Origin of the sequence: Paenibacillus oryzae, assembly GCF_001675045.1 — a bacterium.
GTDB lineage: Bacteria > Bacillota > Bacilli > Paenibacillales > Paenibacillaceae > Pristimantibacillus > Pristimantibacillus oryzae.
The window spans coordinates 115,344-173,014 of the sequence record NZ_LYPA01000065.1 but is presented as its reverse complement, the minus strand read 5'-3'; the positions used below and the strand labels follow the sequence as shown (position 1 = coordinate 173,014).

The window sequence follows — 57,671 nt, the reverse complement described above, 5'->3', positions numbered from 1 at the left end:
CGTCCTCTCCGAACAGAGGCACGTAAGCGGTAATGGTTGCCCCATAATCGTCATTGGTCAGCTCGCCAACAAATGGCGTTCCTTCGGCAAAGGCATGGATCATGCCGGTGTAAGCGTTGGTTTCCGGGGTTCCAAGCGGCGAATATTCGCCTTCGGGAGCATTCTCAGGGGCTCCATCCACAACATAAAAATATCGGGTTTGCCCGTTTTCTGTCGTGCTGCCCAGCGTATACAAATATTTAAGCCCGTTGCTTTCCCTAATGGCATTCAGTCTTGCTCGCAGTTCCTTGTACAGCTCCGTTTCTCCATCCTGGACTTTTATGCCGCTGTAGGCCAAAAGATCGATGCCGGCAGCAGCGTTTTCTGCCACGAGTCTAGCCTGCGCACCAATGGATTCCTCCACCAGCTTCATAGATGAGCGATAAATCACATACCCCAAAATCCCGCCTGTAGCAATAATTAAACAGGAAAAAAACAATACCATTCTTGTCAAAAGCGTATTCAATTCCATCCCCCTTGTCGCTAAATCTTAGCTGATTGTTTTCTACATTTGTTGCCTTTATTTGTTGCATTTTATTTTGTAAACGGTTACTCAGACTGCCTTATAGTACCGTAGAACGATAGTATCTATTATTCAAGTTCCTATTTTACAGGATTTGCGACATTTGTCACATCTATTTTTTACAGACAGTTGTACTCATTTAGCCATTTAGCATCCTTTCGTGATAAAAAAAAGCGTTTCCCATCCTTCTGCAGGATTTCGGGAAACGCAATTAACCAATTACCGGAATCAAAGACAGCGCTAAGCTCTGTAGCCTTTCAGGAAATGGACAGCAAGGCGGATATCCGCCTCGGGATTGCTGCCAACCTCCCGTTCAATCGTTAAATAACCGCTATAGCCAATTTCGTTTAACGCATTCAAATAGCCGTCCCAATCCACTCCGCCTTCGCCTAGCGGCACCTCCAGAAATGCGGCGCCTGATTCCGCCATCTCAGCGATTTTGGCATGATCAAGCTCTTTTTCGTAGCCGTATTCGCCATAAACATCACGCGGGTCGATAGACGCTCGCTTGATGCCGTCTTTGGCATGCGTATGCACGATATAGTCCCGAAGCGTATAAACGCCCTGAACAGGATCATCTCCCGTCACCATCACCATATTGGCAGGATCAAAATTTACCGACACGCCTTTGGTGCCTAGGCCGTCCAGAAACGCCTTCAAATGCGCCGCTGTTTCCGGCCCCGTCTCGATAGCGAAATAAGCGCCCATATCGCTGGCAAAGCGGCTCAGCTCCTCGCAGGCCCGATGCATGGAATCGTAAATGCGGCTATTGGGATCATCCGGCACAATTCCGATATGAGTAGTGACAATGTTAGTGCCAAGCTCCATCGCAAGCTCCAGAATCTCTTTGGACTTCTGTATTTTGGCCGGATTTAATGCAGGGTCCTGAAAGCCATGGCCGCCCAAATCGCCAACCAGCGCGGATATGTCGAGCCCCAGCGACTCGATGTAAGCCTTCCATTCCCTTCGTGCGGATGGAGATAACGCTCCTGGTTCAAATTCGCCCTTGACTGCATATATTTGTACGCCGTCCGCGCCTGCGGCTTTCGCCTTAATCAGCCCTTCCTTGACGCCAACGCCAAAGCTGTCGACAATAACTCCGATTTTGTTGGAGATAACCGGTCTAGCCATTTCCTCCCACTCTCCTGTCCCATTCTATAATCGCGTAAACCTCTATACTTGCTCCCAAACCCTTTTAACGTATTGGAAGCCCAGGCTGGTACCCTTTCGGCATTCCTCCATCCCTTCAAATTCGATGGACACATAGCCGTCGTAGCCGCTGTTTTTGATAATGCCCAGTACGGCCGGGATATCAATATCGCCATGTCCGGCAATAGCTCCGCGCAGCCAATGGCCGCCGGAGGACGGAAACCAGCCTTCTCCGGGATTGCGGCGCGCATCGCGTACGTAAAAGTCTTTGACATGCACCATGGAAGCCAGCTTGATGTTATTGGCAACGGCGACAAGCGGATTTTCATCGGCGCAAAGGAAATTGCCGATATCCAGCGTTGTTTTGAAGTTATCCCGGTCAACCGTCTTGACCAAGGCCTGAACCCGATCGCTATGCTGGATAAAGTAACCATGATTCTCTACGCTAGTTGTAATGCCAAAGCCGGCGGCATAATCCGCCACGCGGCGGCAAGCCTCCGCAAGACGCGGCAGCTGCTCCAGAAAATGAGAAATAGACAAATCGGGCGAGGAGCCGACATCATGACGCATCCGTTTGATACCGAGCGCCGCGCAATGCTCAACCTCTCTTTTGACCCGCTCCACCTCCCGGTCCCATGCATCATCGTCCAGATCGGCAAAATTAGCGCCAATGGCATAATTGGACAGCTGGATGCCAGCGTTTTTTGCTGTATCGACAATCGTGTGAATCCATTCCGGCTTCTGCACAAAATCGTACCCCAGCGGCACAATTTCGGCATGCTCCGCGCCAAGCTCCGCTATCGTTTCAATGACGCCCTTCAAGGTCAGCTCGCCGGATGTAAAAGCGGAATGCAAACTATATGTGCTAATGCCAAGCTTCATAGCTTAACCTCCTCACCCCTGGCTGCGGATTCGTAAATACCGCATAATATTTTCATGATTTCGACGCCGTCCTCGACCGGACTTAGCGGCTGCGTGCCATTCATAATGGCTTCAATAAAGTGATCGATTTCATTCTGAAACGCGCTGTCAAAGTGAAAGCCTGGTTGGTCCGTCTGAGGCACGCTGTTGATAATCGTATTATTTTTTTCGCCAACAATCAGCACCTCGGGGTCTACCTCAAAGCCGCCTTTGTCGCCATAAAGCTTAATGGAGGCTTCATCCTTTTTGTTGTGCAGCGTAAAGCTGACGTCAACCATCAGTGAGGCACCGTTTTGGAACCGGATTAATGCGTTGGCCATATCTTCAACCGTATTGAGCCCAGCATCAAAATCCGCCGCTTTGTAAAAGCTCAAATGCTTAATATTGGAGCGGTTCCCCAGCTTGCGATAGGTATTGGCGCTGACGGAAACCGGCTTGGGCTTGCCCATCAAATACCAGCACAGATCAATGGCGTGAACGCCGATATCGATCAACGGTCCTCCTCCAGAGCGCTCAACATCGGCAAACCAGCCGCCGGGATTGCCTAGTCTGCGCAGCGACGACGCCTTGGCGTAATAGATGTCGCCGAACTCTCCGTCCTGCACCAGCTCGCGCAGCAGCGCGGCATTGTTGTCATAACGCCGTACAAAGCCGACCTGAAGTATTTTTCCGCTTTCCTGAACGGCGCGTTGAACGGCGAGCGCCTCCTCTACCGTTCTGCAAAGAGGCTTTTCGACCAAGACGTGTTTGCCCGCTTCCACGGCGGCAATGCTAATTTCGGCATGGCTGTTGTTCCAGGTGCAGATGCTTACGGCTTCCACCTCAGGGTCCGCCAGCAAATCCCGGTAATCGGTGTATACCTTGGACGCTCCGTATTTCTCGGCGGCAGCCTTGGCGCGTTCCTCGTTTAAATCGCACACTCCATAAAGAACAACCTGTTCATTTTTTTGATACGCATTCAAATGCATGGCTGATATGGAGCCCGTTCCGATAACGCCAACTTTGATTTTTTTCATCACGCACGCCCCTTATTTTGCTGAAGCCTGTCCATAGCTTCTTATAAGCTTGAAAGCTTCTGGAATATGTTAAGCCCATTGGAGTCTCATGACCGGCTTCGCCTTTTCCCATTCCTTATACTTCGTATTATAATGATTTCAGGAGCTACAGCCATAGGATGCTGTGCGGCTTATTTGTATTATTGTGCTATGAGAGCTTAGTGGACTAAAGCGCCCTATGGGCTAGCTCAAAGGAAAAAGGAGGAGAGCTGCCGTTGCACATACAGGATGAAAGCTTGAGAGAGCCGATGGATATGCCGGATCCCCGTTTTCCAGTAAAGGTGCATAAAACGAAGGGTCTGCATGCCGGAACGGAGCTGTTCCCCCATCACTGGCACGAGCATCTGGAGTTTCTATATATCGTTCAGGGAGAAGCCAAAATCCAATGCGGCTCTGCTTACTATTCCGCTCGGGCGGGCGACCTGATTGTGGTAAACAGCAATGAGCTGCATCATGGCGCCGGCGGCAGCGATGATTTGTTCTACTACGCGCTCATCGCCGACCCTACCTTGCTGCAAGGCTCATTCAGCGATACGGCCGAAACCCGGTTTCTGGAGCCCATTCGGCAAAGCCGGCTTCTTCTCCGCAATCATATATCCGGCAACGATGAGATAGCGCAATGTATCCTAGCCATTGTTAGGGAGCTTGACGAGCAGGAGTTTGGATTTGAGCTTGCTGTAAAATCACTGCTATACAGGCTCCTAACCCTGCTGATACGTTTGCATACCCCCACCGTATTGTCCAAAATCGAACATGCGGAGCGGATAAAAAACATGAAGCGTTTTGATCCCGTTCTCCGTTATATTGACGAAAATTACAACAAACCGCTGACTGTCGAGGAGCTTGCTTCCATTGCCGGACTGAGCCGCTTTCACTTTAGCCGGCTGTTCAAGGAAATGACCGGCCGCACGTTGTCGGCCTACATCCTGTCCTTCCGGTTAAACCGTGCGGACTATCTGCTGCGGCACACAGAGCTGACCGTTTCGGAAATAGCTGCGCTTACGGGGTTTAGCGATATTTATTATTTTAGCCGCGCCTTCAAAAAACTAAAAAAATCCGCCCCGTCCAGTCTGCGGAAACATACAAAATGAAAAAAACCGCTTCACAAGGAATGAAAACGTTCATCCGTGAAGCGGCTTATCGACAGCTTATAGTATAAATCATGGACCTTCCGTTTTAGGCAGGCCTTTTATCAAGCATTATAAAACTGAACAAGCTCCTTCGCCACATCCTCCAGCTTGCCGTCCACCAGCTTTTGACGCTGGGGCTTTTCGAACAACGCTTCGATTTCCGGCGGATAGTTTTGCTGAATGCCGCACAAAACGATAGCTTCATTAAACTTGGCAGGATGCGCTGTAGCCAGCGATATGGTAATGCCGCCATCCGCCGCGTGTTTGTCGACCGCTGCAACGCCGCAAGCGGAATGCGGGTCAAGCAAATAGCCGTATTTGGCCTGGTAATCGGAGATTGTATTCAGGCATTCCTTGCCGAATACGCCGTGCGCCATAAATTCTGATTGAACCTTGGCAAGCGACTCCGGCGAAATGGAAATTTCCCCTTCGGATTTAAAGGCCTTCATCAGCTTGTCAATCGCCTCCGAATCCTCATCCAGCACATAATACAAATAACGCTCGAAGTTGCTTGCTACTTGAATATCCATGGACGGGCTGTAGGTTGCCCGGAAATCGCCAGGCATATATACGCCTTCATGAATAAAGCGCTCCAAAATGTTGTTTTCGTTGGTTGCAAGGATCAGCTTGTCAACCGGCAGTCCCATCCGCTTCGCCAAATAACCGGCAAAAATATCGCCAAAATTGCCTGTAGGCACGCTAAAATGAACCGGCTTCCATTGGCCGCTTGCTTTGGCCGCCTGGAAGTAAGCATAGAAGTAATAAACCGTCTGCGCCAAAATGCGCACAATGTTGATGGAGTTGACCGCCGCCAGCTGATTGGCCGACTTGAATGCCAGATCGCCGAACAATTCCTTGATAATGCCTTGGCAATCATCGAAATTGCCATTTACGGACAAGTTCAGTACGTTGTCGTCCTGAACAGTCGTCATTTGCAGCTCCTGTACCTTGCTTACTTTTCCGTTTGGATGAAGGATGCAAATTTTAATGCCTTTTTTGCCTCTTACGCCTTCAATGGCGGAAGCGCCGGTATCGCCCGAGGTGGCCCCCAGAATATGAATGCTCCGTCCGTCCTTGTTTGCCACATAAGCGTATAGCTGACCCATAAGCTGCAGCGCAATATCCTTGAACGCAAACGTTGGCCCGTGAAATAATTCAAGCAAATACAGATCGTCGCGAATGCGCCGCACAGGCGTGACCTCATCATGGCGGAATGTGGAATAGCTTGCCAACACCAGCTCCCGGAGATCCTTATTCGGAATTTCGCCGTTTGTATAGAGATCAAAGATCGCCAGTACAAGCTCTTGATAGGAAAGCTTCTGCCATTCCTTCAACGTTTCCTGCGAAACGGCCGGAATCTGCTCCGGCACAAGCAAACCGCCGTCATCTCCCAGGCCCATCATAAAAGCGTCTATAAATCCGACGGGTTTTACCTTGCCACGAGTACTGATATATCTCATTTGTAATTAATCCTCCTACTTACCGCCGCCTGTTGCGCGGATTTGCTCTTGTTAGCATTTTATCATCGTTTGGCTCGAAAATGAATTCCCTTTTTAAAAGCGCTGATGCAGCCAGCGGGATGTATCCTGCTTTATGATAGCTTTGTGCTCCCGTCATTATACTTCCCTGCATGTTTATCCTGCCCTTTGCTTCTGTATTTCGTTAGTGTACCGCAATGCTATAATAGAGGACAATACCTTTATACAAAATGGGGGATATAATATGACGGATTCAGACAGGGATAAGCTCCGCCGTAACGACCAAAACGAGAAGGAAGAAGATTTTGAACCCGATGAGGATTTCTGGCTGGACGAGGATGAGGAGGACGCGGAAGATGGGCAACCCCGTCCCAGAACATGGATCCGCAAAGTGATTGTTTGGCTCATTGTAGCAGCTTTGGGGCTCAATGTGCTTGCCTTTTGGCCTAAAGTATACAGCTGGGAGGCTATCCGTTTTCTGATCGTATCCAACACGCTCAGCAAGGATGAGACTCTCGCTCTCTATAAGGACTCCATTGTTACCGTCAGCTCTGGCAAAAGTAAAGGTACCGGCTTTCAGCTGGAAGGCGGCTATATTGTCACCAACCATCATGTTGCCGGCAACGGCGAGTCGCTGCTGGTCAAGTCCGGACTGGAGGAAACCGGCGTACGCGCGGAGCTTTCTGCAAGCGCTCCCTCCATCGATATTGCCATTTTGAAGCGGGAAGCAACAACGGAGGACTTCCCTTCGCTTAAGGCTGCGGAGGATTGGACGATAGGGGAATCCGTCTATGTCATAGGCAACCCGCTCTTTTTTAACCGCATAGTCAATAAAGGATCGATTGTTGGCTCCACGCAGCTCGACGGCTGGGATCGGCCCGTCCTGCTGATCGATGCTCCAATCTTTGGAGGAAACAGCGGAAGCCCTGTTATTAATGAAGACGGCGATGTGGTTGCCGTTGTGTTTGCAACGCAGGAGGTGAGACGAGACGGAAAAAGAGAAAAGTACGGCTTGGCCGTTCCGATGCACGAGGTGACAAAGCTCATTGAGCAGCTTGCAGACTAGAGTAAATTTGAAAACTCAGCAGGGAGCAGCTGTTGAATTTCCATTCCCTGCAATGCGCCAAATTGCTGCATGTCCTGGGCCTTACTTTCCTTTATTTTCCGACTCTACTATAATAGAACTATATCTTTTTTTGAAAATAGATAGTTTTTATAGGAGAGGAGTCCCGCCATATGAAGGCAAAACATACAGCCAGAGCACTATGCGCCATTTTAGCTTTAGTCGTAATGATAACCTTTTATTCGGATCCTGGAGCAATGACGGAAACGGCATCCGCCGCTTCGGCTTCCAGCAAAAAAACGGTAACCTTCAAAGACCCCCAATTCGAGTTTGAAATTCGCAATCAAATCAATAAGCCTAAGGGGCAGCTGTATAAGAGCGATCTTGATAAAATCTATAACCTGGACATTAAAAATCCGGATATCCAAAGCATTGATGGGATCGAGCAATTAACCGGGCTTAACTACCTTTCATTGACCGATAATCAAGTAACCGATCTTTCGCCATTAACCAAGGTGCCGGATCTGTTGGAATTAACCTTGTCCAACCTTTCCAATTCCAATATGAAAACAGTGGTCCCCAAGCTTACAAAGCTTAATGCCCTGTCTCTATGGAATTTTGAACTAACGGACATATCCTTTTTAAAGCCGCTAACCAATTTGTATTCACTGGATATTACTAACAATAAAGTAACGGATATATCCATCATAGCGGGCATGAAAAATCTCTCTACCTTTAGCGGCGGCTATAACCGGATTAAAGATCTGACACCTCTGTCAAAGCTGCCGTTAAGAAAAATGTATATGGCAGGAAATGAAATCGTTGATCTCAAGCCGCTATCATCGATTCCAACCAAAAATGAACTGTACGCCATTCAATTGTCTAACAATAAAATCGAGGATTTGTCCTTCCTTTCGCAATTTCCGAATCTCGTTTTTCTAAATGTGGCGAATAATCCTGTCCGCTCCTTTCTTCCCGTCTATCCCATGATAGCGAAGCTTGCGAAAAAGGATTTTAAGTTGGCCGAGGAAGATTTCGGCTACGCGCTCACAATCCCCGACAAAGGCTTGGAGGCAGCCATACGAGAAGCGGCAAACAAACCTCAAGGCCATTTGACCATTGGCGATGTAAACAAAATACAGACGCTGAACGGAGCAGGACGAAGCATTAAAAGCCTGGAGGGCCTTCAATATTTGCCCCAGCTTGTTGGAGCGGATTTAAGCAATAATTCGATTAAAGATCTTAAGCCTTTAAAGGACTTGACCTTGCTTCGGACCTTAAAGCTGAGCGGAAATCCCGCAACCAATTTCAAAGACATACAGGATGTTATCCGGGGCTTGAGCAGCCGTGATTTTGATCCCAAGCTTCCGTTTAAAAAAGAGATTACGGTGAATTCCTTTAACGAGCTGTTGAAGGCTGTTGAATCCGGTCTCGATGCTCCCAACTCGCAGCTGCAGATTAAGGTCAACAATCCAAAGCTTCATAATGCGGCTGTCAATCACGATATGTTCAGCTATATGTTTATGAAATATCCTACTACGTACAGCACGTTTACCTACATCAGCCCAACCGAGGTTGAGGAAAGCAAGCTTCAATTTTATATTATGGCTAGCTACGGCTATAAATCATACAGCGGTTCGGTGAATCTTCTAAGCTCAACAATAACGTTCAACGTTGATAAATACGTCAAGCCATCAACCGCTGACAACCTCAAAGCCGAATATGACATTCAAGCAAGACATAAAGAAATTGTTGCTCTGTCTGATGAAATTACGAAAAATGCTTCATCTGACATGGATAAGCTTATAGCCATTCATGCATGGGTGACGGAGCATATTGAATATGATTACGCAACCTATAATGGAGCAAAGTCCGAGCCCCAGGATGCGTTAAGCGTCCTTCGCAATCAATATGCGGTTTGCGAGGGATATTCCAATCTGACTGCTGCGCTTGGACGCGCGGCAGGAATCCCTACTCAGGTAGTAAGCGGATACGTCTCGCAATACAGTTCTACATGGGATCAAGTGCTGAAGCGCTTAAAGGATAACAGCAACCGGCATGCATGGAATCAGGCTTATGTGGATGGCCGGTGGATCGTGCTGGATACAACCTGGGATGCAGCGCAATATTCAGAAGGCGTGCGAATTTCCGAACCCACAAAACTGTATTTCGACCCGGATCCCGTTTATTTCGCGTCCAGCCATACCTTCTATGCGCCCCGGCCAACTCCGGACGGGCTTAAGGAATATTTCTTCAAGCTAAACGATAAGGACGAAAAATCCATCAGAAGCTTGACCTGGAGCGATCTGTGGAAAAATGAAGGCGGAGCCGGAACTTTCAGTTCCTTCGGCGTAGCAGGACATATGATTAATGGAAAAGCTACTTTCCAGCAGGCGCATCGTGTACCAGACGGAACGTATACGGTCTATACTTTAAGCCGGGATAAAAATGGGAACTGGTTTATACTGAAAAAGGAGAAAAAGGATAGCTATCTCGCACCTGCTCCCTCGTATAAACTGGATACCTATTAAGGTCAGCTGAAGCGGCTTCTTCATTAAAAGCCTGGTCTCCAGAAATATAACAAAAGGCTGTCAGCAGACCCTTCAAGGTCCGCAGACAGCCATTCATTTTTGCCATGCGGCTATATCCTAGTCTCAACTGCGAAATGCCTTGTAATAGCATTTCCGGCAAACCGGCTTGTAATCCTCATTGCCGCCGATTTGAATCTGCGCGCCGGAATCCACAGCTTGTCCGTCGCGGAAACGGATAACCATCGTTGCTTTGCGGTCGCAATACCAGCAGATGGTTTTGATTTCTTCGATTTTATCCGCCTGGACAAGCAAATTATAGCTGCCTTCAAAAAGCTGATTCTGAAAGTCGTTTTTGAGTCCAAACGCCATAACCGGCACGTCGAGCTCATCTACCACTCTTGTCAGCTCAAGAATGTGATGGCGTTTAAGAAACTGCGCCTCGTCAATAAGTACACAATAAATGCGACCGGCAGAAGAAATCTGGGCTTGCACATTTTCAAAAAGGTCGGTGTCGTCCGATACAGGAATGGCCTCGCGCTCAAAACCGACCCGGGAGCCAACGCGGTCCGCGTTTCCCCTTGCCCCGATTACGGGGGAGTAGATCAGCACGCGTTTTCCCTGTTCCTCGTAATTGTGCGCTACCTTAATAATTTCAAACGACTTGCCGCTGTTCATCGTACCGTATTTGTAATAAAGCTGTGCCAACTCTAATCTCCTCCACATTCATCTGTGGATTCATTATACCGCTTTGGACGGCTCCTTGTCTTTATTGCTTCCTTTGGAGCCGGATAAAAACCAGCCGCAAACCGCGATCAGCACCAGAACGATGTAGAATGAAAGCTTCCAGCCAGTTGATTCAGCAAAATCATGCGGAATAACATGCAGGGAAGGATGGGCAAGCGTATGGACGGCAAGCTTCACGCCTACCCAGCCCACAATAACAAATGCCGCAATTTCCAGGCTTGGTCTGCTTTCAAGAAGCTTGACGAACAGCGTTGCCGCAAACCTCATAATGATCAAGCCGATAAAACCTCCAAGGAAAATAACGATAAAATGTCCGCCGTCCATCCCGCCGATTCGCGGCAGAGATGTGCCAGGCAAAGCGACCGCAAGCGCAACAGCGGCAAGAATGGAGTCGATAGCAAACGCAATGTCGGCTACCTCTACCTTAAACACAGTCATCCAGAAGCCGCTTTGTTTTTCCTTCGGTTTTTCTTTATTGGCGTTGGCTTCTCCTTTTTTCACAATAACCTTGCGGAATATATGGTTACCGGCTATAAACAGCAGGTATAAGGCTCCGATAGCTTGAATCTGCCACACATCGACCAGAAATGAAATGATAAACAAAGAAGCAAGCCTGAATATAAATGCTCCCGCCAAACCGTAGAATAAAGCTTTTTTCCGTTCCTTATCCGGCAAGTGTTTAACCATAATAGCCAACACGAGCGCATTATCCGCGGCGAGTAGTCCCTCCAGCGCCACCAAAACGATCAAAACCCAGCCATACTCCAGCAATAGTCCCCAATCCATCTTCTTTTCCCCTTTCGTTTTACCTTACTTTTCTCCACTTCGTCCCAAAATACGCAAAGAGACCTTTGCCTTGGAACGGCAAAGGTCTCGCAAACAACACCAGTATGTCGGCGTTGCCAATAAAGCCGGAGAAAAGTTTTCTCGTAATGACGACTTTACTGTGGCAGCTACTCCCCTTTGGAGTGGTATACAAATTTCATTGTACAGGGTGTGATACGTCGCATCAATGGGGGACGTTTCATCTTTTTTTAAAAATTTTTTTAAGAAAACGGGCTACATTTATTTTGCATGTTGAAGGCACTGGATATTTACGTGTATCTTAATTCATAAAGAAGCAATAACAATAGCGATTAAAAGAAAGGAGCCGGGAAAATGCCTTTATCGGAATGGAACGAAAAACAAGTCATCGAGTTGTCCCGGCAGCACATTGGGTCAGCCGCCATTTTATTTACGACTCCGCTTTGCGGCACCTGCAAGGTGGCTGAGCGGATGCTGGAAATTGTGGAAGCCACGGGAATTCCGCATCCCGTCGTCAAAATAAATATTAATTTTGCCCCAAAGCTTGCCCATGAATGGAAAGTCGAAAGCGTGCCTTGTCTGGTCTTCGTCAAAAATCGCTCGTTGTTATGGAAGGAATATGCAATGCAATCAGCGGGTTATTTATACGAACGGCTCAAGCTTTGAAAGGTCCACGGGCTTACATGTAAACATACCTCTGTATTACCTGATGTTTCTCCCTCCCTCATCTTATGGTATATTTTTAAACAAGAACATATGTTCTTGATATATCAAAAAAACGGGAGATGACGAAGATGGAAGCATTGGCTATACTTAAAGAAGAAACTAGAGCATACAAGGCGCAGAGCTACGTCGATTTAAAAGCCGATTTTGCCTTTAAGCAAATGTTCGGCCAGGAGGAAAGCCGAACCATTTTGCTAGCTTTTTTGAATGCACTGCTTGATTTCGAACAACAAGGATATGCCCAAATTGCTTCAGTCGACATTTTAAATAATGAAATTGAGCGCGAGCACCGGGAAGACAAAAAAGCGGTGCTGGACCTGCTTGCTCGCACCGATGACGGCACATTGATTCATATCGAGCTTCAACTCATCGGAGTTCCTCATATGGCGAGCCGCCAGCTTTATTACTGGAGCCGCATTTATACCAAGCAACTGGAGAAGGGCCGCCCGTATGCTGACCTGAAGCGGACCATTTCTATTTTGATAAGCAATGCCGATTTATTGCCGCAAACCGGATTTTATCATAGCCGTTTTGGCCTCTATGAACAAAAGCAGCATTTTTTACTGACGGATAAGCTGGAAATTCACGTCATTGAGCTGCAAAAGCTGTTAAAGGCGGCAAATGCCGGACAAGCCGATCCATGGACACAAGCGGAAATCCGCTGGCTGCTCATGCTTGCGGCAGTACAAGGCGGTGAAATGCAACCCCAATTATTAAACGAGCTGGAGGCGATTGCATTGAAAAATGATACAAACCTGCAGGAAGCGCTGGAACGTTGGGAATCTATGAGCCGCGATCCCAAAGTATGGGGACAATATGAAATGTGGCATAAAGCGATGATGGACGATGCGGCCTACAAAGCGGAGATGGAAATGCTGCACCAAGAAAAAAAACGTCTTGAAACGGAGAGGGAGTCGCTTAAATCCGAGACAGAATTACTTAAGTCTGAGACAGAGTCACTTAAGTCTGAGACAGAGTCACTTAAATCTGAGGCAGAGTCACTTAAGTCTGAGACAGAGTCACTTAAGTCTGAGACAGAGTCACTTAAGTCTGAGACAGAGTCACTTAAATCTGAGGCAGAGTCACTTAAGTCTGAGACGGAATCATTAGTGCTGGAGAAGGAACTGATTAAACAGCAGCTAATAGATACCGGTAGAAGATTGCTTGATAGCGGCTTTTCAATAGAAGAAGCAAGCCGAATCACTGGGCTTTCTTCAGAGGATTTGGTTTAATTCAAAATAAGTCAACAGCCAGACTCAACAGCCCGCCAGCAACTTGCTTTAACTGGCGGGCTGTTTTATTCAAGCGGGTGAAAGGTCTATTCGCGACAGCTTTAAATTGGATGCAGCCCCGCTTCAATTCGTGCTCTATGGGGCTCCAGAAAAGGCGGCAGCGATAATTTTTCGCCCAGATGCAAAAAGCTTTCGTCCGTATCAAACCCTGGACCGTCTGTCGCTAATTCAAACATGATGCCGTTAGGCTCCCTGAAATAAAGCGAGCGAAAATAACAACGGTCCACAAAGCCGGAATTTGGTACGCGAAGACGGGTAATATCCGCAGCCCACTCCCGCAATTCCTCATCATTTTCAACGCGGAACGCGACATGATGGATGCCGCCTTTGCCCTGCCGCTCTCGGGGCAAATCGTTTCTTTGCTCCAGATGCACCTCGGCGCCGCTTCCGCCCTCGCCTGTTTCAAAGACTAAAATATCAGCCTGGCCAACAATCGGAGAAGCATATTTTGCCTTATAGCGAAAACCTAAAATGCCCGTCAGCACCAAGGCTGTCGGCTCGCAGTTTTGCAGCGATAGATGCACCGGACCAATTCCGGTTATGGCGTATTGCTCCGGAACAGGACTTCGATTCCATGGCTTGCCGCATGCAACACCGCTTTGTCCTTCATCCGAAACCAGAATCAGGCGTTGTCCCTCTCCATCGCGAAACGCAAGCGTCTGTCTGTCGCCACGTTTTATGATTGTATCATGGTCAATGCCGATTCCAGCAAATCTTTCCTTCCAATAATAAAGCGCTTTATTGCTAGCTACCCGCAAAGATACAGCGGAGATACCTCCTACTCCCTCGCGGTATTGGGGCGCTGACCGAATTTCAAAAAAGGTCAAATCCGTTCCAGGATTACCTCGTTCATCTCCATAAAACAAATGATAAACCGACGTATCGTCCTGATTGACCGTTTTTTTGACGAGACGCAGCCCCAAAACTCTGGTATAGAACTCATAGTTGGCGGCGGCATCACCCGTAATGGCAGACACATGATGAATCCCTTTTAAGTAGTAGCCCTTCGTTTCCATCGCTATAGTCCTCCCAAAATATATCGCCCGCGCTGAATACGTCCGTACATTGATATTTTTATCCTAGTCCTTTACTATTTTAATATAAAAGTGTTAGAGAAGTATCAAGGAAACAAATTTACAAGGAGCGATTGCAATGCCGCAGCATGATCCCGTTTTTCAGCCAGGAGCTACCGTACCGCTTCCGCATGCCAGGCGTAAAAATAAAAAAACAGGCCGTATCATGCTGCTCCTTTTTGCCATGGCGCTAATCTTGTTGCTTTATTTTTTTTACAATGATGAAGCGGGGCGATTTTTGCCTTTTGTAAATAAGAACACGCCTCCTGTTGCAGAGTTGCATCCCGTTGTGCTGGAGCATGCAGAAAAACTTGTTGAAGAAGCTGCCGCAATTGGAATTTCAGTCCTCATTACCCAAGGGCACCGCAGCGAAGAGGAGCAAAATGAGCTATACAATAAAGGACGCACCTCGCAAGGCGCAATTGTAACGTATGCGCGCGGCGGAGAATCCTACCATAACTACGGATTGGCAATTGATTTTGCCCTGCTTAATGCCAAAGGAAAGGCTTTATGGGACCTGGAATACGATGGCAATCGGAATGGAAAATCGGATTGGCATGAGGTGGCTGCGCTGGCCAAAAAAATAGGCTTTTCGTGGGGCGGGGATTGGAAGGGATTTAAGGATTACCCGCATCTGCAAATGGATTTTGGCTACAGCATAAATGAGCTTAGCCGCGGATTTCGGCCTGGGCCCGACGTTCAGCCGGAAACCGGAGGCGGTTAACCTCCGGTCGGCTTTAAACAAGGCGACGATGGTGGCTGGATTTGGTAGGCTTACAGGCCGGCTATAATTTCATAGGAGCGCATTCTTGCCTGATGGTCGTAAATATGGGCGGCAACCATAATTTCATTAGCGCCTGTAGCTTCAATATATGACCTCAGTTTTTCCCTTACCGTGTCTGGACTTCCCGCAATCGCTGAGCCCAGCTGATTTTGAAGCGCTATTTTTTCCGATTCCGTCCAAAGCTCATCCATATTGCGGACTGGCGGAGGCAACGGCCCCGGCGTATTGCGAATAAAGCTCAAAAAGAGCTGCTGCATGCTGGTAGCCAGATAAGCGGCCTCTTCGTCCGTATCTGCCGCAACTACATTCACGGCAACCATGCCATAGGGATCGTCCAAAAAGGCAGACGGCTTAAAGCTATTCCTGTAAAGCTGCATGGCCGGAACGGTGAAGGTAGGAGAAAAATGTCCGGCAAAAGCAAACGGCAATCCCAGCTCCCCGGCTAATCTTGCGCTAAAGTCGCTGGAGCCCAGCAGCCAGATCGGCACAGCGGCTCCTTCGCCCGGAATGGCGCGTACCGGCATGGCAACCTCCGCTCCCGCAGGATCAAGATATGCTCGAAGCTGTTCCAGCTGCTCCGGGAAATTGCCGCCATTGGTTCCTCTGACGCCGCGAAGCGCAGATGCCGTTAGCTGGTCTGTTCCTGGGGCGCGTCCAAGACCCAGATCGATTCTGCCCGGAAAAAGCGCGTCGAGCGTTCCGAATTGCTCGGCAATGACAAGCGGCGCATGGTTGGGCAGCATAATGCCTCCCGCTCCGACACGCATCGTTGTTGTCCCGGCTGCAACATGTCCGATAACGACCGAGGTTGCAGAGCTTGCGATGCTTTGAGCATTGTGATGCTCCGCAAGCCAATAGCGATGATAGCCCAGCCGCTCGGCATGCTGCGCTAATTCCAACGAATTGCGCAATGATTGCGAAATAGTGCCGCCTTTAACAATTGGAGCTACATCCAGGACGGAAAATGGAATATGATAAGAAGCATGGGACTTGTCCTGCCCCTTTTTCGGATAAGCAATAGCCAATATAGTCACCTGCATCCTTCATCAGTTTTTTCGTTCGTTATATTTCTGTCAATATACTGTAATATTATTATATACAGTTTTTAATGTCAAACACCATTCATATGGGAAGAAAGGAGACCTTTATGCAGCAGCCATGGTCGGTAAGGGATATTCGGACTTTGTGCGGGGAAGACGGCTATTGGCGAGGCCTCTCTTATGTATCGGAAGGGAAAGCCATATTAACGGGCCGCAGCCTTGTGCCTGAGCAATATCGAGTGGAGATTGGCGGCAGTCGTAAATACAGGGTAGCCATAACCCGGATGGCAAACGGAGTTTTTGAACCGGAATGCTCCTGCCTAGCATCGGCAGCCGGTCCTCCCTATTGCAAGCATGTCGCCGCCGCTCTGCTTCTGCTTGCCGATCTTTCCGAAGAGGTTGGCAGCGATGATATAGAACTGGATGAATCCGCGAACTTGAACGACAATACATCCAATATTTTTGTTTCTAGAGGCAAAAGTTATTTGCGCGGAGGCAACGACCGTCAGGCCGTTAACGATATGATCGGGATGTTCGGCGGCAAATCGCCAATCGCCGACGAAGCAAACGAAGCAATGCCGGAGGAGCGCAGCGGCATTGTGCGCGATGATCGGGAACAACTGCACATTATTCCTTTGCTTCAGCTTGTTCCGCATGGCTCGGGTCGCCATTGCATAAGACTGGAGCTAAAGGTAGCTGCAAAACGCACCTATATTGTTCAGCAGCTCTTGCCGTTTCTTGAGGCGATTGCTGGCGGCGAGAGCTACTCTTTTACGGAACGATTTTGCTATGACCCCTCGCTCCATCGCTTTTCTCCTTCGGACGAAGCGTTGCTGCACAAGCTGAATACGGTAGCTGCCGCAGAGCAGAGATACCGTGCAATTCTACTGAATAACCGTGAACAAGTGAATAACCGTGAACAAGCCGCCTTATCTCCAGAGCGGGAACGCACGATGATCATTCCTCCTTTTGCATGGGACGAGCTTTTGACTTATCTTCAGGGTACTGGCCGACTTCAATTGCAGTCCTTCAACTCTTCCGGCAAACGGGAAGAACCAAAGCTTTTTGTCAATCCGGCATATACCGACCTTAAACGTTTGCCCCTGCTGTTCCGTTTGGGCCGCTCTGACGAAAATAATGGAGATTATGAGCTTCAGGCGGAAGGACTGCGCGAGGTCATCGTGCTGGATGCTTACGGAGCTGCTTTTTGCGGCGGTGCTTTTTATCGGCTGTCTGGAAGGCGGCTGGAGCAGCTGTACAAGCTGAAATTGCTTATGGAAGCAGCCGATTTCAGCGACGGCCTTGCGCAAACCGTCAGCATATCTCCGCAGCAGGGCAACGATTTTATGCAAAAGGTTGTTCCTGGTCTTGCAGCGCTTGGGAAAATTGAAATTAGCGAGGAGGTATCCTCCAGGTTATGGTATCAGCCGCTAAAAGCCCGCATGTATTTGGACCGGGTAAGAGGCAAGCTGCTGGCAGGTCTGGAATTTCAATATGGCAGCATCGTCATTAATCCGCTCCAGGATGATGGAGGACAGCGCGGCAGCGATTTGATCATCATGCGCGACAGCGAAAAAGAAAGCCGGATTTTAAAGCTGCTGGAGCATAAAAGCTTTGGCCGGACGGAAGGCGGATATATTATCGAAGGCGATGACGCCGAGTTCGATTTCCTTTACGGCATAGTGCCCAGACTGGAGCAGGAGCTTGAGCTTTACGCCACAAGCGCAGTCAAGCTGCGCATTGCGCCGGAAACCATCATGCCCAAGGTACAGTTGGCTTGGGAGGAAAAAACGGACTGGCTGCACTTTTCCTTCAAGCTTGACGGCATATCCAACGGGGAAATACAGGAGGTTGTTAAGGCAGTCGCCGAAAAGCGGCGATATTACAAGCTTCCCGGCGGAGCGTTATTGCCGCTTGAAACCGACGCTTTCCAGGCGTTGCTCAGAGTTATGAACGGCGTTGGCTTGCACCAGCCCGCGCTTTTTCAGGAAGGCTTCACGCATGGCATCAAGCTGCCCGTTTCCAAGGCTCTAGGATTGATTGAGCTTAGCGATAATAACGGGGAATTTAGCGGGAATGTATCCATAAACAGGCAGCTGCGCGAGCTGTTGAACCATTTGCGCCATCCCGACCAATTGGATTTTCCGCTGCCACAGGAGCTTCAGACCGAATTGCGCAGTTACCAGAAATATGGATATCAATGGATGAAAACCTTGGCCTTTTACGGATTTGGCGGTATTCTTGCGGATGAAATGGGCTTGGGCAAAACGGTACAGAGCATTGCCTTCATCCTGTCCGTGCTGCCGGAAATCCGCGAAACGGGAGAACCGGTCTTAATCGTTGCGCCGTCATCGCTTATCTACAACTGGCGCAACGAGCTTGCCAGGTTTGCCCCCGGCTTGCGAATAACGCTTGCTGACGGCTCAAGCAAGGAGCGGGCATTTCATCTGGACAAGCTTGGGGGAAATAAAAATGATTCCGCGGCAGCTCCAGCCGATGTCATCATTACCTCATACCCGCTTCTGCGGAGAGACGGCTCCAAGTATGCCGGACAAAGCTTTCATACGCTCATTCTGGATGAAGCGCAAATGTTTAAAAATGATTATACGCAAACAGCAAAGGCCGTAAGAGGCTTGGCTGCAAAACATGCCTTTGCATTAACGGGAACGCCGATTGAAAACAGGCTGGATGAGCTATGGTCCATTTTCCGCGCCGTGTTTCCGGTTTTGTTCCCGGATAAAGAGCAGTTTGGACAATTGACGCGTGCCGAAATTGCCAAGCGGAGCCGTCCCTTTTTGCTGCGCCGACTTAAAAGCGATGTGCTGAAAGAGCTTCCGGAAAAAATCGAAAGCGTGCAAACCTCCCAGCTTCTGCCGGAGCAAAAAAAGGTTTATGCCGCATATTTGGCAAAGCTTCGCCAGGATACGTTAAAGCATCTGGATAGCGACAATTTTGGCAAGCTTCGCATCAGGCTTCTCGCCGGCATTACCCGGCTGCGCCAGATTTGCTGCCATCCTGCATTATTTGTGGAAGGTTATCAGGGCGATTCCGCCAAGTTCCGGCAGCTGCTGGAGCTTCTGGACGAATGCCGGAGCGCCGGAAAAAGAGTGCTGATTTTTTCCCAGTTTACCTCCATGCTGAAGCTGATTGGCAAAGAGCTGGCTTATTTGGAGCAGCCTTATTTTTATCTGGATGGCGAGACGCCTCCGGCAGAACGGGTTGAGCTTTGCAGCCGTTTTAATAATGGCGAAAACAATCTCTTTTTATTGTCGCTCAAGGCTGGCGGGACCGGACTTAATTTAACCGGCGCCGATACCGTTATTTTGTATGATCTCTGGTGGAATCCTGCCGTAGAGCAGCAGGCCGCCGACCGCGCTCACCGGATCGGTCAGCGAAAGGTTGTGCAAATTATAAGAATGGTTGCAGAGGGAACCATCGAGGACAAAATGATGGAGCTTCAGGAGCGCAAGCGCACCTTGATCGACGAGGTTATTGAACCCGGCTATGAGGCTTTGTCATCCTTAACGGAGCAGGATGTGCGCGAGCTGCTGTCTCTGTAAAAAGGGCGTTTGTATAGTATCTGCTCCCTCATGTGGGGCAGAACGCCGAGGTGTCTTCTTCATCATTCAGCTCCCCTGTTAAAATGACCGATAACCATCAGCGTTGTAGCCCGCCGCTTCCTGCAGCAGTTCCTCGGAAGCGGCTCCACTTTTGTTGGTTCCTCTTATTTCATCAAGGTGTAGCGAGCGCTCCTTGCAATTTCAAGCTACATTTTTCCCAGTTCTCTTAAAAGCTTGTACAGATAATGCAGACCCACTAGTTGCTTCTGCAGAGCCTTGTCCATTTCCTCCAGTGCCGATCTGGCAATCTGGATTGCACGGACTATATTTTGTTCACCTACCTCATACAGCAGCTCTTTAATAGTTGAGAGATCATAACCTGCATTCCTGAGCGTTTTTATGAGGATCATTTGCTTTAACGAATCCGGACTAAACAAACGATATCCATTCATGCCATCTCTTTCTACCTGAAGCAATCCAATTTGATTCCAATAACGTATAGCAGAGGCGGCAATACCTGTCTGCTGCACAACCTCATTAATCGTCATACACTCACGCAAAGCTCCGCCAGCCTGCGGTTTATCCGGCTCCTCCAGCAGGCTCACCGCACGAAGAGCGATTTGCTTATCGCGGTTTTTCAACGTTTGGGCATCGTTAATTACCCACAATGCCGAATCAATATTACCTCTTTTGACATGACGCAGTACCGCTCCTGTCAGCTTGATCCCGAAGCCCTCCCCCATGTTTCGTATACACTCAAAAAATGCCAAATGCTCTAATGTATATATCCGATATCCGGAGGGGGACCTGGGAACAGGCGGAATTAATCCCCAACTTTCGTAATGCCTCAAAGCGCTTGTGCTCATACCAATTCTCCGGGCAATATCAATGGGCCTCAAGCCTTCTCCTTCTTTCATTTCCACACCTCACTAACATTAAAGTTTAATGATAAGGTTTACTGGAACTATTATACACGAAATTCCATAAAAGATTATCTCTTGCTTTATTGTTGTAAGATGTGAATGAAAACGATATCCGGGAGGTCGTAAGCATGTCTGTAATGACCGTAAAGAATTTAACGATGACGTATAAGGTACCCGTTCGCCCTGCAGGTCTCAAAGCTTCACTTCAATCTCTATTCAAGCGTCAATACCGATATGTAAAAGCAGTTGAGCACATCAGCTTTACTATTGGGGAAGGTGAGGTGGTTGGTTTTCTTGGGCCTAATGGAGCCGGAAAAACAACAACGCTCAAGATGCTTAGCGGGATTCTTCATTCCTCTGATGGAGAAGCGAAGGTGCTGGGCCACATCCCTTGGCTGCGCGAAATCTCATACCTCAAACAAATCGCCTTTATCAGAGGCAGTCGGCCAATGTCTGTTCCTGGCGAGCTAACGGTCAAGGACGCCTTGTTGTTTCAAAAAAAGCTTTATGATGTCACGGACTTCGACTATCGCAGGAACGCTGCCGAGCTAGTTGACATGCTGGATCTGGAGTCTTTGCTCCCCAGGCAAGTACGTGCATTGTCGCTTGGGGAGAAGATGCGCTCCGGTCTTGCCTGCTCGCTGCTGTATCGTCCAAAGGTTTTGTTCCTTGACGAGCCAACCCTTGGGCTGGACGTAACTGCTGTAAATGCCATACGCAAATTTTTAAAGCTATACAGCAGCCATACTCGGGCAACCATTCTGCTCACAAGCCATTATATGGCCGATGTAGAGGCTCTTTGTGGACGAATCATTCTGATTAATAAGGGGGAGCTCCATTATGATGGCCGACTCTCGGCCTTGTATGACGCGATGACGCCATATAAGCACCTTCATATTTCATTTACGGATACAAATGGCTTTTTATGGGAGGATATCGGCGATGTCATTCATTCGGAGGATCACTCTATCACACTACGCATACCTAAGGAGAGGATTACAGCAGTGACAAACCGAATTCTCTCCTCCTTCAGCGTACACGATCTTCTGGTTGTGGAGCCGCCGCTTGAGGATGTAATGGAGCAGATTTTCAGTGAAGGGAGTATTCATAAATGAGACGGCTGCTTCGCATACTGCAAGTTTATGTTAAAAACGCCTTCCTTCAATGGCTGGCCTGGAGAAGCTTTGCTTTTACGCTGGTTGCTAATCAGGCCGTTACGCCCTTGATCGGACTTGCCGTGTGGAGTACTGCACTGCCTGGCAACAACACCCTGCCGCTATATTACTTCGTACTCCTTATTGTCCGTCTCATGACTGTATCCTATGAAAACCATACCTTTTCAGGAAAAATATATTCCGGGGAATTAGCAGAAGAATTATTGCGTCCGCACTCCATTATTTTACAGCCCATCGGTGATAATTTGTCCATACGCATCTGGCATATAATTATTGGCACGCCTGTGCTGGTAATCGTACCCCTAGTTTTTCCAATGACCGGTATTCGGGCTTCACTTATTGTTGCAGCTCTTCCCGCCTTGTTTCTTGCAGCTTGCCTGCAATTTGTATTTACATTCTCTTTGGCTTTAACAGCCTTCTGGACAGAAAGAGCCCATGCCGTCGTAAGCCTGGGCGGCACGCTGGTTTTCCTGTTGGGAGGCGTCGCTGTACCGGTTGGACTGATGCCGGAGATGCTTCAGTCCGTTGTTGAGTTTTTACCCTTCCGACTAATGATGGCTCTTCCGGCTGAAATCATCACCAGCTCCACAACATCCATGGACATCATAAACAGCTATCTGCTCCAGCTTTTCTGGTTGTTGGTTTTTGCTATGACGAGCTTATTGCTTTGGAAAAAAGGGGTTAGACGATATACGGTCGTAGGAGGTTAAACTATGATAAAGCACCTGCAATTATTTCATTGCATATTTACCATCAGTCTTCAAAGACAGCTCGCGCATCGCGCCAATCTTTTCTTTGAAATCCTGATGACAGCCATTGGATTGTTATCTGGCATTTTTGCGGTAGCCGCTATTTTTTCTCGTACCAGTTCACTCGCAGGATGGTCCCTCGGAGGAACGATTGTTTTGCTTGGCAGCTATCAGTTCGTAAGTGGAATAATCGCCGCATTTGTCACTCCAAATCTTGCATTTTTTCAGCCGAAGGTTACGAACGGCGAAATAGATGAGGCACTGCTCAAGCCGGCATCAAACCTGTTTCTGATGAGCTTGGGAACCTGCCAGCCATGGGCAATTACACAAAGCCTGCTTGGTCTGGCTACCGTTGGCTTTGGAATCGCCATCGGCTCGATTAAGCTGACAGCCCTAAGCCTCCTGCTCTATGGCTTGCTTCTATTTATTGGGGTGCTTACAGCATGGGCATCAAGAGCGCTGCTGGCTTGTCTGGCATTCTGGGCGCCGGGCATGGAGCCATCCATTATTTATGATGCATGCTGGGAGCTGGGACGATATCCTCTTGCTGTCTATCATCCCTTTTTGCAGAAGCTCCTGACCCATGTTATTCCCATCGCCTTTATATCAACATTCCCGGCTCTGGTTCTGGTACAGGGGCCAACTAAAGCTTTGTTTATTGGAAGCTTGATTGGAGGGTCAATTTTTCTCATTCTCGTGTCAATCGTTTGGCGGCGCGCTTTGAGACGATACACCAGCGCCACTAGCTAAAGGTAGATATCAAAAGGCGGACAGAAACGTTTGTGGTTTCCATCCGCCTTATTTTAAAATCAGTTTATACGCCTATCTGCCTGGTTGGAGCCCTATAGTGTGAAGCCCTCCTACGCCAATCTGGGCTTCAATAGCCGCTTTAAGCTCGGAGAAATTCCGAATCTCGCAATGCGGCTGATGCTCCGACTCCGGCCTTGCTCCCCTGTGATTGAACCAAATGGCTCTCCAGCCCGCATCAAGAGCGCCCACCATATCATTCCGCCAGGAATCGCCAATATAGAGACAATGCTCTGGAGAAGTACCTGTTTGAGCATTCACATGACGGAATAATCGGATATCCGGCTTATCCCAGCCATGTTCTCCCGATATAAAAATATGATCCGGCTTGACAAGCCTCTCCAGCTCCATAGCTGCAATTTTTTTGCGCTGGTGGCCGCCTTCGCCGTTTGTTATCAGCCCCGTCACATAGCCGGCCTGTTGCAGCTCCCTCAATAGCTCCCGCGCTCCGGGAAACATCTCGATATCGTATTGGCAGCCCATGTAAAGTCGCTGCGCCTCTGCTCCTTCGCCTTCCGTAAGCGTAATGCCATATTCCGCCAAGGTCAGCACAAAACGGCGGCTGCGCATACCTTCCACCAGCTCGCCGTCTCCCATTGCTCCAGCTCCGCCTAACTCATGGGACAGCTTGTCGCTGTAATAACGAAAATAGTAATACGCCTCGCCAAAAGGAAAGTTTTCTGGGTCCGGAAGCCATTTCCCAATCGCTTTGCGAAACGGCAATAAATGATCATATAAGGTATCGTCAACATCAAAAAAAACGGCTTTTTTCATCTTTATTTCTGTTCCTCTCCTGAATGCCTATACTTAAGCGGCCATCATCATCGTTATACCTCCAAATGAAGAAGTCGATGGCTGCCGGGTATCCGTGCCGAGGCCAACAACGAGATCAACCAATGCGGGACCATCGCCCTCCAGGCAAGCCCAGGCCAGCCGATTAAGCCAATCCTTGTCGGCCCTGCTGTATCGGCTATTACCCAAAAGGCTCTCTTGTTCTGCAAAATCTTGCTTATAATCCATTCTGCTTTGCTTGCGCTCCTCTTGCGCCTCTAATTCCTTTTCATCGCGAAGCAAATCTTCCCTAATATGACTAACCGCATTTCTGGCCCGAAAATGCGCCGATTTCACCGCACCCTCTGTCGTTTCCAATATTAAGGCTGTATCGCTAATGGAATACGACAGCACCTCGCGCAGCAGAAACACGCCAAGCTGCATTGGGGACATCCTGTCGCTCATCGCTTGCAGCAACGGTTCAATTTCCACCGCCGTAATTACATCGCTTGCCGTTTCATGGGCAAGGCCAACGCTTTTGTCCAGCATTAAACGTTGTTTGCGGCATTGGTCTATCCATTTATTTTTGGCGACTCGAAGCAAAAAAGCCTCGGGATTGGCATGCCCCTTCTCCATAAGAACAGGAATCGCTTTAAGCCAAGTGCTTTGCGCCAAATCCTCTGCTTTTTCCTTTACTCGGGCTATAGAGAAACAATAACGGAACAAGGTCAGATGCAAGCCGGACCAGTCCGGCTCTTTATGCTCTTTTTCCTTTTCGAAGCCTGCTTTTTCCATCTACATGTACCTCCTCAACATCAAATGCGACATGCGCCTGCTTAAGAGGAAAACGAATAACGGGTTCAAAAGGATACGCTCTCGCCCTATTTTACCACATTACGCTGCACCCGTATCTTTTTGCTGCCGCCAGCCGTTTGCATAGTGAAACCAAAAGCGATATGGAGGTTATACAAAATGAGCATACCTGTTCCTTATGTACTGGAGCAAACAAGCCGCGGCGAAAGGTCCTATGATATTTATTCCAGACTGCTTAAGGATCGAATCGTGTTTATCGGCTCCGAAATTAATGATGCGCTGGCCAATACCGTCATCGCCCAGCTGCTCTTCCTGACCGCAGACGACCCCGAAAAGGATATCCATATGTACATTAATAGTCCCGGGGGCTCTGTTACTGCCGGCTTTGCCATTTTTGATACAATGCAATATATCAAGCCGCAGGTGCAAACGATCTGCACTGGCTTTGCCGCTTCGTTCGCCGCTATTTTGCTATTGGCCGGTGAGAAAGGCAAACGTTTCGCCTTGCCGAACAGTGAAATTATGATTCATCAGCCGCATGGAGGCGCCAGAGGGCAAGCCAGCGATATCGCCATCACCGCCAAGCACATATTAAATACGCGGGAAAAGCTTAACCGGATTACAGCCGAGCGAACCGGCCAGCCGCTAGAGAGGGTGGAACGGGATATGGACCGCGACTACTTTATGTCAGCGGAGGAAGCCGTAGCATATGGAATAGTAGATAAGGTGATCTCGTCGCAATAACAAAATAACCTGTGTAAAGGAGCGTCATGATGAAGCTGCTTATTTTGGGAGGGAGCCGTTTTCTCGGCAAGCATATGCTCAAAGCGGCGCTAGCCCGCAACATTGAGGTTACGCTTTTTAATCGGGGCATATCCGGGGGACAGCCTGATCCCGATGTAGAAATCTTGCATGGCGACCGCAATGCAGATATGAATATCCTCCGCGGCAGACAATGGGATTGCGTCATCGACACATCGGGCTATTGGCCGTCGCAGATGCGCTCAGCCGCCAAAATTTTGTCGGACAATATCGGACACTACACCTTCATTTCCACTTGCAGCGTCTATAGCGACTTCACTGCGCGCAATATCTCCGAAACGGACGGCCTATTAACGCTTGAGCAGGAACAGTTGTCAGTCCTTGATGCAGAGCATGCTGAAAAAAGCCTTCAGTTAGAGCATTACGGTGCATTAAAAACTCATTGCGAAGAAGTCCTGCGGCAAGCAATGCCAACCCGTTCCCTTATCATAAGGCCCGGTTTGATTGTTGGCCCTTATGACGTCAGCGACCGTTTTTCCTACTGGGTCAAGCGCCTGATGCGCGGGGGGAATGTGCTCGCGCCAGGCAGCAGAAGCCGTCCCGTTCAGCTTATCGATGCCCGCGACTTGGCGGAGTGGGCGGTATCTCTCGGCTCGGCGTCGGTAACCGGCACTTTTAACGCGACCGGGCCAAAAAACGTGCTGACAATGGGGGAATTGCTTCAGGTTTGCCGGGATACATGCAGCAATGAAGCAGAGTTTACATGGGTGAGCGATGACTTCCTTCAAGAGCAGAAAATACAGCCCTGGACCGAGCTGCCGTTTTGGCTTCCCGATACAGAGACGGGTACTCCGGGAGATGTTGGCGGTATTTTTTCTTTGTCGGTCAAACGAGCCATAGATATGGGATTGAATTTCCGGCCGCTCCATGAGACGGTGGAAGATACAATGCACTGGCTGCTTGAAGCCCGGCCAGAAGCATTGGGCAGCCTGAAGGCAGAGCGCGAACAACAGCTTCTTGCTTTATGGCAATTACGTTCAACACGGTAGATTTAAAAAAGTAAACTCGTGATATTTCACCTCCGGACAAAAGTACAAGCAATTGCTAGAGCTAACTCATAGCATATAGTACTTCGAAAGAGGAAGGTGAAAATATGGCTAAAAACAGATTATTGTTCAGCACCCCAGTTAATGGCGTATCCCTGCGCCCAGGCACAAGCGAGCTGATCACTGGCAGGCATCATGGAGGCGGCGATCATCATGGTCACCACCATCACCATCGGAAGCATCATCATGACCACCACCGCGGAGGCGGAATTGATGTGCGCGAATTCGAAACAATCCGTGTAGTGGCCGAAAATCGGAGAACATCAGTTTCTCCTGTTTATCTGGTGCTGCTTGTTTCCGGTCGCGGCGAGCGGGAAGGAAAGGAATGCAGAAGTCGTCACGTTCAGGAATTCCGTCTTGCCAAAATCAGATTGGTTCCAGGTCAATCCTTCTCCCAATCTTATCGGGTGCCGGGTGAAGTATTAAGCATCGTTGCTTATGCTGCCCGCAGCAAACGCTCCTGCTACAGAGGTTTGGACACAATTGACGTTGCCGTGTTTGGCCACAAGTAACAGAAACGGCTAATTAGTGAGTAGTCAGTTCGAAGAGCCTTGCTCCGCCATCCCGAGGATGACGGCGGCAAGGCTCTTTTTTTATTTCGTATTTTCGTTTGCGGCTGGACCAAGCATATGCTCTTGCTCTTGCTCTTGCTTTTGCTTTTGCTTTTGCTTTTGCTCTAGTTCACTTCGCGCTCCACGATTGCACTCCCCCATACCGCTTCCCCGTTATGGGATAACGCGGTAAAGGACATCGTTTCCTGCCTGGCCACGGCATCCCATTGCTTGACAAACACCCCTTTAAAAAGCGTGCCATTTAGCGTTATCTCGCATTTGCCATCCCCGGTCAGCGTCCACGTACCGCTCCAATCCCCGGAAATACTCCCGTCCTCCTTCAGCTCCAGCAGGACGGATTCCTTCACCTCGTTTGAAATATCCTTTCCATGATTAACCGCCTTGTAGCTCCCCGGAATATCGGCTTCCGCAAACGTCCCGTCCGGCTCCCCCGAATATCGCTGCGGCGACACAACCGGCCATCCGTCTGCATTGATATACATTCGGTGCACACGAACCTCGTATTCCTCTCCTCTATATGGAAAACGAGTATGGAAGATTAAATAATAGCTTCGTTGCTCTTCATCATAAAAGGCTGAATTATGGCCGGGAGATACATAGCCGGCGCCAATTCCTCCGCCTGCCTCGCCCGGCTGCCGGCGCAGCAAATAATTGCCCATCAGCTTGACGCCATATGGCTCTATGGCCCGGTCATCAAAGAATGAACCCGCCGCTCCTCCGGCCTTGATCATGTCCTGGTCCTCCGAGTCCACATAGGGACCATCCGGCTGGCTGGAGCGAGCTACACGGATGTTGTAGCCGCCGGAGGCATCCAAACCGCCATATGACAGAAACAAATAATAATAGCCGGCTTCCGGGCTGTACAAAATGTAGGGCGCTTCAATCCGGCTGTGATTGGCGCCAAGCAGCTTTTTCCCGTAGCCTTGATCCGGCAGGGGCAGCCCGGTTGCAGGGTCCATTTTCAGAATAAAAATACCGCCGGAATAGGAGCCGTACACCATCCAGAGCAGTCCTTCATGATCAAAAAAGGTGTGAGGGTCAATCGTATTGGGATGAATAGTAGGATCGTAAACGATGCCGTCCTCGCTTTTTTCGCCCCACATGCCGGATTTCAGAAGGATGCCGACATTGGAAAACGGTCCCACTGGCGAATCCGACACGGCAAGGCCAATTGCCGCGCGCGGCGAATCCCCCTTGCAGACGCTGTAATACATATAAAATTTCCCATCGGCTAACTCAATAACATCGCCCGCCCAAAAGGTATCCGTCTGCCCCCATTCCAGCGCGTCCGCCATTTCAGTCGTCACATTGGGAATTAGCGGGTTTCCGTCCTTCACGCCAGAGGAAATGGATGTCCACTGCACCAGATCGGCTGATTTGGCCGATTGAAGATGAGAGCCGTAAATATAGTAGATACCATCCGTTTTTATAATGGAAGGATCATGCACGGACACCTCTGCAAAGGCTGGCCCCGCGTTTTCTGCTTCCATAGCGGAGCCGCTGTCTGCCGTAGGCTGGTTTTTGCTGGCTGTCATCTGCTCACCATTTTCCGCCGTTGTCCCGGCATTGCTATCGCTTGGCAGCAATCCGCTCTCCGCATTGGAGGCTTTCCCGGCAACCGGCTCCGTTTCGGAAGATGCTCCCTTGCTGCAGCCTCCCGCGATAGCCGCCGTCAGCAGCAAAGCAAGCACAAGCCGTTTTGTTTGCTTCATAAAAGCTCCGCCCTCCTTATTAGCTCTGTTATTCCCCTGCAATGCCGGAGCGCTCTACGCTTTCAACAAAGTAGCGCTGAACAAACAAATACATCAGCAAAATAGGGAGGATGGACAAAATGACGCCTGCCATAATCTGATTAATCAGCGTAGGCGCCATGCCGATCGCTTCCGCCGATATCGACTGCGACATCTGCTCCGCCGACATATTGGCTTTCCCGTAAAACCCGCTCATTCGCTGCGCCAGATTATAAAACGGCGGCAGCTGCAAATAAGTGCTTGGCTGGAAGTTGTCATTCCAGTGCCACACGCTGGAGAACAGGAATACGACAAGCATGGCCGGCCGTCCCAACGGGAACATGATTTGCCAATAGGTTCGCATATGCCCCGCTCCGTCTATCCGCGCAGCTTCCTCCAGCACGCCGGGCAAACGTCTGTAAAACTGGATAAAAATGAGCACAAACAGCGCGCCCTGCAAGCCATGTCCAAAAGCCGCCGGAACAACAAACGGCAAATGGGTGTTAATCCAGCCCAAATCGCTAAAAAACATATACAGCGGGACAACGATGGTTTGCGGCGGAACCAGAAAGGTGAATACAAGCAGCCCCAGCCAAAGGCCGTAGCCCGGGAAGCGGTATCGGGCAAAGCCGTAGCCGATCAGCGAGCAGCTGACAATTTGCAGCGCCGCGCTTCCAAACGATGTAACGACGCTGTTCAGAAAGCCCTGCCAATATTTCATCTCCGCAAAAGCAACCTGGTAATTATAGAGGCTAAACCGCGTCGGAATCCAGCGCACCGTTGCATCCGCCACATCCCAGCTTTGCATCAGCGATTTGGAAACCATATAGAGCAGCGGATAAACAAATACAAACGACAGGCTGAGCAGCACAAAATAATAAACGAGGCTGGAGACAATAGCCTTGCTTCGTTTCGCCGCCGAATGCCTTAGGCCCGCCTCCAGCCGGCCGCTAATATTGCGTTTTACATAATCCAGCGGAGCCTCCTTCATGCCGTCACCCTCTCCCTTCCATCGATGTCAGGCTTTTGCGAAACAGCAGAAACACAATGCCCAGCAGCATAAAAATCATCATAAAATAAATCCAGCCCAGCGCAGAGCCGTAGCCGTAATTGTTATTGCTGAACACCACGGTGCGGAGATGGTTCATAACGCCGTTGTCGGCCTTTGTAAACGAATTGACCATCGTAAACAGCGTGTTGACGAATACCATCGGCAAAATCATTGGAAATGTTATTTTCCAGAAGCTTTCCCATTTGGTTGCTCCGTCGCATTTGGCGGCTTCATAGAGCTGAGGCGAGATCGTTTGCAGGCCCGCCAGAAAAATAAGAATTTGCACGCCGGAATCCCACATAACAAGCGTCAGCGAATCCGAATACTCAAGAAGTGTAACCAGCCCGTCGCCGGGAATAAACAGTCTGAGCTTGCTGTACAAATCATATTGCATAAAGATAGGAAGCTGTGCTGCGCCTTGCTCCATCAGCTTTTTCAGAATTGTGCCCGAAGCAATAATAACCGGCAGGAAAAAAATACCCCGGAAAAACATTCTTCCTCTGGCATGGCGGTTTAGCAAAAGCGCGCAAATCATTGCAAACACAAGCACCAGCGGGACATGGGACAGCATCGTTGTCATCGTTTCCCGAAGCAACGGCAAAAAGTTAACATCGACGGTAAAGGCCGCCCTGAAGTGAAGGGTGCCTACATATTCAGCGATAAGCCCCTCGCGGCTTGTTTTCAGCTCCTGGAAGGAATAATAAAGCGAGCGTCCAAGAGGGATCGCCATAAACAGAAAAAAACCGGCAATCCACAGCCCTACAAAGGAATATCCCTCCAAAAAATGACGCCAACGCATGTTTAATTTCCATTTCATGATGGCCTTTTCACACTCCCGTCACTGCAAAATCCATTGAACCAACCCGCATGCCTTCCACTTCCACGTCCCGGTCGCTATAATTGACAACGGCCTTAACCCCGTTTTCGTATTCCGTCAAGTAAACGCCGGCTTGAAGCTGGCGATGGCTGGTCATTCGTTTTCCGGCTATTGCTTCGTAATAGGGCTTAAGCCGGTTGTATTCCTCTACAGCCGTATCCAGCCATTGGGAGGCCTCCGAGCTGAACAACCTGTCCTCCAGCGTTCGCTGAAGCTTGCTTGTTGGCGCATGCGTCAGCTCGTAGCTTGGCAGCGCGCCATATTCCACTGCTTTTAGAAACTCGATGGCGGAATCCTCACGGAGATTGGCCGGCGCTGCATAATAAGGCACCAGTCCATGCAGCGCAAGCTGGTAGAAGGGAACCGCTTCGTCGGTAAAAATGTAGCCGCTGCTAAAAAGCGGCGCATTATCAATTCGGTCCACAGCTCCAAGCGTATAGCCAAAGCCGTAATCGACAGCTGTTCTTCCCGTCTTCTGGCGGGCGTCCTCCAATGCCTGAATCCATACCGCTGCCGTTTCGGCCCGGCTTGTATAATCATTGGAATCCTCATCGGAATAAAGCAGCTCCCCCATATACTGAAATTGAATGCCTTTTGCCCCGATTTCGGCTGCCGTATCCAGCTCCTTGGCAATATGCTTCCGGTAAGTCTGCTCCGGCTTCATTAAATAGAAGGAGGCATTGCCATTGGTCCAGCGGGTCGCTAAATAATAGCTTGTCAATTTCAGCATTTCGCGGTCCATTCCCCGCACCGCATCCTTGCGCTTGCTGAAGCCGCCGCTTTCGCCAAACGGCTTGACATAGTTCGTCCGCAAATAGAGCGGCGTATCCTGCTGCGCGGCAAAGTCAGCCAGCTTCTTGAGACCCGACTTTCCGCCAAGCTGCGAGGCTGCGGGGAAATGATCAGGCTGCTCGCCGTACAGGCCGTTTTTCGACCAGCCGTCCAGCGTAACCTCAAGCTCTTCAATGCCTCTCTCCTTAAGCTCCGCAATAATGGCTTGCGCCTGCTCGAAGGTGGTCATCCGAATAAAGGTACTGCCTAAAATTTCATCCCGCTTTATTCCGCCTAGCAAGGTCAGCGATAGCGGCGCCGAGCTGTCGGCTACAGCCTCGATGCCGCGTTCGTTGATCAGGTAGCTGCGATAAGCGGCGGCCATTCCGACATACCCCGCCTGCTCCTTCTCCAGCAGCACATAACTCAGGCTGCGGTCTCCTTTGATCTTTTGGCCTTGATAATAAGGAATTTGACCGGATGAGCCGATAAAAATGACATCATTTTTACGATAAATAAACTCGGCGGAGCTGCGGTACAACGGGATGCTGCGAATGCCTGCCGGCGTACCGTTAATCCGGGCGTCATAATCGCCCTGTGTCACGATGCCGAGTGTGCCGATGCCGTCCCGGTACATGCCGAATACTGGCAATGCGGCAAATTTCCTTGGCGTATTGGCTCTCATGCCGCCAAGCGAGACCATATCATGCGTTTGCGTAATAAAGGTGGGGTCAGGGCCATAAATCATCTCCGAATATCCCTTGAGATAAGCGGGATGATTGGGGCGGAAATGCAGCAGCGCCCCCGAGCCGTCGGGAAGCAGCATTGCGCCCTCCTCGCTTTCGGCGGCCGCATTCATAAACGGCAGCGGCTCGATGCTGATCAGCTTGGCCTTGCCTTCCTCCCGGATGGATGAGTATGGAATCGTCACCTCCAGGCCCGTTTCGGTCAGCCGGTATACGACATCAAAATAAAGCTTCTCCACCTCAAAAGCAAAACTCACGGTAACGGAGTCGCTTCCGGCGGCTATGGAAACTGCCGTTTCCTTATCCTTTAGCGAATAAGTGGATGTAATATCCGCGCCTTCCGTATATTTCAGGTGTACGGCGGAATCCATAAATTTTTTGTTGTTTGGCATTGTGCTGCGCGGAACAATCGGCGCTCCCAGCCACTCCGTGCCGCTTTTTTGGCTCGTCACCCTGACGTTTCCGGTTTTTTCGTCCAGATAAAGAGTATAAGTGCCATTCTCCAGCATTTTGGTTACAGCCGTTACCGGATACATGGATACTTCTCCCGGCTGGGCTTGAGCCATATTGCCGCTATCCTTTTTTTCGTCGTCCGCCGCCAAGACCGTTGCCTCTTTAGATGCTGCCTCAGCAACATCGGAGGACGCTTCTCCTGCGCCAGCTTGGGATTGCGATCCAGATGCTTCCGGCTCCGAGCCGCTTGCTGCGGACTGCGACCCTGCCGATTCCGGCTCCGGGCCGCTTGCTTCCGACTGAGCTACGGCTTCTGCAGCGCGGGCCCCGGATGGCGGCAGAAATTGCTGGAATGCCCCGGCAGCCAGCAGCGTCAAGGCTATCCCCCCGATTATCCATTTGCGTGTACGCCGTTTTTTCATCTGGCTTCCCCCCTAAGCACGCAGTCTTATTTCCTTGACCATATCGTAAACAAAGCTCATAAACTGATTGGACAACCCAAACAGCAAAATGCCGACAAACCAGACAATTAACATGCCAATGATGCTAAGCACGGTAATAAACAATGTTTTTTTCAAATCAAAATTATGCAGGATTTTGACCATCAGCAGCAGCAGCCAGACCATCCAGCCATTAATCGCGTACATTAAAACATTGACCGTGCCGGATTCGTCGAGCGACAGTACGCGCGTGAGCAGCGTGACGGGAATCATAAACACGATAAACGGAGCCAGTACAAACGCGCTGCCGTACACAATTTCCTTAAACTTTCCTTCGCCATCCAAAATAGCGCTTACCGCCCAATGCGCAACACACCAGGTCGCCCATGGCGCTATCAGCCATATTAATTCCTGGAGCGCCGATATTTGGTAAGGCTCGCGGTCTTGATACGCAAAACCCGCAGCATACAGAGAGATCATTCGCACGGCATATGCGCTAACCACAAGCAGCAGCGCCTGCCGTATCCGTATAACGCCCGGCTGCTGAATATCTTCAAAAAAGTCGATTGGCTTAAACAAAATACGGCGCATCATCGCCACGGCGCTCATATCGACTCACCTTCCTTTGCATGTGGGGATAGCGCGACAGGAGCAGTCCGTGCGGCATTCGCCGTTTTTTTGCGCCTCGCGAAGCGAATAGCACCGGGAACGCCCCACCGCAGAGCGGCAAACAGCAGCATGGCGCCAGCCGCAAGCATCGTAAAGTTTTCCCGGACATATTCCTTGCGGTATTCCTTAAAGGCCAAGGAATAGTCATGTCTCGCCCGGGCCAGCTTGAAATAATCCATCGCTTCCTTATATCTCTCCGCCTTGTACATAGATTTGCCGATCGCCTGGTAAGCCATCTCGAAGTTGGCGTTTTGCTTCAGCACCTCCTGCCACAGCGACTCCGCCTCGCTATAGCGGCCATCCACATACAAAACCGATGCCTGGTGCACCAGATCAGCAAACGGCGTTGTGCGGAACCAGTCAATCCGGTTGCGCCCCCGATCCACCACATAGATAGTGCCGTCTTTATTTTGGCTTACGCCGGAAGGGGTTGCGAATAAGCCGTTTTGCTCGCCGACGCCACCGAACGAAAACAGGAAGTTGCCCAGCTTGTCGTACTGAAACAGCTTGCTGGTCTGAAGATCAAGCGCCGTAATAATCCCGTCGTCATCAACCGTCACCCCGATAAAAGAAGCCATTGTAAACGGCCCGACGCTGAAGTAGTCGCCGTATTGCCGCGAAACGCCAAAGTTCAGCGTGTCCACGCCAACCGGAGACAACCGTTTAAGCTGATTGGCCTCTTCGCCAATCGTTGTTGTATACATAAAGCCTTCTTCATCCATATCCAGATCCGAAAATTCCGCCGGCACGATTGCCGCGAGCTTGCGGCGCTGCTCCTCCGTGGCGATCAGCTTGACAAAAAGCCTGCTCCAGCTGAATCCGACATGGTTGGCTCCATAGAACCCTCTAAATTCACCCTTCGGGTCAATTTGCAGCAGTCCTTGCGTATTGCCGTCGCTGACCACAAACATATAGTCGCGTTTATCCAGCACGATTTTGGACGGCGAATAGGAAAAGGTCGCTCCGATAAGCGGGCTTTCCGGCTTGGGATAGTCCCGAATAAATCGGCCGTCCTTATCGAAGACGGCAATTCTGGAATTTTTCGTATCGGCCACATAAACGGTGCCGTCTTCCTTCACATAAACGCCCTTCGGCTCGCTGAGGGCGCCTTCTCCCTCCGTATCGCCGTAGGTTCGCAGGTATTGATGGCCGGCGTCCAGCTCCACGATCCGGTTGTTGCCGGAATCGGCAATATAAAGATTGCCCTCCTCCGAAATAAACATCGACTCCGGGCGGTTCAGGGGCCCGCTTGGCCAATTGATGCCGTCGATAGAGCCGTCATACATATAACCTGCAATGGAGCGCACGTCCCGCTGCGATGAGTTGTAGGTGTAGCTGTCGTACGGGGCCGATGCGGATACGCTTGCCGGTACAAGCAAAGACAGCGCAAGCACTGCCGCTATAGTGAAACGGGCTTTCCCGGATATCGTCATTCTGCGCTCCCCCTATTCTTTCAGTCCCGAATGCGCCATCGTCTGCAGCACCATTCGCTGAGATGTGATAAAAACAAGCAGCGTTGGAATAATCATCAGGAAGCTGGCGGCGGCAAAGGTGCCCACCCGGGCAATAACGCCCGCTCCCCCTTGAATGGTCTGTATGGCAAGCGGCAGCGACTTCATATTTTCGCTTGTTGTATAAACCATAGACGGATAGGGATCATTCCATGCCGTAATGAAGCTGAACAGAGCAAAGGTAGCAATGGCGGGCTTCAGCATCGGCAAGATGATGACCCAAAACACCTTCCACTCCGACGCTCCGTCAATCCGGGCCGCCTCCAGCAGCGCGTCCGGAATTTGCCGCAGAAACTGTGTCATCAGAAACATGCCGACCGGAGCCGCAAGGTAAGGCAGAATCATCGCCCAATACGTATTCATCAATCCGCTTTTGCTCATGAGCAAATATTGCGGAATTTGCAGCACCATGGGCGAAAACATCAGCGCGGCTACAATCATGTCAAAAATAATTTTTTTGAACGGCATATTATGCTTTGCCAGCGGATAGGCGGCCATCGCCGATATGAACACCCCGCCAATAACGATGCCGCCGGTAACGATGACACTGTTCAGAATGAACCTAAGAAAAGGAACATTGGACGTGCCGGTTATAAGCAGCAAATCGCGAAAGTTGAGCAAGGTTGGATTTTGCACAAAAAATCGCGGCGGGAACAGAAACAGCTCACTAATCGGTTTTAGGGCCGTTGATGCCATATAAACGAGCGGCATAAGCATCAGCAGGCCAAAAACGGTCAGGAAAGCGTACAGCGACATGCCGCCCCAGTCGATTTTTTTTCGTACTGCAAATAAGCGGGTCATCGGTCAATCCCTCCCCAGCAGGTTGAATATCAGGCGATTAAGTCCCATCATGAGAAGGAACAATACCACTGCAATGGCAGAAGCGTACCCCATTTCAAACCGGATAAATGCATAATCAAACAAATGCGTCAATATGGTATGCCCTGCATACAGCGGACTGGGCAGCCCGACTAGCTGCACGCTGACATCGAATACTTGCAGCGACGACACAACCTGCATAATAGCGCCGAACAGAAGCTGAGGCTTTACCGAAGGCACTGTAATATAAAACAGCTGCTGCCAGCGGTTTCGGATACCGTCGATTTCCCCCGCCTCGTACAAATCCTTGGGCACATTTTGCAAGCCCGCCAAAAAGGCCAAAAACCCAACGCCCATGCTCATCCAGAGAGAAACAATAATAATGACCGGCACAATGGTGCGGATGTCCTGCAAATAAAGAAACGGTTCATCCAGCAAGCCAATGCGGATCAGCCAATGATTCAGCATTCCCTTCCGGTCGCCTGCGAACATATACAGCCACACGACCGACATTGCGGTAGCGCTTGTAATGGACGGCGTATAAAAGCATAACGTATAAAAAAAGCGGTATTTTATCGGAATCTGGCTAATGAGCCAGGCCAGCAAAAAGGCCATCACATACCCGACCGGTCCCGTTATAAACGCAAATTTCAGCGTAATGCCGACGGCCTGCATAAAGATATCGTCATCCACAAACAACAGCTTGTAGTTGGAAAAGCCGATAAAACGCGGCGCTTCCAAAATGTTATAGTAGGAAAAACTCAACGTAATGGATGTCAAAATCGGAACGATGATAAAAATGAAAAACAACAGCAGAAACGGCGCTAGAAACAGATACGAAACCTTGTGCCGCTTCATTTCGGACCATAGCTGGGCCAGGCGTGAGCGGGAGGAAACGGGCAGCGTTCCCGTTCCTCCCCCGGTTCCCGCCTCTATCGGTTTGGCGCTCATGGCTGCTCTCTCTCCTCTCCCTGTCCCGATTGCCGGTCTAAGCCAAACTCCTCCCGTTTCTTGCGCAGCTCCTTGTTGATTTCCTTCACGCCCGCCTCAACCGCCTCGCGGTGAATGCGGCCGTTCAATACGATTTCATTCCACATATTCGCTACGTGGCGGGTGGTGAAATAGCCGCCCAGCACAACCTCGCGCTCGCGGAACCATTCCCACTGCTCCAATATGGCTTCGATATCGGATTGCTGCCACGGCAATCTTTGCAGCGCCTCGACATTCGCCGTATTCCAGCGCGCCTCTACGCCAAGCAGCGCCTCAAGCTCGGAGCCAAACCTTTCTTGAGCATCTGCGCCCGTCCACCATTTCAGAAATTCCCATGCCTCCTCCTGACTCTTGGAGGACTTGAAAATAATTCCGGTTTGGGCCAGACCGCCCGTCGAACGGTTAATTTGCCCGTTTTCCTGCTTTATTCCCGGCATTGGCTTCATGCTCCACCAGCCCGTCAGCTCGGGCGCCGCGGTGGACAGCAAAATATAAGTGGAGTAATCGGCCACCCCAATCGGCATCTCTCCGGAGCGGAAGCGGTTGTAGAAATCCGCTTGCTTGGCGATCCGGTAATTGGTGAACAAGCCGGTCCACATCCGCATGGCCTGCATCGCCTCCGGCGAATCCAGCGCGGAGCGGGCCCCGTTTTCCGTATAAAAGTCGCCGCCATTCTGAAACAGAAACGGGGCAAACTCATTAATCGCCAGCTGCGGCATATTAGGGGCATGGGGATAAAAGAAATCCATTCCGTTTTGCTGAAGCAGCGGAATCAAATCCATAACCTCCTGCCATGTTTGCGGAATATCCGCCTCCGAAATACCCAGCTCGCTCATAATGTCCTTGCGGTAAAACAGCATGTAGAAATTTTGATTTTCCGGCAAGGCATAGTCGCCGCCGTCATATTTGTAAGGAATCAGCGCGCCGGGCCGGAAACGGTCCGCTACGGCTTCATAATCCTCGAATTCATTCAGATTAACCAGCGCGTTCCGAACGGCAAAATCTATCGGAACCTCGCCCTCCACGCCAAGCGCAACATCCGGCGCCATCCCCGACGTATTGGCCAGCATCAGCAATTGCATTTGCTGTGCGGGAATGACGTTTACATTCACCTTGATGCCCGTCTCCGGCGTAAAGTCCTCATCAATCATTTGCTTGATGATTTCGACCCAATCGCGACCGCGCGCAATCCAGACATCCAGTACCTCTTCATCCTCGGCATATACCGTGCCTACGCCGCCATATTCCTTCGTAAAGGAACGAAACAAATCGCCTACGCTTGTTCCCGCCCGAACGTACCATGGAGCGGCGGGACGCGGCCATTCCTGCTCAGGCGATTTGACGATCAAATAATCCAGCACCAGGCTATGCCTGCTAAGACCGTTCACCCATAAGCCCAGCGACGATTGCAGCTCTGTAAACTGAGTCAGACGCGCCGGTATGGTCGAAGGCTGGTCCGCCATGCTAAGCAGCACGTCCCGCGCCTCATAAAGCGTGCTGACCTCCGAGCTTCCTCTTTTGACCCCGAAATCGTACAGGCTCTGGATGCCGTCCTCCAGACTCCAGGCCATATTTTGCAGTCTTGGCTCCAAATCGGGAATATTGCGATCCAGCTTCCAGTCTGCGTTGGGATCGGGGTTTGTGCCGGTAACGCGGATAACCTCGCGTGTCAGCAGCGACATCTTCTGAATCGTATCCGTCACGTTTTCCAGTATTTCGCCCAAGCCGCCGATCTGGACCTCCATCCGAATGATGTTTTTGCCCTTTTCCAGATAAAACAGATAGCTGTCGTCCCCGGGACTGAAGGTGCTGATTTGCCATTCCGCCTTATAGGGAAATGACACCGCATTCATTTCCTTGAAGGGCAGCTCTCCATTAATCGTCATCTTCCGCTGTACAGGAATGCCGTTCAAAAACCATTGGCCGTATCTGGCTCCTATATGGTACAAACCGCTTTCCGGAACCTCGAACTCCCATTCGGCCCATTGGCCTCCCTCGCGCCAGCTCAGTCCGCCAAAGCTGTTGAGCACAACCGCATCCTTATTAAAGGGCTCTGTATCCGGTTCGCGGTCTTCAATTCTTTTTAGCGTTGGGTCGGAGCGCAAGGTCGACGTTTCCGCCTGTACCTTGATCAGGTGTCCTTCCGTCTTTTTATAGCCTTTTTCGTCGTACATCACGCTGATTTCGTCATAATCCGGGATCACTTTGGGAGAAAACACCCGCAATTCTCCGATAGCGGCCGGCTCCCTGACCGTATGTATGCGTACAACATGCGTTCCTTTTGTCAAATAAAAGCGGAACGGCTCCTCCACCTTTGCTTCCGCATCCGTAAAGTCGCGGTATTGCCAGCCCGATACTTCCTCCCGTTTGGGATTGTATTGATTGTTCTGATTGTCATGCCACGGCTCGCCGGCTTCGCGCCACATCCGGCTAAAATCCAGCTTTTTGGCTTGGAAAAACGGATATTTCCCATCTATCATGACACTTCGGACAACGTCAGAACGTTTGCCCGGCAGCGCATAATAACTCATGCCCATCTGGTAAAAGCCATCCTCCGGCACGGAAACCTCATAATCGGCCCAGCTGTCCTCCTCCAGAAGCGCAACAACAGGAGCAGCCATGCCATCCAGTCCCGTCTTCTCGGCTGTGCCCTCAGGACTTAAGCCGCTATAATCCAGCGAAGGAATAACAATTTGGAAGCCCTGGCTATCGCTTGCCCCGCTTTCCTTGTGAAGCCCGATGTATTTGTAATAGGACGGCTCAAGCAGGCTGCTTGTGTCCTCTCCTTGCAAAATAGAGCTTTCATCCAGCCCGTCATGGCGCGGAACAGACGCCATGGCCTCGTCATTAAATCCCCGATTGGCGTTCCAGACTACAATAAAGACAGTCGTCGCGATGAGAAACAAAAGCGTCATTTTGTATGTTTTCAAAAAACGAAGCAAAAAGATGTCCCCCTATCCAGTGATTTCGGCCTGCGAACAAGCAATCCGAATCAAGCCGGGGAGACCTGATTCGGATTGGAGCAAGCGGGTTCCGCTATTGTTGAAGCTGGGTTCTCAGCTTTTCGATCTCATCCTTCAGCATGCTTTCCGCATCCTCCTTCGCCAGCTGCAGCGTTGTGCGGGAATCGACGTTTTTGTCCAGCGCATCCAGAATACGCGGCACCCACAGCCCCCAGCCCTGGCCATCTAGCGGGTTCAGGCGTTTGGTCGGAATGAGCTGGGCAAGCTGCTCATACAGCTTGTAGTCCAGCTGGCCGCCCAAATATTCATTGGCTTGCTCGGCGTACCATGGAAGCTGGGCGATGTCGGAGTAGCCAGGCTGAATGGAGTGCTTGGTCCAAATTTTCCAGGCCGCCTCAGAGCGCATAACCCACTGCATGTATACCCATGCCGCTTCCTTGTTCTGACTTTGCGACGGAATAACAAAGCTTGATCCGCCAATCGGGAAATTAATGCCGAACGGAAGATTCGTCACCCTCCATTTTCCTGCAAGCTCAGGGAAGTCGAGCGCCAGACCGCGCGCGCCCCACGAGCCAAGCGCTATGCCGACTAGCTGTCCGGACAGCACCAGCTGTTTTCCTTCATCCGAACCATGCGCCATATGAGGCGCCCAGTTTAGCTGATTGCCGCGTTTCGTATAATCCAAAATTTGAATCAGTCTGTCATTATCGCGAATCCAGTTTAACTCGCTGTCAAAATAACCGATTTCATCGCCGGCCCAATGTACGGGGCCATCCCGCCATTCAAAGGCATATTTGCCGTTGGCGGACAATATTTGAACGAGATTCAGATAATTTTCACCGTCCGTGATGTATTCTCCCAGCTCCTCGGGATCGCTTGGAAGACCCAGCTCCTCAAAAATATCCGCTCTGTAATAATAAACGCCGGGAGTGGAATCCCAAGGCATGCCAAGAAGCTGCTTGCCGTCGGGAGACATCCAGCGCTCCCAATTGTATTCCGGCACCAAATCCTTGAATTTGCCTGCGTTGTAGGGCTCAGCCAACAAATTCTCCAGTACGCCTCCTGTACCATAACGGGTAAACTGGCCTTGCTCCACTTCGGCTATATCCGGCGCTCCCGATCCGCTTGCCAGCGTGGTCTGCAGCTTGTCATGCAGCTCGTCAAACGGAACAAACACCGTATTTACCTTGATGGAGGGATATTCCGCCATAAACGCCTCCGCCACTTCTTCAAAAACATTTTCATTAAACGCCCAAATCGTAATTTCGCCCTTTACATCCTTGCCAAAATTCTGCTCCGGCTCCGCTTCTTTGCCGTTTTCGTCATTTCCGGATTGTCCCTCGGCGTTAGTCCCTGTATTAGACGGGCTTTCTGTATTTGTTGGATTTGTCCCGCCGTTGGAGCAAGCCGTTAATAGCAGAACAAACACCATTATCATCAGCCATGCTTTTTTGTGCATTGTTTTCATCTATGCAACCTCCCTGTTTCGTTTTCATCTGGAATCATCACTAAAGCAAACGCCAAACGGATTTACCGCCCCCCTCCGTAAATTCCATGCGATTATCTTATCAGCTTATCTTCCGCTAATTTGAAATCGCTTTCATATGCGGCTTAAAAAAGAAACTTCTCACTTGATGCGCAAAGCCTCTAGGATGAACATCATTAATTATTTTGCTTATCATTCGTCTTGATATTAATATATTATTTTCATTTTTCAGTTACGTCAATAACTTTTTTGTAAAGATTAAACAAAACATGCATGGAAGAAGGAAAAAACCAGCAATAACGCCCCTCTGCTTGTAGGAAAAGCTCGTAAGGAAGCCGCTAACCATCATTAAATCTATATGACCTTATTAATCAATTCATTAACGATAAAAAACTTTTAACAGGACTATGTTGAACACTATAAACAAGCAAAAGGCCACACGTCGGCTCATACTGCTGAAGTTTTATTGTTTCTATATAGCAAAAAACCTTCAAAACCCGCTCTGCAGGGCGGTTTTGAAGGTTCCAGAGATTTATGAAACGGTGGAATCGGATTCTTCAGGGACAACGGCTTTCCTCTCATAATACAGCTTGAATACGAGGTCCTGATTGTAATTTCCGAAGCCGGTGCCAAAGAGAGTTACGCCGCCAACATTTTCGGCATCTTCATGGACCGCTATACGAAAAGTCCATTGCTTTAAATCGACATGAATGTCGTCAAGTCTGACATCCGATATTTTATTGCCGTCGATGAAGGTGCCTTCCTTCGTTATTTTGAGCATTTTGAGTATGCCGTATTGATTGATTTCGTCCCACCACCAGTCCGGTGTGTAGCGCCCGCGCTTGCTTCCTCCGAAATCTCCCGGGCTGGTCCACTGGCCAAGATGGACGCCGTTAAGCGTAAAATCGATGTCGGACGGCCAGTTTTCGTTGGCAAACGGAGCTTCTGACGAAATTTCCATGGATATCTCAAGCTCTACCGGCTCTTCGTTTTTCATCAAATAATTAGCCAGCCGATATTCGACAAAGCCTTGGCCAAACCACAGCACCTTGGCGTTGACCCGTTCCGGCTCCAGAAACGCGCGCGGCTCGTCAAACATTCCGATCACCTTGACTGTCGTGGCAAGGCCGCAAGTGGGATTCACCTCAAAATCAGTATAATGTCCTACCGAAACCTCCGTTACGTGGCACTCTCGCATGACCGACGTAATTTTGGACGGAAACACGATTTCAATTGATTCCGTCACCAGCGTGCACATTTTTTTTGCCCCGCCTTTGCCTGGCTGCATAGAGGTTTTAATAATGCTCGCCCGCTCCAGCTTTTTGACATGCATAGTCATAATGGCGCTGCTCAGGCCTAGCGCCTCCGCAAGCTCTTTTACATTCATCGATTTTTGCGCAAGCAGCCGAATCATTTCAATCCGGACGCTGCTCGATAACGCCTCATAAACCGGGAGCGAATGTTGGGAAATATCAATTTTCATCATTATCCCGTCCCTCATAGGTAATAGTTATGTAAATAAATATACCCGAATGTTAATCCATGCACAACCGGCGTAAACAAAGCCATTTTTAAATGGACCGCTGAAACGATGAGGAAAAGAAACCTGCGTCTGGACCCTATTTAATGGGTATCAGGCAGCGGCCGGCCGAACACAGGCATTCCTTGCTTATCCCATGTTATGGCCTTTGCTCTGGCATGCCGGTTGGGATCATACAGCGGATCGCCAACAATTTCCTTGTAGCTTCTGGCGTGATAAACCATAATATCGGTTTTTCCATCCTCCGCGACAGTAAAGGAATTATGACCGGGACCGTATTGGCCGTGCTCCTCGTCGGTTACAAAAACGGGAACAGGGGATTTGCTCCAGGACAACGGGTTCAGAAGATCGGCGCTTCCGTCCGCCCATAACAGCCCTAAGCAGTAGTTATGGTCGGTCGCGCTTGCGGAGTAGCTGATGAATATTTTTCCTCCGTGTTTGATAACTGCCGCGCCCTCATTAACCAAAAAGCCGATTTTTTCCCACTCATATTCCGGCTTGCTCAGCATAACCTGCGGACCGCCAAGCGTCCATGGATTGCTCATCGGCGCAATGTACAAATTTGAATTGCCCTCGATGGCAGGGTCCTTCTGAGCCCAAACAAGATATTGAACATCGTGTTGAACAAAGCTTGTTGCATCCAGCGCAAAGCTTTCCCATGCCGTAACAATTTGTCCCTTCTCGATCCATTCCCCTTCCATCGGGTTTGGCGATTCGTTTTCCAGCACATACATACGATGGTCGAACAAACCATCCCTTGTTTCGCTTGTCCATGCCGCTGCAAAGTAGATATACCATTTCCCCCCGATAAAGTGGATTTCAGGAGCCCAGATGTTCGCGCTCATCTTGCCCGTCTCATGTTTTCTCCAGCATACCGATGTTTTGGCCTCCGCCAAACCGTCAAGCGTGCGAGAACGGCGCAATTCGATCAAATCGTATTCCGGAACGGAACCCGTAAAGTAATAATAGCCGTCGCTGTGCTTGTAAACCCAAGGGTCCGCTCTTTGCAAAACAAGCGGATTGCGGTATTGGACCTGCCGTGAACTATCCTTTACAGTCATTTAAAATCCCTCCATATTGTTAATAATATTATTAATCATTAATACAACAACTATTTTAAACCACGTTAGCTTATCCCGCAACTGAATTTGATTGACACTGGCAGGAGCAAAAATCCGAAACGGTATGGAAGGATGTGGTATACTTTGTAAAGGGGTGGTTTAAAGTGGCCATTATTACACAAATAACAGGCATTCTGGTTCTGGTGCTGTTTATCGGCTTATTGTTGACAGGCATGCTAGTATGCCGGAAATATCAGTTTAAAGCAGGCTTTTACTTTTTCCTTCTTCTTATCATTCCATATAGTTTCAATAGTTTCTTCTCACCAACCTTCGCTCAATTCATTAACTCCTATATGGACAGCAGGAGCCTTCCCTTCGGGATGTCTTTAGGAGAAGCAGTTGCATGGTTCTCATTTATTCCCAAAATGATAGAGATTATTGCTTTTTCCATTTTAGTTGTTGGGCTTTACCGATTGTGGAGGTTCCGAACGGCTCCGCAGAAATAACAGCTTGGCAGATGTGATAGCATGGCAAAAAAGCTGGCGCCAATTGAAATCGGCGCCAGCTTTTACTGTAATAGCTGTGAATTGAGCTCCTGATTCGTATCCTGCTCCCTGCTTTCACAGCTCCCTATTGAGTTTTCCACAGCCAGAGATGAAGGCTGGACCGTTCAAGCGCAGGTCAGGGCCTTCCCCTACACCATCACCTTGCAAATATCGTTAGTAAATTCCACAGGGTCCTGAATTGGAAGGCCTTCAATGAGCAACGCCTGGTTGTACAGAAGGGCCGTATACAGGCCAAACTTTTCGTTATCGGAGCCATGAGCGGCTTTCAGAGACTTGAACACCTCATGGTTGACGTTGATTTCAAGCACCTTATCCGCTTTAACGCCGCCGCTGTCAGGCATCGCCTGAAGGATTTTTTCCATCTCAATCGACAGGTCGCCTTCGGCGGAGAGGCATACCGGGTGGCTTCTGAGACGTTTGGACGCTTTAACCGATTTAACCTTGCCGGCAAGCAGCTCTTCCATAGCCTCGAACAACGCCTTGTTGCTGTTTTCTTCTTCTTCTGTCGGCTTGTCCTTTTCGTCAGGCTCAAAGCCTAAATCGCCGCTGGATACGTTTCTGAACTCTTTTTCCTTGTAGCTCTGGATCATTTTGACCGCAAATTCATCAATATCATCCGTCAGGTACAAAATTTCGTAGCCCTTGTCCTGAACCAGCTCGATTTGCGGCAGCTTCTGGATACGCGCCACGGAATCACCAGCTGCATAATAAATATACTTCTGATCCTCCGGCATGCGGGACACGTATTCATCCAGGCTTGCCAGCTTGTCCTCCTTGGAGGAATGGAACAGCAGAAGGTCCTGAAGATCGGCTTTGTTCATGCCATAGTCATTGTATACGCCAAATTTCAATTGACGGCCAAACGCTTTATAGAAGGTTTCATACTTCTCGCGCTCGTCCTTGAGCATGCTTTGCAGCAGCCCTTTGATTTTATTTTTAATATTTTTGGCGATCAGCTTAAGCTGGCGGTCATGCTGCAGCAATTCCCGGGAAATGTTCAGAGACAAATCCTCGGAATCCACCATGCCTTTGACAAAGCTGAAATAATCCGGCACCAAATCGGAGCATTTATCCATGATCAAAACGCCGTTGGAATATAGCTCCAGACCTTTGGCATATTCCTTCGTGTAATAATCAAATGGCGTATTTTCCGGGATGTACAGGATGGCATTATACACAACAGCGCCATCCGCGCTGATATGAAGATGCTTCAGCGGCTGGTCGAAGCCGTAACGCTTCTCTGCGTAGAAGGCTGCATAATCCTCGTCCGTCAGCTCGCTTTTGTTGCGGCGCCAGATTGGAATCATGCTGTTGATGGTTTGCTCCTCAACCACTTCCTCCAGCTCTTCCTCGCTGCCCTCAACCGGTCGTTGGCTGGTCATGTCCATTTTGATCGGGTAACGAATAAAATCGGAATATTTTTTGACAATAGCCCGCAGACGGTATTGCTCAAGATATTCATCATATTGCTCGTCTTCGGTGTTTTCCTTGATCTTCAATACAATTTCCGTACCAACGGACTCCTTTTCGCCCGGAGTGATGGTATAGCCGTCCGCGCCTTTGGATACCCAGACGTAAGCCTGGTCGCTGCCAAGCGCTTTTGTCGTAACCTTAACCTCGTCCGCCACCATGAATGCGGAATAAAAGCCCACGCCAAACTGGCCGATGATGTTATGGCCCTCCTTGGCTTCATTTTCTTGCTTGAACGCCAGCGAGCCGCTTTTTGCAATGATGCCCAGGTTATTTTCCAGCTCTTCCTGCGTCATGCCTATGCCTGTATCGGTAAGCGTAAGCGTACGGTTGGCCTTATCGACAGAAAGCTTGATGTAAAAGTCCTCTTTATTAAACACAAGGCTGTCGTCCGTCAGCGCTTTGTAATAAATTTTGTCGATCGCATCGCTGGCGTTGGATACAAGCTCCCTCAGAAAAATTTCCTTTTGAGTGTAAATGGAGTTGATCATCATCTCCAGCAAACGCTTGGATTCCGCCTTAAACTGCTTTTTTGCCATTTGTTGTTCCCCTTCCTTTCAATGCCTCATAGAACAATTCGTTAGCACTCAGTCCTCCTGAGTGCTAATCCTACCTTTTATATACCATATTACCAATTTTAATGTCAACCGCAGTACGGCTCCATCAAGTGTTCTATGAAAAAGTGTTCCATGAAAAACGGACATCGTTTATGGCGGCATCAGTCCATATCGGATATTATTTTTTTAACACAAACTTATTAAGCTCATCCTGCAGTTGAGTGGCGCTGGCGCTAAGAACCTCAGAGGAAGCCTGCACCTCTTCCATCGAGGACAATTGCTGCTGGGTTGCGGCCGCTACATTACGCGTCTCCTCCGCCGTGCCTCGTGCGACGCCTGCCATCTCGCCAATAGAGGCCGTTACTTGCTGCGAGCTTGCCGATACTTCCTCCGTAGCGGCAGACACTTCCTGAATATGCTGGGCGACTTGCCCAATGGAATGCAGTATTTTTCCGATCGCGTCAACCGCTTCATGATTGGCTGCCATTCCTTGCTCGGTCACTGCAGTAGATTCCTTCATGGAAAGTGTTACCTGTCCAAGCAGAACCCGAACATCTCCGATTAGCGTGGTAATGGACTGCGCCGATTGCGAAGCCTGCTCCGCCAGCTTTTTCACCTCGCTCGCCACCACTGCAAAACCTCTGCCGTGTTCACCCGCACGGGCGGCTTCGATGTTGGCATTCAGCGCAAGCAATTGAGTTTGCGAGGAAATCTCCATAATGAGTGAAACAATGGAATTAATCTCTTCCGAACGCTGATTAAGCTGAAGGGCAAGATCGCTGGAATGACGGACCGCCGTCTGAATGCTGCTCATTTGCTGGAAGGTATCCTCCAGCTTCATCTGGCCAAGGCGCGCGCCTTCCGTAATGTCAGTCGCCGATTCCGATACATCAGAGGCTGTTTCCGCTATACGGTTAATAGCCGCAGCCACCTCGCTCATCGCAAGCGCGTTTTCTTCCGATATTTTCTGCTGTGCGTCGGCTCCGTCGGATATCGCCCCCACAGCTCCGGCAATTTGCCCCGTCACTGAACTGCATTCCACCGAAAGCGCAGACAGCTCCTCCGACGTTGCCGCAACCTGCTCCGCTATTTCCTGGTTCCGCAACAGCAGCTTGTTCAAAGCATCCGCCATGTCATTAAAGGACTCCCCGACATACCGGAGCTCATCCTTTGTATTTAACTCAAAACGCCGGGATAAATCACCTTTCGCCATTTGATTTGCGCCGTCGCGCAGCAATTGGATGGTTGTTCGGACATTGCCGTAAAATCCAAGATAAAACAAGGCTACGAGCAACACAGCCGCTGAAACAATAGCCAGCATGACCAATCGGTTACTGCTATACTCTCCAAGACGCTCCGCCAGCAGCCGTTCCATCTCAAGAGCCGTACTATTAAACAACTCGGCAGAGGCATCAATGGTTTGTGTTCCTTTTGCAAAAAACTCCGCCGGGTTCATGGACAAGCCGGAATCCTTTAATAGCTTTTCCTCCAGCAAGCTGGTGAACTGCTGAACCTCCTGAATGGCGGTTGTTCCCGCTTCCGCGATATTCGCGGAGGATGTGGCGTTAGTATCTTCAATTTTTGTAAGACTTTTTTGCATGCTTAGAAGAGTAGAGTTCATTTGCTTATTTAATATTTCCAAATTGATTTTATCATCCTCTGACAGACTTTTGCTTGTTAAAATACCGTTGCCTAACCCGCGAACCTGTCCAGAGAGCTCAATCAAGGCCGGTAAACGGTTTACCATCAAGTCCATTACATAATAGGAGTCGATTTCCGGGTCCAAAGTAAGTCCTGATTGATCTGCGGCATGTAAAATATGATCAAGCACTTTCTGGATCAGCTCGGAATGGATGCGAAAGCTTTCATCAGGCGTCAACCCCTTCACGCCGGATCTTAATGATTGCCATTCCTCCACAATCTGGATCCAGCTTGCTTCGCTATCCAATTTCGATTTGGCGCCGGCTTCCTCAACCGAAATTTTGGCCAGCAGATCATCCAGCTGCTTTCCTACCGCCTCAAGGTCGGCTCCAGCCTCAGAACCGCCATTCAAAAAACCGTTTGCCAAACCGCGATGCTTCTGAACCTGCAGAACAACGGGAAAAAGAGCTTCAATATATGTAACGCCAGCTTCCTCTTTCTCTGCAAAATCAATATTTTTCTGAAGCTCCATCAGCCAGATGTTTAAAAGAGCCGCCAAGGGCACCACTAGCAACAGACTGAGCAAAATAAACTTTTGCGCGTATTTCAGACGGGACATAATCGCTGTGAATGGCCTGATAAGAAAATTATTCAATGTTAACCCCACCTTTTATACGTATTGCTATAATAATAACGATATTAATCGTTAAAATCGATAGATTTTTTTTGTTTATTCATCTAAAAAACGATATTGCTGCAACGCGGCAATGCAATGGGACTTTTGCCTGCCGCCCAGGCTGTGATACGATAGTAATATTCCCATACTTTATTATAAGGGCGGATCGTCATGGCTTCCCATTTGACCATGTATATTACTCTGGTATCGACATCAGGCGTATTAACGGTCTTTTTATGTATTTATTCCTTTCTGAAAAGGAAAGAAATAAGAGGGTTTCAATCCCTTATTGTATTAACCTTGCTTCAAAGCATCTATATATTTGCAAACGCCTTTGAGCTGTCCAGCGGCTCGCTTGCCGAAATCAAGTTCTGGACGGTTATCGAATATATCGGTATTGCGTTTGCGCCGGTTATAGGGCTTAAGCTATGTCTTGACTATACTGGCAAAAAGCTATCCCGCCGCGCCATGCAGGCGTTGTACGTCATCCCGGTCATTACCCTCCTCTTAGTATCTACCAATGATTTACATCATTTATTCTATAAATCCATTTATTTGCGCCCCGACGTATCTTCGGCTACCGCCGATATCGAGGTTGGCTATTGGTATATTGTGCACGGCTCATTTACCTTCGGGTGCCTGCTGGCAGGTGCCGTAGTGCTGCTCCGCAAGTGGAGCACAACAAAAAAAGCATACAAGCGGCCGCTGTTAACTCTGATTTGCGGGCAATTTCTGCCGATGGTTTCCGCGTTCATTTATTTGCTAGGCCTTACTCCCTGGGGCATTGATCCCGTCCCGTTTGTGCTTTTTCTAACCTCCGCCATGTATTTGTGGGCGTTTATGTCGACCCGTATGCTCATGATTGTGCCCATCGCCAAGGAAGCTCTTTTTGAAAGCATGCATGAAGGGGCAATTGTATTAGACGTGAAGCGCCGCTTTATTGACTACAACGCCTCGGCGCGCCGCATGCTTCCGGGCCTGCGGCATTTGCCGCTTGGCAGACGGCTTGACGAAGCCTGGCCTGATCTTACCGGGGCTCCATTCCCCGATACCTCCGGCGATAACCCGGGCCAGCAGGAAATTCGGGTCCAGCTCAAAAATGAACCCGCCACTTACCAGGTCAGGATTTCAACGGTTAATGACAGATACAACGAACAAATCGGATATTTGCTAATTTTGATCGATATAACGGAGCAGAGCAGACTGCAGGCTCAATTAAAGCAAATGGCGTATTACGATGGAATGACGGGAGTATTTAACCGGACTCAGTTTATTCAGCGGGGAAAAATGCTGCTGGAAAAAACGGCTGATGAAGGGGCAGCTGTTGCGGTCATTTTGTTTGACATTGATCATTTTAAACATTTTAACGATGAATATGGTCATGAGGTTGGCGATACCGTACTGATTCACACCGTCAACATATGCAGGGACAGGATGCCGGAAGGCGCGTTGTTCGCCCGGTATGGAGGAGAGGAATTTGTTGTGGCGGCCCCTGTATCCGATGGGGAGGAGGCCGTCAGGCTGGCTGAAACGCTGCGGCAGGCGATCTTTAACACGCCTTATCGAGGATATAACGGCGACTTGCATATTACAGCAAGCTTTGGGGTTGGGGTAGCAAAAAACGGCATTTCATGGCCGACGCTTGAGGAATTGCTTCGCCATGCCGACTCTGCGCTTTACACCTCCAAGCATAGCGGCCGCAATCTGGTTACGCTGTATAAGACGTCGGACAACCCTCTGATTGGAGCTTGAACAAGCGGCGAAAGCATCGTTTGCCCGAGCCTGAGAGCCTGGCTGCAAACAATTCCCGTAACCTCCCGGGGTCTGAATACAGACGGCTTTGTTACTCATTTCTAATGGCAAGGTTCTCGCTGCCCAGCATCTCCTCCATAGCAAAGGCTACGCGGAAGCCAAAGGCGGTGCGCGCATCCTTCAGCTTGCGGCCCAGCAGCTTCTCCGCTTTCTCCACCCGGTATACAACCGTATTGCGATGTACGTGAAGGGCTTTGGCCGTCTCAATCAAGTTGCAGTGATTTTCATAATAGGCCTTCAGCGTACGCAGCATTTCGCCATGCTCCTGTTCGCCCGAACCAAGCAACTCCTTAAGCGACTCGCGATAATAACGCTCTGCTTCTTCGGGAGGCAGCAAACGAAACAGCCTGCCCACATCCATGCTCCGGTATAGCAGCGCAAAGCGCTTTTTCCCCATTCTATCGCCATCCTGCAAGGCGTGTAACGCCTCCCGATAGGAGGCCCCCACATTCAGCGCGCCTGTAAAGGGGTTTCCTACTCCGAAGGAATAGCTCAGTCGCTGCTCCCGGTAAAGCATTTCGGAAATATCCTTCAACTGCGCGAGCAGGGCGCCTTCATTAAGGGCAGATTCTTCACAATACAGAAGAATGCCAAAGCCTCCATGCTTAACAAACATAACGCAAACATATCCCGTGCGTGCAAATGCCTGCTCCAGCAGCCCGTAATGGCGGTCTCGTTCGATTCCGGCCTGATAATCCGTCAGCCCTTCGGTCGCCAAGGATTTCCCGGAGGACGGCCTCGCATCCTGCCTTGCTGCAATCAGCAAAGCATGTTTGTCTGAAGCCAGCCCATATTGCGCACCGCGCCGCAGCGCCTCCTCCTCCGTTCCGGCATACCCTTCGATCAATTCCGAAAAATAATCATTCTTATAGCGAAATTGCCTTTCCATATCCATCTGCCGATTCACCTCCGTTAACTAAAGGAGACCCCTTTTATCTCATGTTATAAAATCTAACATCAATTAGAGTTAGTGTAAAGGTAAATATTTGGATGCTTATCACAAACGCGGAGTGCCGAGCAGAGACGATAAAACGGCGGCAGAAACAGGAAAAGCCCTTCGGCGGCGAATTCAATAGCTCAACCCGCTTGTCCAAGGGCGCTTCTTCGTTTTCCCAACTTATATTCTTGCTGCAACCGTTTTAACTCTGGTTTTCATCCTGGGATTTTTACCAGCACCTCATAATGCTTCCCGGTTTCCAGATGGGCGAGCAAGCCGTCTTCCGCCAGCTCACCGTCCACGTAAACCTCTTGCGCTGCAATACCTTTGTACCGCTTGATGGATACATTTAGCTCCGCTCCCCTGAAGCTTCGTTTAACGGAAACCCCGCTCCAATCCGAAGGCAGCCGCGGCGCAACGCGCAAACCGTTGCGTTCTCCCTTTAGGCCGAACAGGCCGTCCACCAAAATCCGGTACACCCAAGGCACCGTTCCGGTGTTAAATAAGTGGCTGGAGCGGCCCGCCGTCCTCGGAATTTGACGGTAAGCCCCACGGTAATAATTGGGAATAAATACCGGAAGCTGTCCCCTTCTCTCCAGATCCTCCTGATCCGGTCCGGGAATCATTCTTCTCAAGAGATCAAAAGCATGATCCTTCTCATCCGCCAAATACAAGGCATAAATATAGAAAGCGGCGGCATGATTATAGACCGCGCCGTTTTCCGCCGTTCCGGGATGCTTCTGCGTCACCCTGCCAACGTCCTCGCGCATCGCCGTATAAGGGGGGCCCAGCTTTTCAACCCCGTATGGCGACTCCAGATGCTCCGTTACCGCCTGCATAAGCTTTGCCTTTTTCTGCTCATCCGCCGCTCCGCACATAAGCGACCACCCCTGCGGGTTAATAAACACCTTGCCTTCCTTATCGGAGCTAATGCCAAAAGGCACATTGTCGTCCGTTATGCCGCGCGCATACCAGTTGCCGTCCCACAAATAGCGGTTGACAATCTCATTGGTTTCCTCCGCCCTTTGACGATAAAGCGCAGCTTCCTCCATCCGGCCGCAGTTCTGGCAAATATCTCCCCAAACGCGAAACGCGTAGCCGGACGCCATAGTCAGCCAGCCCGAAACGCCTTTTCCTTTATATCCAACCATGTTCATGGGATCGCACCAGTCGCCTTGCTCGATATAGTTCAAGCCGCGCTCGTCCCTCGTTTTCAGCAGCCACTCCATGGCCAGATCAATATGACGGCTGACAGTGGCCAGCTCCGGGCTGTCGGCAAAGGCCACCTTCTCCTCCAATAGGGAATAGTCGTCCGTTTCGTCCAGATAGGTAACTAGACAAACCGGCAGCCATACGCAATGATCGGTATGAGGGACCTGATTAATATATTTAAGCTCCGCGTCCTTGTGCAAAATAATGCCGTCCGGCATAGCTCCGCTGGCATTCTGCTGGCTCAGCGCCGTCAGGAACGCCTCTCTGGCAAGCTCGGGCGCCATATAGCTCATCCCCATGTTATCCTGCAAATAATTGCGCGTCTGAGGATCTGTCGTCAGCCGGTTGGTCCTGCCGTGATAATACATCTGCCTTGGCAGCCAATGATTCGCAAAATTATCCAATGCCTTGTCCGGCGTATCGATTTCCAGACAGCCCTCGCCTTCCCTCACATAAGCGGCATATTCCGCCTCCGCTTCAGCAAATCCGTCGCTTCCCCCGGTTCCCGGCTGGAAGTATTTGCGGCGAATAGCGGCGATGTCCTCCTCTGTTCGCGCGGCTCCAAAAATAAAACGAAGCTCGGTTTCATCTCCCGGCTCAAGCTCAAGCTTATATTGCATAACGCATACAGGCATCTCGTAGCGGGCATCGCTGCCGCTCAGCGTATCTCCTTCCAGTGCGGAGGGGTTGCCGATCCCCCCTTCTCCCTCGAACACCTCCTGGTTAACCTCCCAGGCGGTCGGGGCCTTATCTGCAAGCAGGAAGGTTTTATCGTTCAAATGCTTGATTTTGTCATATTCCTTATACTTCTGATAAGGCGTTATGGAGGAGCAGACAATGCTTTGCAGCTCCTCATGATATTGTCCGGACTGATTCATCCAAGACATATATCCCACCGTATAATACGGATAAACGCTTATTTTCCGCTTTGCTCGTCCCTGATTGGCCACCTTGACCGTCCATAGCTCGAAGGGATCGTTTTTGGACAAGCCAAGCTTCATTTCAACGGCGATGCCGTCGTGTTGAACCAGCCATTTAATATCGTGTTTGCCTGCAAAAAACGTATAACGCTCCGGCAAAACCCGGACCGGCTCGTACGGTGCGGAAAATAGCCCTCCGCTTTCCTCATCCTTGATATAAACGAAGCGGCCGGGATGATGAGCGTAATAAGGCTGCTCCGGCTGCATAAAGGTTTTGGCTTCCAGATTGGGCGCATGACTATATTTGGAGGGCTCCGGCTGCATGAACTGGGAAACGGCATAACCTCTGCAATTCATATGAATCATCATGTTTTCATTCCAAAGAAACCCCGATGCTTTGGGCATTGCGGTTGGACTGTGCAGCTCGTAATACTGATTATCCTCGCTTGGTCTAATCATCGTTATTCCTCTCTTTCCTCGCTCAAATTACTTCTAGTATAACCCGGTATTGGCAAGAGATTGTAGCGCGAAAAAGTTACGTTTTGAGCGGAATATATATGTAAAACGGGTTATTTTGTTTCATAGAGATTGCCCTTATACTGGAGAGTAATGTCATAAAATGTGAGTTCAAATTATTTTAAATCGGGAGGGCATTATGAAGATAGGGGACATCGCTCTTTTTCGAGGACTGTCGAGCGTAGACCTCGCCAAAGTGCTTGGCAAGCTGGAACGAAAATCTGTTCCGCAGGATGAGGTGTTGTTTCGCTTCGGGGAGCCGGGCGACAAGATGTACATCGTATTGAGCGGCGAAATCGGCCTTTTTATACAAAATCCCGATGGAACACAGCGGGCATTGACCTCGCTTGGCGCCGGAGCCGTATTCGGGGAGATGGCATTGCTGACGGGCGAACCCCGCAGCGCCACCGCGCGCTCCACGGAAGCAACAGAGCTTTATGAAATAAACGGCGAAACCTTTCAGCAGCTGATAGGACAACATCCCTCCATGTCCGCCTACTTTATCGCCTTGTTGTCCGGCAGGCTGACCGCCACCAATTCCCGGCTCGCTCAATCTCTGGAGTCCGAGGCGGCACGGCTTCGCCAGGCGAAAGCAGCGTGGCCGCAAATGGTGGCGGAGGCATTGACCGCCGCCGCCGTCCTCCCGTTTGCCGATTACGCCCTGCTGGAGCGCAGGTTGAACACGCAAGGACTGGACACCGCGGTTTCCGCTCATGCTACTGTCTTCAACTACATAAAACGGGACGAAAAATACCCGTTTCGCTTCAGTGTATTAGCTGGAGCCAGACAGGAGCTGGAAAAAGCCTTTGCGGATAAATATGGCCCAGCCGCAAAAGCGGCCTGGCTTGAGGAGGCAAGCCGCTATTACAGGGAGCTTGGGGATTGGAGCGCGGCGGCGGCGATGCTGGCAGGCGGGGACGGGAGCGGATGGGAAATGCTGCTGGCCGACCTCCACCGCTGCTTTGCTCTGAATCGCCGCTCCAGCTCCAGCCATTCAGAAGAAGCTCCCCAAAATACCAGCAAAAAGGGAAAAAAGCAGCGAACAAACAACTCAACGACTCCCGTTTCCTCGCTTCCACCGTTTGCGGAGCTGCTGGAGGCCTGTCCGGATAAGTTTTTGCGCCAATGGCCGGAGCTGCTGCTCGCCTATCTGGATAGCTGCTTGTCCCGGCAAAGAGAGGAAGGCTTTATCCGGCTGCAAGCTATTCTGGAGCAATATCCGGGAAGCTTTACCAAAGAACAAACTATCGCCATGTATGAATGGGCGGCAGAATGGTGCCGGCGCGCCGGAAGGCATCAGAAGGCGCTGGAATACGCCGCCTTGGCGGAGTCGCCGCCCGACTCTGAGGATACCTGGCCAGCAGGAAGCCTTACAGCCGCAGGAAGCAGATGGCGAAGCGGGGTTACACGACGGCTGGCGTTTAATGCCGGCGCGTTGCCTGGCGGACGGACCATTCAGCTTATCGTTGCTGTCTTGCTGGCTTTGTTAAGCTTGCTTTATTTTCATTTTGCGCCTCCGATTGCAGGCTTTACCCGTCAAGGCATGGATTTTGCGGGCATAGGCATCGCGGCCGTTCTGCTGTGGATCATACGGATTATACCCGACTATGTAGTCGCATTGCTGATGGCTCTGCTGTGGGTGGCAGCCGGGATAGCGGAGCCGGCGGAAGCTCTGTCGGGTTTTGCGTCGCCTAGCTGGCTCTACATGCTGTTTGTGCTGGCGCTTGGTGCTGCCATTGCCAAATCGGGTTTGCTGTACCGTTTCTCCTTGCTGGCGCTCAAGCTGTTCCCCTCCAGCTATCGGGGACAATTCTGGGGATTGATCGCAAGCGGCATATTGCTTAATCCGCTGCTGCCTTCCTCTTCCGCGAAGGTGGGGCTTGGCGTTCCCGTTGCCCGCACCTTGTCGGAGGCGATGGGATACGCCGACCGGTCACGGGCCATGGCGGGACTTTCCTTGACAGCCATGGTGTTCTACGGCTTTACGGCGCCGTTTGTGCTGACCGGCTCCTACAGCAATGTCCTCGCGCTTGGCCTGACGGGGAGCTCGTCAGCCATCTCCTGGTTCCAATGGTTTCTATACGCGCTGCCAGCATTTGTTTTGTTCAGTATCGGCATGACCATCTATTTGGGCTGGATGTTCAGGCGCAAGGAAGCAGGCAAGCCGATTTCCGCGGAAGTGCTCCAGGAACAGCTGAAGCTGCTTGGCGGCTTTACCAGAGTTGAAAAAATAACGGCAGCCGCAGCGGCAGGCTCCATCCTCCTCATGATGCTGGAGCCGCTTCATGGCATAGACTACGTTTGGATCATGCTGCTTGGTTTTGTCATGCTTGCGGTCACCGGCGTTCTGGATGAGCAAACGCTCAAGTCCGGCATCGACTGGCCGTTTCTGCTTTTTATCGGCATTGCCTTCAGCTTTGGCGAGGTTGCCCAGCAGGTTGGAGCAGTGGATGGCTTGACCGCGCTGCTGGGTGATCGGCTCGCTATTTTTACCGCTTCCCCCGTCCTGTTTCTGCTCGCTATCGTGTTGCTTTCATTTGTGGTGACGCTGGTTGTTCGAGATGACGCCGCCTTGATTTTGCTTGTTGTGTCCACCGTTCATCTGGCAGCCAACGCAGGAATTCACCCCTGGGTGACTGTTTTTGTTATTCTGCTGTCAACTGACCCGTT

Annotated in this window: 44 protein-coding genes (2 of these 44 cut by a window edge); 16 read left to right on the top strand and 28 right to left on the bottom strand. The window is 50.1% G+C overall.

Annotated features, from left to right (window positions below; translation table 11 throughout):
- The 4 genes from A7K91_RS16760 to A7K91_RS16745 all read right to left on the bottom strand — a co-directional run.
- Window positions 1–505: the 5' portion of a methyl-accepting chemotaxis protein gene (locus A7K91_RS16760; RefSeq protein WP_068685200.1), read on the bottom strand. Its footprint begins 1,214 nt before the window's first position; only the first 505 of its 1,719 coding nucleotides appear in the window; the start codon lies at window positions 503–505; the stop codon falls past the left edge of the window.
- Between the two features lie 297 nt (window positions 506–802).
- On the bottom strand, window positions 803–1,693 hold the full coding sequence (locus A7K91_RS16755) for a sugar phosphate isomerase/epimerase family protein (RefSeq protein WP_068684778.1): 891 nt from the start codon (window positions 1,691–1,693) through the stop codon (window positions 803–805).
- Window positions 1,694–1,735: 42 nt separating this feature from the next.
- Window positions 1,736–2,593: a sugar phosphate isomerase/epimerase family protein gene (locus A7K91_RS16750; protein WP_068684776.1), complete on the bottom strand. Its 858-nt coding sequence runs from the start codon at window positions 2,591–2,593 to the stop codon at window positions 1,736–1,738.
- The gene (locus A7K91_RS16745) at window positions 2,590–3,648 is read right to left on the bottom strand and encodes a Gfo/Idh/MocA family protein (protein ID WP_068684774.1); all 1,059 of its coding nucleotides are present in this window, start codon (window positions 3,646–3,648) and stop codon (window positions 2,590–2,592) included. Before A7K91_RS16745 ends, A7K91_RS16750 begins: the two co-directional genes overlap by 4 nt.
- Window positions 3,649–3,902: 254 nt before the next feature.
- On the opposite strand from A7K91_RS16745, the gene A7K91_RS16740 reads away from it, so the two are divergent.
- Window positions 3,903–4,778 carry an AraC family transcriptional regulator gene (locus A7K91_RS16740; protein ID WP_245697586.1) on the top strand — a complete coding sequence of 292 codons (876 nt, stop codon included), beginning with the start codon at window positions 3,903–3,905 and terminating at the stop codon, window positions 4,776–4,778.
- Between the two features lie 101 nt (window positions 4,779–4,879).
- On the opposite strand, the gene thrC is transcribed toward A7K91_RS16740, so the two are convergent.
- On the bottom strand, window positions 4,880–6,277 hold the full coding sequence (gene thrC, locus A7K91_RS16735) for a threonine synthase (RefSeq protein ID WP_068684772.1): 1,398 nt from the start codon (window positions 6,275–6,277) through the stop codon (window positions 4,880–4,882).
- A gap of 262 nt (window positions 6,278–6,539) precedes the next feature.
- On the opposite strand from thrC, the gene A7K91_RS16730 reads away from it, so the two are divergent.
- Window positions 6,540–7,361, top strand: coding sequence for a S1 family peptidase (locus A7K91_RS16730; protein WP_169833421.1), 822 nt, complete (start codon window positions 6,540–6,542; stop codon window positions 7,359–7,361).
- A gap of 170 nt (window positions 7,362–7,531) precedes the next feature.
- Window positions 7,532–9,889, top strand: coding sequence for a transglutaminase domain-containing protein (locus A7K91_RS16725; RefSeq protein WP_068684770.1), 2,358 nt, complete (start codon window positions 7,532–7,534; stop codon window positions 9,887–9,889).
- Window positions 9,890–10,012: 123 nt separating this feature from the next.
- On the opposite strand, the gene A7K91_RS16720 is transcribed toward A7K91_RS16725, so the two are convergent.
- Together A7K91_RS16720 and A7K91_RS16715 are read right to left on the bottom strand one after the other, a co-directional pair.
- Window positions 10,013–10,594 (bottom strand): thymidine kinase, encoded by a 582-nt coding sequence (locus tag A7K91_RS16720; protein ID WP_082967508.1) that lies wholly within the window; start codon window positions 10,592–10,594, stop codon window positions 10,013–10,015.
- A gap of 33 nt (window positions 10,595–10,627) precedes the next feature.
- Window positions 10,628–11,419, bottom strand: coding sequence for a TerC family protein (locus tag A7K91_RS16715; protein WP_068684766.1), 792 nt, complete (start codon window positions 11,417–11,419; stop codon window positions 10,628–10,630).
- Window positions 11,420–11,791: 372 nt separating this feature from the next.
- Between A7K91_RS16715 and A7K91_RS16710 the strand changes: the two genes are divergently transcribed.
- Both A7K91_RS16710 and A7K91_RS26860 read left to right on the top strand, forming a co-directional pair.
- A complete protein-coding gene (locus A7K91_RS16710) occupies window positions 11,792–12,103 on the top strand; it encodes a thioredoxin family protein (RefSeq protein WP_068684764.1) in 312 nt (103 codons plus the stop codon).
- A 128-nt stretch (window positions 12,104–12,231) separates the two neighbouring features.
- Window positions 12,232–13,392, top strand: a complete 1,161-nt coding sequence (locus A7K91_RS26860; RefSeq protein WP_068684762.1) for an Rpn family recombination-promoting nuclease/putative transposase — start codon at window positions 12,232–12,234, stop codon at window positions 13,390–13,392.
- A gap of 101 nt (window positions 13,393–13,493) precedes the next feature.
- Here A7K91_RS26860 and A7K91_RS16700 read toward each other — a convergent pair whose 3' ends face one another.
- Entirely contained in the window at window positions 13,494–14,468 is a 975-nt protein-coding gene (locus A7K91_RS16700; protein ID WP_068684760.1) for a ring-cleaving dioxygenase, read from the bottom strand.
- Between the two features lie 136 nt (window positions 14,469–14,604).
- On the opposite strand from A7K91_RS16700, the gene A7K91_RS16695 reads away from it, so the two are divergent.
- Entirely contained in the window at window positions 14,605–15,249 is a 645-nt protein-coding gene (locus A7K91_RS16695) for a M15 family metallopeptidase (RefSeq protein WP_245697585.1), read from the top strand.
- Between the two features lie 50 nt (window positions 15,250–15,299).
- Here A7K91_RS16695 and A7K91_RS16690 read toward each other — a convergent pair whose 3' ends face one another.
- The gene (locus A7K91_RS16690; RefSeq protein ID WP_245697608.1) at window positions 15,300–16,337 is read right to left on the bottom strand and encodes an LLM class flavin-dependent oxidoreductase; all 1,038 of its coding nucleotides are present in this window, start codon (window positions 16,335–16,337) and stop codon (window positions 15,300–15,302) included.
- Window positions 16,338–16,456: 119 nt separating this feature from the next.
- Between A7K91_RS16690 and A7K91_RS16685 the strand changes: the two genes are divergently transcribed.
- Window positions 16,457–19,909, top strand: a complete 3,453-nt coding sequence (locus A7K91_RS16685; RefSeq protein ID WP_068684758.1) for a DEAD/DEAH box helicase — start codon at window positions 16,457–16,459, stop codon at window positions 19,907–19,909.
- Window positions 19,910–20,115: 206 nt separating this feature from the next.
- On the opposite strand, the gene A7K91_RS16680 is transcribed toward A7K91_RS16685, so the two are convergent.
- A complete protein-coding gene (locus A7K91_RS16680; RefSeq protein WP_068684756.1) occupies window positions 20,116–20,826 on the bottom strand; it encodes a MerR family transcriptional regulator in 711 nt (236 codons plus the stop codon).
- 134 nt (window positions 20,827–20,960) lie between these two features.
- On the opposite strand from A7K91_RS16680, the gene A7K91_RS16675 reads away from it, so the two are divergent.
- The 3 genes from A7K91_RS16675 to A7K91_RS16665 are packed head-to-tail and all read left to right on the top strand — an operon-like array spanning window position 20,961 to window position 23,506.
- On the top strand, window positions 20,961–21,947 hold the full coding sequence (locus A7K91_RS16675; RefSeq protein ID WP_068684754.1) for an ABC transporter ATP-binding protein: 987 nt from the start codon (window positions 20,961–20,963) through the stop codon (window positions 21,945–21,947).
- The gene (locus A7K91_RS16670) at window positions 21,944–22,717 is read left to right on the top strand and encodes an ABC-2 family transporter protein (protein WP_068684752.1); all 774 of its coding nucleotides are present in this window, start codon (window positions 21,944–21,946) and stop codon (window positions 22,715–22,717) included. The genes A7K91_RS16675 and A7K91_RS16670 overlap by 4 nt, the downstream gene beginning before the upstream one ends.
- Before the next feature lie 3 nt (window positions 22,718–22,720).
- The gene (locus A7K91_RS16665; protein ID WP_068684750.1) at window positions 22,721–23,506 is read left to right on the top strand and encodes an ABC transporter permease; all 786 of its coding nucleotides are present in this window, start codon (window positions 22,721–22,723) and stop codon (window positions 23,504–23,506) included.
- Between the two features lie 72 nt (window positions 23,507–23,578).
- Here the strand turns inward: A7K91_RS16665 and A7K91_RS16660 are convergent, their stop codons facing one another.
- Together A7K91_RS16660 and A7K91_RS16655 are read right to left on the bottom strand one after the other, a co-directional pair.
- Entirely contained in the window at window positions 23,579–24,337 is a 759-nt protein-coding gene (locus A7K91_RS16660; protein ID WP_068684747.1) for an HAD family hydrolase, read from the bottom strand.
- Window positions 24,338–24,370: 33 nt separating this feature from the next.
- On the bottom strand, window positions 24,371–25,129 hold the full coding sequence (locus A7K91_RS16655) for an RNA polymerase sigma factor (RefSeq protein WP_068684745.1): 759 nt from the start codon (window positions 25,127–25,129) through the stop codon (window positions 24,371–24,373).
- A 177-nt stretch (window positions 25,130–25,306) separates the two neighbouring features.
- On the opposite strand from A7K91_RS16655, the gene clpP reads away from it, so the two are divergent.
- The 3 genes from clpP to A7K91_RS16640 all read left to right on the top strand — a co-directional run bounded on the left by clpP (window position 25,307) and on the right by A7K91_RS16640 (window position 27,527).
- Window positions 25,307–25,891, top strand: a complete 585-nt coding sequence (clpP, locus tag A7K91_RS16650; RefSeq protein WP_068684743.1) for an ATP-dependent Clp endopeptidase proteolytic subunit ClpP — start codon at window positions 25,307–25,309, stop codon at window positions 25,889–25,891.
- Between the two features lie 26 nt (window positions 25,892–25,917).
- Entirely contained in the window at window positions 25,918–26,958 is a 1,041-nt protein-coding gene (locus tag A7K91_RS16645) for an NAD-dependent epimerase/dehydratase family protein (protein ID WP_082967505.1), read from the top strand.
- Window positions 26,959–27,062: 104 nt separating this feature from the next.
- A complete protein-coding gene (locus A7K91_RS16640; RefSeq protein ID WP_068684739.1) occupies window positions 27,063–27,527 on the top strand; it encodes a hypothetical protein in 465 nt (154 codons plus the stop codon).
- Between the two features lie 164 nt (window positions 27,528–27,691).
- On the opposite strand, the gene A7K91_RS16635 is transcribed toward A7K91_RS16640, so the two are convergent.
- The 12 genes from A7K91_RS16635 to A7K91_RS16580 form a co-directional block, all read right to left on the bottom strand.
- Complete coding sequence (locus A7K91_RS16635; protein ID WP_156739631.1) at window positions 27,692–29,122, bottom strand: glycoside hydrolase family 43 protein; 1,431 nt, start codon at window positions 29,120–29,122, stop codon at window positions 27,692–27,694.
- Between the two features lie 205 nt (window positions 29,123–29,327).
- A complete protein-coding gene (locus tag A7K91_RS16630; RefSeq protein ID WP_068684735.1) occupies window positions 29,328–30,308 on the bottom strand; it encodes a carbohydrate ABC transporter permease in 981 nt (326 codons plus the stop codon).
- A 4-nt stretch (window positions 30,309–30,312) separates the two neighbouring features.
- Window positions 30,313–31,185, bottom strand: coding sequence for a carbohydrate ABC transporter permease (locus A7K91_RS16625; protein ID WP_068684733.1), 873 nt, complete (start codon window positions 31,183–31,185; stop codon window positions 30,313–30,315).
- A gap of 10 nt (window positions 31,186–31,195) precedes the next feature.
- Window positions 31,196–33,637: a DUF5696 domain-containing protein gene (locus tag A7K91_RS16620; RefSeq protein WP_068684731.1), complete on the bottom strand. Its 2,442-nt coding sequence runs from the start codon at window positions 33,635–33,637 to the stop codon at window positions 31,196–31,198.
- A gap of 12 nt (window positions 33,638–33,649) precedes the next feature.
- Window positions 33,650–34,264 carry a Yip1 family protein gene (locus tag A7K91_RS16615; RefSeq protein WP_068684729.1) on the bottom strand — a complete coding sequence of 205 codons (615 nt, stop codon included), beginning with the start codon at window positions 34,262–34,264 and terminating at the stop codon, window positions 33,650–33,652.
- Window positions 34,261–35,757 carry an SMP-30/gluconolactonase/LRE family protein gene (locus tag A7K91_RS16610; RefSeq protein ID WP_068684727.1) on the bottom strand — a complete coding sequence of 499 codons (1,497 nt, stop codon included), beginning with the start codon at window positions 35,755–35,757 and terminating at the stop codon, window positions 34,261–34,263. The genes A7K91_RS16615 and A7K91_RS16610 overlap by 4 nt, the downstream gene beginning before the upstream one ends.
- A 12-nt stretch (window positions 35,758–35,769) precedes the next feature.
- A complete protein-coding gene (locus A7K91_RS16605) occupies window positions 35,770–36,636 on the bottom strand; it encodes a carbohydrate ABC transporter permease (RefSeq protein WP_068684725.1) in 867 nt (288 codons plus the stop codon).
- Window positions 36,637–36,639: 3 nt separating this feature from the next.
- Window positions 36,640–37,605 (bottom strand): carbohydrate ABC transporter permease, encoded by a 966-nt coding sequence (locus A7K91_RS16600; RefSeq protein ID WP_068684723.1) that lies wholly within the window; start codon window positions 37,603–37,605, stop codon window positions 36,640–36,642.
- The gene (locus A7K91_RS16595) at window positions 37,602–40,586 is read right to left on the bottom strand and encodes an extracellular solute-binding protein (protein WP_068684721.1); all 2,985 of its coding nucleotides are present in this window, start codon (window positions 40,584–40,586) and stop codon (window positions 37,602–37,604) included. Before A7K91_RS16595 ends, A7K91_RS16600 begins: the two co-directional genes overlap by 4 nt.
- A gap of 94 nt (window positions 40,587–40,680) precedes the next feature.
- Entirely contained in the window at window positions 40,681–42,075 is a 1,395-nt protein-coding gene (locus tag A7K91_RS16590; protein WP_068684719.1) for an ABC transporter substrate-binding protein, read from the bottom strand.
- Window positions 42,076–42,625: 550 nt separating this feature from the next.
- Window positions 42,626–43,576: an ArsR/SmtB family transcription factor gene (locus A7K91_RS16585; RefSeq protein ID WP_068685190.1), complete on the bottom strand. Its 951-nt coding sequence runs from the start codon at window positions 43,574–43,576 to the stop codon at window positions 42,626–42,628.
- A 140-nt stretch (window positions 43,577–43,716) separates the two neighbouring features.
- Window positions 43,717–44,694 (bottom strand): glycoside hydrolase family 43 protein, encoded by a 978-nt coding sequence (locus A7K91_RS16580; RefSeq protein WP_068684717.1) that lies wholly within the window; start codon window positions 44,692–44,694, stop codon window positions 43,717–43,719.
- A 164-nt stretch (window positions 44,695–44,858) separates the two neighbouring features.
- Here A7K91_RS16580 and A7K91_RS16575 point away from each other — a divergent pair, with 164 nt between their 5' ends.
- Window positions 44,859–45,200, top strand: coding sequence for a hypothetical protein (locus tag A7K91_RS16575; protein ID WP_156739604.1), 342 nt, complete (start codon window positions 44,859–44,861; stop codon window positions 45,198–45,200).
- A 188-nt stretch (window positions 45,201–45,388) separates the two neighbouring features.
- Here the strand turns inward: A7K91_RS16575 and htpG are convergent, their stop codons facing one another.
- Complete coding sequence (htpG, locus tag A7K91_RS16570) at window positions 45,389–47,269, bottom strand: molecular chaperone HtpG (protein ID WP_068684713.1); 1,881 nt, start codon at window positions 47,267–47,269, stop codon at window positions 45,389–45,391.
- A gap of 196 nt (window positions 47,270–47,465) precedes the next feature.
- The gene (locus tag A7K91_RS16565) at window positions 47,466–49,583 is read right to left on the bottom strand and encodes a methyl-accepting chemotaxis protein (RefSeq protein ID WP_068684711.1); all 2,118 of its coding nucleotides are present in this window, start codon (window positions 49,581–49,583) and stop codon (window positions 47,466–47,468) included.
- Window positions 49,584–49,775: 192 nt separating this feature from the next.
- On the opposite strand from A7K91_RS16565, the gene A7K91_RS16560 reads away from it, so the two are divergent.
- Window positions 49,776–51,356 (top strand): histidine kinase N-terminal 7TM domain-containing diguanylate cyclase, encoded by a 1,581-nt coding sequence (locus tag A7K91_RS16560; protein WP_068684709.1) that lies wholly within the window; start codon window positions 49,776–49,778, stop codon window positions 51,354–51,356.
- A gap of 91 nt (window positions 51,357–51,447) precedes the next feature.
- Here the strand turns inward: A7K91_RS16560 and A7K91_RS16555 are convergent, their stop codons facing one another.
- Both A7K91_RS16555 and A7K91_RS16550 read right to left on the bottom strand, forming a co-directional pair.
- A complete protein-coding gene (locus tag A7K91_RS16555) occupies window positions 51,448–52,311 on the bottom strand; it encodes a PucR family transcriptional regulator (RefSeq protein WP_068684707.1) in 864 nt (287 codons plus the stop codon).
- Window positions 52,312–52,568: 257 nt separating this feature from the next.
- Window positions 52,569–54,944, bottom strand: a complete 2,376-nt coding sequence (locus A7K91_RS16550) for a GH36-type glycosyl hydrolase domain-containing protein (RefSeq protein WP_068684705.1) — start codon at window positions 54,942–54,944, stop codon at window positions 52,569–52,571.
- Window positions 54,945–55,140: 196 nt separating this feature from the next.
- On the opposite strand from A7K91_RS16550, the gene A7K91_RS16545 reads away from it, so the two are divergent.
- Window positions 55,141–57,671 carry the 5' portion of an SLC13 family permease gene (locus A7K91_RS16545; protein ID WP_068684703.1) on the top strand. The gene runs 169 nt beyond the window's last position, so 2,531 of the gene's 2,700 nt are visible here — the first part of the coding sequence; its start codon is at window positions 55,141–55,143; the stop codon falls past the right edge of the window.

Coding starts and splice junctions, on each gene's coding strand:
- A7K91_RS16755 (WP_068684778.1), bottom strand. CDS start 1,693: ATGGCTAGACCGGTTATCTCCAACAAAATCGGAGTTATTGTCGACAGC.
- A7K91_RS16750 (WP_068684776.1), bottom strand. CDS start 2,593: ATGAAGCTTGGCATTAGCACATATAGTTTGCATTCCGCTTTTACATCC.
- A7K91_RS16745 (WP_068684774.1), bottom strand. CDS start 3,648: ATGAAAAAAATCAAAGTTGGCGTTATCGGAACGGGCTCCATATCAGCC.
- thrC (WP_068684772.1), bottom strand. CDS start 6,277: ATGAGATATATCAGTACTCGTGGCAAGGTAAAACCCGTCGGATTTATA.
- A7K91_RS16730 (WP_169833421.1), top strand. CDS start 6,540: ATGACGGATTCAGACAGGGATAAGCTCCGCCGTAACGACCAAAACGAG.
- A7K91_RS16725 (WP_068684770.1), top strand. CDS start 7,532: ATGAAGGCAAAACATACAGCCAGAGCACTATGCGCCATTTTAGCTTTA.
- A7K91_RS16715 (WP_068684766.1), bottom strand. CDS start 11,419: ATGGATTGGGGACTATTGCTGGAGTATGGCTGGGTTTTGATCGTTTTG.
- A7K91_RS16710 (WP_068684764.1), top strand. CDS start 11,792: ATGCCTTTATCGGAATGGAACGAAAAACAAGTCATCGAGTTGTCCCGG.
- A7K91_RS26860 (WP_068684762.1), top strand. CDS start 12,232: ATGGAAGCATTGGCTATACTTAAAGAAGAAACTAGAGCATACAAGGCG.
- A7K91_RS16700 (WP_068684760.1), bottom strand. CDS start 14,468: ATGGAAACGAAGGGCTACTACTTAAAAGGGATTCATCATGTGTCTGCC.
- A7K91_RS16695 (WP_245697585.1), top strand. CDS start 14,605: ATGCCGCAGCATGATCCCGTTTTTCAGCCAGGAGCTACCGTACCGCTT.
- A7K91_RS16685 (WP_068684758.1), top strand. CDS start 16,457: ATGCAGCAGCCATGGTCGGTAAGGGATATTCGGACTTTGTGCGGGGAA.
- A7K91_RS16680 (WP_068684756.1), bottom strand. CDS start 20,826: ATGAAAGAAGGAGAAGGCTTGAGGCCCATTGATATTGCCCGGAGAATT.
- A7K91_RS16675 (WP_068684754.1), top strand. CDS start 20,961: ATGTCTGTAATGACCGTAAAGAATTTAACGATGACGTATAAGGTACCC.
- A7K91_RS16670 (WP_068684752.1), top strand. CDS start 21,944: ATGAGACGGCTGCTTCGCATACTGCAAGTTTATGTTAAAAACGCCTTC.
- A7K91_RS16665 (WP_068684750.1), top strand. CDS start 22,721: ATGATAAAGCACCTGCAATTATTTCATTGCATATTTACCATCAGTCTT.
- A7K91_RS16660 (WP_068684747.1), bottom strand. CDS start 24,337: ATGAAAAAAGCCGTTTTTTTTGATGTTGACGATACCTTATATGATCAT.
- A7K91_RS16655 (WP_068684745.1), bottom strand. CDS start 25,129: ATGGAAAAAGCAGGCTTCGAAAAGGAAAAAGAGCATAAAGAGCCGGAC.
- clpP (WP_068684743.1), top strand. CDS start 25,307: ATGAGCATACCTGTTCCTTATGTACTGGAGCAAACAAGCCGCGGCGAA.
- A7K91_RS16645 (WP_082967505.1), top strand. CDS start 25,918: ATGATGAAGCTGCTTATTTTGGGAGGGAGCCGTTTTCTCGGCAAGCAT.
- A7K91_RS16640 (WP_068684739.1), top strand. CDS start 27,063: ATGGCTAAAAACAGATTATTGTTCAGCACCCCAGTTAATGGCGTATCC.
- A7K91_RS16635 (WP_156739631.1), bottom strand. CDS start 29,122: ATGACAGCCAGCAAAAACCAGCCTACGGCAGACAGCGGCTCCGCTATG.
- A7K91_RS16630 (WP_068684735.1), bottom strand. CDS start 30,308: ATGAAGGAGGCTCCGCTGGATTATGTAAAACGCAATATTAGCGGCCGG.
- A7K91_RS16625 (WP_068684733.1), bottom strand. CDS start 31,185: ATGAAATGGAAATTAAACATGCGTTGGCGTCATTTTTTGGAGGGATAT.
- A7K91_RS16620 (WP_068684731.1), bottom strand. CDS start 33,637: ATGAAAAAACGGCGTACACGCAAATGGATAATCGGGGGGATAGCCTTG.
- A7K91_RS16615 (WP_068684729.1), bottom strand. CDS start 34,264: ATGAGCGCCGTGGCGATGATGCGCCGTATTTTGTTTAAGCCAATCGAC.
- A7K91_RS16610 (WP_068684727.1), bottom strand. CDS start 35,757: ATGACGATATCCGGGAAAGCCCGTTTCACTATAGCGGCAGTGCTTGCG.
- A7K91_RS16605 (WP_068684725.1), bottom strand. CDS start 36,636: ATGACCCGCTTATTTGCAGTACGAAAAAAAATCGACTGGGGCGGCATG.
- A7K91_RS16600 (WP_068684723.1), bottom strand. CDS start 37,605: ATGAGCGCCAAACCGATAGAGGCGGGAACCGGGGGAGGAACGGGAACG.
- A7K91_RS16590 (WP_068684719.1), bottom strand. CDS start 42,075: ATGAAAACAATGCACAAAAAAGCATGGCTGATGATAATGGTGTTTGTT.
- A7K91_RS16585 (WP_068685190.1), bottom strand. CDS start 43,576: ATGAAAATTGATATTTCCCAACATTCGCTCCCGGTTTATGAGGCGTTA.
- A7K91_RS16580 (WP_068684717.1), bottom strand. CDS start 44,694: ATGACTGTAAAGGATAGTTCACGGCAGGTCCAATACCGCAATCCGCTT.
- htpG (WP_068684713.1), bottom strand. CDS start 47,269: ATGGCAAAAAAGCAGTTTAAGGCGGAATCCAAGCGTTTGCTGGAGATG.
- A7K91_RS16560 (WP_068684709.1), top strand. CDS start 49,776: ATGGCTTCCCATTTGACCATGTATATTACTCTGGTATCGACATCAGGC.
- A7K91_RS16555 (WP_068684707.1), bottom strand. CDS start 52,311: ATGGATATGGAAAGGCAATTTCGCTATAAGAATGATTATTTTTCGGAA.
- A7K91_RS16550 (WP_068684705.1), bottom strand. CDS start 54,944: ATGATTAGACCAAGCGAGGATAATCAGTATTACGAGCTGCACAGTCCA.